The sequence below is a fragment of the Sporosarcina sp. 6E9 genome (assembly GCF_017921835.1).
Taxonomy (GTDB): domain Bacteria; phylum Bacillota; class Bacilli; order Bacillales_A; family Planococcaceae; genus Sporosarcina.
Genome location: NZ_JAGEMN010000002.1, coordinates 1 through 57,671, shown reverse-complemented (window position 1 = coordinate 57,671; position 57,671 = coordinate 1). Strand labels below are relative to the sequence as shown.

The 57,671-nt window shown below is 41.1% G+C and carries 49 protein-coding genes and 1 tRNA gene (1 of these 50 running past the window's edge); 32 read left to right on the top strand and 18 right to left on the bottom strand.

Annotation, left to right across the window (positions count from 1 at the left end; genetic code table 11):
* The 8 genes from J4G36_RS11875 to J4G36_RS11840 all read left to right on the top strand — a co-directional run.
* Positions 1-955, top strand: partial view of a hypothetical protein gene (locus tag J4G36_RS11875; RefSeq protein WP_210470580.1) — the 3' portion only. The gene continues 74 nt to the left of window position 1, outside the view; 955 of the gene's 1,029 nt are visible here — the last part of the coding sequence; the start codon falls outside the window, past its left edge; the stop codon is at positions 953-955.
* A gap of 175 nt (positions 956-1,130) precedes the next feature.
* Positions 1,131-4,451 (top strand): ATP-binding protein, encoded by a 3,321-nt coding sequence (locus J4G36_RS11870; protein ID WP_210470579.1) that lies wholly within the window; start codon positions 1,131-1,133, stop codon positions 4,449-4,451.
* On the top strand, positions 4,430-5,134 hold the full coding sequence (locus J4G36_RS11865; RefSeq protein WP_210470578.1) for a response regulator transcription factor: 705 nt from the start codon (positions 4,430-4,432) through the stop codon (positions 5,132-5,134). Before J4G36_RS11870 ends, J4G36_RS11865 begins: the two co-directional genes overlap by 22 nt.
* An 82-nt stretch (positions 5,135-5,216) precedes the next feature.
* Positions 5,217-5,678, top strand: coding sequence for a DUF4870 domain-containing protein (locus J4G36_RS11860; protein ID WP_210470577.1), 462 nt, complete (start codon positions 5,217-5,219; stop codon positions 5,676-5,678).
* A complete protein-coding gene (locus J4G36_RS11855; protein ID WP_210470576.1) occupies positions 5,647-6,729 on the top strand; it encodes a hypothetical protein in 1,083 nt (360 codons plus the stop codon). Before J4G36_RS11860 ends, J4G36_RS11855 begins: the two co-directional genes overlap by 32 nt.
* A 136-nt stretch (positions 6,730-6,865) precedes the next feature.
* Positions 6,866-8,359, top strand: coding sequence for a glycerol kinase GlpK (gene glpK / locus J4G36_RS11850; RefSeq protein WP_210470575.1), 1,494 nt, complete (start codon positions 6,866-6,868; stop codon positions 8,357-8,359).
* Between the two features lie 21 nt (positions 8,360-8,380).
* Entirely contained in the window at positions 8,381-9,025 is a 645-nt protein-coding gene (locus J4G36_RS11845) for a hypothetical protein (RefSeq protein ID WP_210470574.1), read from the top strand.
* 32 nt (positions 9,026-9,057) lie between these two features.
* Entirely contained in the window at positions 9,058-10,887 is a 1,830-nt protein-coding gene (locus tag J4G36_RS11840; protein WP_210470573.1) for an SEC-C metal-binding domain-containing protein, read from the top strand.
* Positions 10,888-11,100: 213 nt separating this feature from the next.
* On the opposite strand, the gene J4G36_RS11835 is transcribed toward J4G36_RS11840, so the two are convergent.
* Entirely contained in the window at positions 11,101-11,970 is an 870-nt protein-coding gene (locus J4G36_RS11835) for a TetR/AcrR family transcriptional regulator (RefSeq protein WP_210470572.1), read from the bottom strand.
* Between the two features lie 173 nt (positions 11,971-12,143).
* On the opposite strand from J4G36_RS11835, the gene J4G36_RS11830 reads away from it, so the two are divergent.
* From J4G36_RS11830 to J4G36_RS11795, 8 genes are all read left to right on the top strand, one after another.
* The gene (locus tag J4G36_RS11830; protein WP_246880592.1) at positions 12,144-13,616 is read left to right on the top strand and encodes a DHA2 family efflux MFS transporter permease subunit; all 1,473 of its coding nucleotides are present in this window, start codon (positions 12,144-12,146) and stop codon (positions 13,614-13,616) included.
* Positions 13,617-13,716: 100 nt separating this feature from the next.
* Complete coding sequence (locus J4G36_RS11825; protein ID WP_210470570.1) at positions 13,717-14,763, top strand: SEC-C metal-binding domain-containing protein; 1,047 nt, start codon at positions 13,717-13,719, stop codon at positions 14,761-14,763.
* Between the two features lie 356 nt (positions 14,764-15,119).
* Complete coding sequence (locus J4G36_RS11820) at positions 15,120-16,598, top strand: aldehyde dehydrogenase family protein (RefSeq protein ID WP_210470569.1); 1,479 nt, start codon at positions 15,120-15,122, stop codon at positions 16,596-16,598.
* 79 nt (positions 16,599-16,677) lie between these two features.
* Positions 16,678-17,835, top strand: a complete 1,158-nt coding sequence (locus J4G36_RS11815; RefSeq protein WP_210470568.1) for a saccharopine dehydrogenase family protein — start codon at positions 16,678-16,680, stop codon at positions 17,833-17,835.
* Between the two features lie 106 nt (positions 17,836-17,941).
* Entirely contained in the window at positions 17,942-19,189 is a 1,248-nt protein-coding gene (locus J4G36_RS11810) for a serpin family protein (RefSeq protein WP_210470567.1), read from the top strand.
* A 75-nt stretch (positions 19,190-19,264) separates the two neighbouring features.
* On the top strand, positions 19,265-19,963 hold the full coding sequence (locus J4G36_RS11805) for an AIM24 family protein (protein WP_210470566.1): 699 nt from the start codon (positions 19,265-19,267) through the stop codon (positions 19,961-19,963).
* Positions 19,964-20,129: 166 nt separating this feature from the next.
* Complete coding sequence (locus J4G36_RS11800; RefSeq protein WP_210470565.1) at positions 20,130-20,699, top strand: TetR/AcrR family transcriptional regulator; 570 nt, start codon at positions 20,130-20,132, stop codon at positions 20,697-20,699.
* Between the two features lie 71 nt (positions 20,700-20,770).
* Complete coding sequence (locus tag J4G36_RS11795; RefSeq protein WP_210470564.1) at positions 20,771-22,966, top strand: YhgE/Pip domain-containing protein; 2,196 nt, start codon at positions 20,771-20,773, stop codon at positions 22,964-22,966.
* Positions 22,967-23,237: 271 nt separating this feature from the next.
* Here J4G36_RS11795 and J4G36_RS11790 read toward each other — a convergent pair whose 3' ends face one another.
* The 3 genes from J4G36_RS11790 to J4G36_RS11780 form a co-directional block, all read right to left on the bottom strand.
* Positions 23,238-24,119, bottom strand: a complete 882-nt coding sequence (locus J4G36_RS11790) for an SDR family oxidoreductase (protein WP_210470563.1) — start codon at positions 24,117-24,119, stop codon at positions 23,238-23,240.
* A gap of 116 nt (positions 24,120-24,235) precedes the next feature.
* Positions 24,236-25,558 (bottom strand): short-chain fatty acid transporter, encoded by a 1,323-nt coding sequence (locus tag J4G36_RS11785; RefSeq protein WP_210470562.1) that lies wholly within the window; start codon positions 25,556-25,558, stop codon positions 24,236-24,238.
* Between the two features lie 148 nt (positions 25,559-25,706).
* Positions 25,707-27,362: a sensor domain-containing protein gene (locus tag J4G36_RS11780; RefSeq protein ID WP_246880591.1), complete on the bottom strand. Its 1,656-nt coding sequence runs from the start codon at positions 27,360-27,362 to the stop codon at positions 25,707-25,709.
* A 98-nt stretch (positions 27,363-27,460) separates the two neighbouring features.
* On the opposite strand from J4G36_RS11780, the gene J4G36_RS11775 reads away from it, so the two are divergent.
* Positions 27,461-28,384, top strand: a complete 924-nt coding sequence (locus tag J4G36_RS11775) for a DMT family transporter (RefSeq protein ID WP_210470561.1) — start codon at positions 27,461-27,463, stop codon at positions 28,382-28,384.
* 396 nt (positions 28,385-28,780) lie between these two features.
* The gene (locus J4G36_RS11770; RefSeq protein WP_210470560.1) at positions 28,781-29,272 is read left to right on the top strand and encodes a YndM family protein; all 492 of its coding nucleotides are present in this window, start codon (positions 28,781-28,783) and stop codon (positions 29,270-29,272) included.
* A gap of 48 nt (positions 29,273-29,320) precedes the next feature.
* Here J4G36_RS11770 and J4G36_RS11765 read toward each other — a convergent pair whose 3' ends face one another.
* Genes J4G36_RS11765 through J4G36_RS11750 form a run of 4 tightly spaced genes read right to left on the bottom strand, consistent with a single transcriptional unit; the run spans position 29,321 to position 32,049 of the window.
* Entirely contained in the window at positions 29,321-30,037 is a 717-nt protein-coding gene (locus J4G36_RS11765) for a hypothetical protein (RefSeq protein WP_210470559.1), read from the bottom strand.
* Complete coding sequence (locus J4G36_RS11760; RefSeq protein ID WP_210470558.1) at positions 30,034-30,789, bottom strand: hypothetical protein; 756 nt, start codon at positions 30,787-30,789, stop codon at positions 30,034-30,036. The genes J4G36_RS11765 and J4G36_RS11760 overlap by 4 nt, the downstream gene beginning before the upstream one ends.
* Entirely contained in the window at positions 30,776-31,669 is an 894-nt protein-coding gene (locus tag J4G36_RS11755; protein WP_210470557.1) for an ATP-binding cassette domain-containing protein, read from the bottom strand. Before J4G36_RS11755 ends, J4G36_RS11760 begins: the two co-directional genes overlap by 14 nt.
* The gene (locus tag J4G36_RS11750) at positions 31,666-32,049 is read right to left on the bottom strand and encodes a GntR family transcriptional regulator (protein ID WP_210470556.1); all 384 of its coding nucleotides are present in this window, start codon (positions 32,047-32,049) and stop codon (positions 31,666-31,668) included. Before J4G36_RS11750 ends, J4G36_RS11755 begins: the two co-directional genes overlap by 4 nt.
* Before the next feature lie 218 nt (positions 32,050-32,267).
* On the opposite strand from J4G36_RS11750, the gene J4G36_RS11745 reads away from it, so the two are divergent.
* Positions 32,268-34,010 carry an ABC transporter ATP-binding protein gene (locus tag J4G36_RS11745; RefSeq protein WP_210470555.1) on the top strand — a complete coding sequence of 581 codons (1,743 nt, stop codon included), beginning with the start codon at positions 32,268-32,270 and terminating at the stop codon, positions 34,008-34,010.
* Positions 33,991-35,820 carry an ABC transporter ATP-binding protein gene (locus tag J4G36_RS11740; RefSeq protein ID WP_210470554.1) on the top strand — a complete coding sequence of 610 codons (1,830 nt, stop codon included), beginning with the start codon at positions 33,991-33,993 and terminating at the stop codon, positions 35,818-35,820. The genes J4G36_RS11745 and J4G36_RS11740 overlap by 20 nt, the downstream gene beginning before the upstream one ends.
* Positions 35,821-35,863: 43 nt before the next feature.
* On the opposite strand, the gene J4G36_RS11735 is transcribed toward J4G36_RS11740, so the two are convergent.
* Positions 35,864-36,319, bottom strand: coding sequence for a YusW family protein (locus J4G36_RS11735; protein ID WP_210470553.1), 456 nt, complete (start codon positions 36,317-36,319; stop codon positions 35,864-35,866).
* Between the two features lie 118 nt (positions 36,320-36,437).
* The gene (locus tag J4G36_RS11730; protein WP_210470552.1) at positions 36,438-37,457 is read right to left on the bottom strand and encodes a DUF2804 domain-containing protein; all 1,020 of its coding nucleotides are present in this window, start codon (positions 37,455-37,457) and stop codon (positions 36,438-36,440) included.
* Positions 37,458-37,524: 67 nt separating this feature from the next.
* Between J4G36_RS11730 and J4G36_RS11725 the strand changes: the two genes are divergently transcribed.
* Positions 37,525-37,597 (top strand) — tRNA-Ala (locus tag J4G36_RS11725).
* A 251-nt stretch (positions 37,598-37,848) separates the two neighbouring features.
* Positions 37,849-38,337, top strand: coding sequence for an amidase domain-containing protein (locus J4G36_RS11720; protein WP_210470551.1), 489 nt, complete (start codon positions 37,849-37,851; stop codon positions 38,335-38,337).
* Positions 38,338-38,374: 37 nt separating this feature from the next.
* On the opposite strand, the gene J4G36_RS11715 is transcribed toward J4G36_RS11720, so the two are convergent.
* The gene (locus J4G36_RS11715) at positions 38,375-39,223 is read right to left on the bottom strand and encodes a DegV family protein (RefSeq protein ID WP_210470550.1); all 849 of its coding nucleotides are present in this window, start codon (positions 39,221-39,223) and stop codon (positions 38,375-38,377) included.
* 170 nt (positions 39,224-39,393) lie between these two features.
* Positions 39,394-40,791 carry a dipeptidase gene (locus J4G36_RS11710; protein WP_210470549.1) on the bottom strand — a complete coding sequence of 466 codons (1,398 nt, stop codon included), beginning with the start codon at positions 40,789-40,791 and terminating at the stop codon, positions 39,394-39,396.
* 165 nt (positions 40,792-40,956) lie between these two features.
* On the opposite strand from J4G36_RS11710, the gene J4G36_RS11705 reads away from it, so the two are divergent.
* From J4G36_RS11705 to J4G36_RS11695, 3 genes are all read left to right on the top strand, one after another.
* On the top strand, positions 40,957-42,189 hold the full coding sequence (locus tag J4G36_RS11705) for a hemolysin family protein (protein WP_210470548.1): 1,233 nt from the start codon (positions 40,957-40,959) through the stop codon (positions 42,187-42,189).
* 109 nt (positions 42,190-42,298) lie between these two features.
* Entirely contained in the window at positions 42,299-42,844 is a 546-nt protein-coding gene (locus tag J4G36_RS11700) for an RNA polymerase sigma factor (RefSeq protein ID WP_210470814.1), read from the top strand.
* A 107-nt stretch (positions 42,845-42,951) separates the two neighbouring features.
* Positions 42,952-44,388 (top strand): phospholipase D family protein, encoded by a 1,437-nt coding sequence (locus tag J4G36_RS11695; protein ID WP_210470547.1) that lies wholly within the window; start codon positions 42,952-42,954, stop codon positions 44,386-44,388.
* Between the two features lie 166 nt (positions 44,389-44,554).
* Here J4G36_RS11695 and J4G36_RS11690 read toward each other — a convergent pair whose 3' ends face one another.
* The gene (locus J4G36_RS11690) at positions 44,555-44,743 is read right to left on the bottom strand and encodes an SE1832 family protein (RefSeq protein WP_210470546.1); all 189 of its coding nucleotides are present in this window, start codon (positions 44,741-44,743) and stop codon (positions 44,555-44,557) included.
* A 26-nt stretch (positions 44,744-44,769) separates the two neighbouring features.
* Positions 44,770-45,801, bottom strand: a complete 1,032-nt coding sequence (locus tag J4G36_RS11685) for a PseG/SpsG family protein (protein ID WP_210470545.1) — start codon at positions 45,799-45,801, stop codon at positions 44,770-44,772.
* A gap of 164 nt (positions 45,802-45,965) precedes the next feature.
* Between J4G36_RS11685 and J4G36_RS11680 the strand changes: the two genes are divergently transcribed.
* Positions 45,966-47,837, top strand: coding sequence for a cation:proton antiporter (locus J4G36_RS11680; RefSeq protein ID WP_246880590.1), 1,872 nt, complete (start codon positions 45,966-45,968; stop codon positions 47,835-47,837).
* Between the two features lie 52 nt (positions 47,838-47,889).
* Here the strand turns inward: J4G36_RS11680 and J4G36_RS11675 are convergent, their stop codons facing one another.
* Both J4G36_RS11675 and J4G36_RS11670 read right to left on the bottom strand, forming a co-directional pair.
* Positions 47,890-48,513: a hypothetical protein gene (locus J4G36_RS11675; protein ID WP_210470544.1), complete on the bottom strand. Its 624-nt coding sequence runs from the start codon at positions 48,511-48,513 to the stop codon at positions 47,890-47,892.
* A complete protein-coding gene (locus J4G36_RS11670) occupies positions 48,497-49,000 on the bottom strand; it encodes an RNA polymerase sigma factor (RefSeq protein ID WP_210470543.1) in 504 nt (167 codons plus the stop codon). Before J4G36_RS11670 ends, J4G36_RS11675 begins: the two co-directional genes overlap by 17 nt.
* A gap of 323 nt (positions 49,001-49,323) precedes the next feature.
* On the opposite strand from J4G36_RS11670, the gene J4G36_RS11665 reads away from it, so the two are divergent.
* From J4G36_RS11665 to J4G36_RS11645, 5 genes are all read left to right on the top strand, one after another.
* Positions 49,324-51,480: a DNA topoisomerase III gene (locus J4G36_RS11665; protein ID WP_210470542.1), complete on the top strand. Its 2,157-nt coding sequence runs from the start codon at positions 49,324-49,326 to the stop codon at positions 51,478-51,480.
* 49 nt (positions 51,481-51,529) lie between these two features.
* Entirely contained in the window at positions 51,530-52,024 is a 495-nt protein-coding gene (gene ybaK, locus J4G36_RS11660; protein WP_210470541.1) for a Cys-tRNA(Pro) deacylase, read from the top strand.
* A 28-nt stretch (positions 52,025-52,052) separates the two neighbouring features.
* Entirely contained in the window at positions 52,053-52,685 is a 633-nt protein-coding gene (locus J4G36_RS11655; RefSeq protein WP_210470540.1) for a YczE/YyaS/YitT family protein, read from the top strand.
* 250 nt (positions 52,686-52,935) lie between these two features.
* Positions 52,936-54,003 carry a hypothetical protein gene (locus J4G36_RS11650; RefSeq protein WP_210470539.1) on the top strand — a complete coding sequence of 356 codons (1,068 nt, stop codon included), beginning with the start codon at positions 52,936-52,938 and terminating at the stop codon, positions 54,001-54,003.
* A gap of 58 nt (positions 54,004-54,061) precedes the next feature.
* Positions 54,062-55,249 (top strand): glycine C-acetyltransferase, encoded by a 1,188-nt coding sequence (locus tag J4G36_RS11645; RefSeq protein WP_210470538.1) that lies wholly within the window; start codon positions 54,062-54,064, stop codon positions 55,247-55,249.
* An 83-nt stretch (positions 55,250-55,332) separates the two neighbouring features.
* Here J4G36_RS11645 and J4G36_RS11640 read toward each other — a convergent pair whose 3' ends face one another.
* Positions 55,333-55,584, bottom strand: a complete 252-nt coding sequence (locus J4G36_RS11640; RefSeq protein WP_210470537.1) for a hypothetical protein — start codon at positions 55,582-55,584, stop codon at positions 55,333-55,335.
* A 147-nt stretch (positions 55,585-55,731) separates the two neighbouring features.
* Positions 55,732-56,394 (bottom strand): hypothetical protein, encoded by a 663-nt coding sequence (locus tag J4G36_RS11635; protein WP_210470536.1) that lies wholly within the window; start codon positions 56,392-56,394, stop codon positions 55,732-55,734.
* Between the two features lie 177 nt (positions 56,395-56,571).
* On the opposite strand from J4G36_RS11635, the gene J4G36_RS11630 reads away from it, so the two are divergent.
* Entirely contained in the window at positions 56,572-57,522 is a 951-nt protein-coding gene (locus J4G36_RS11630) for an L-threonine 3-dehydrogenase (RefSeq protein ID WP_210470535.1), read from the top strand.
* Positions 57,523-57,671 lie beyond the last annotated feature (149 nt).

The following is a 57,671-nucleotide window of genomic DNA, read 5'->3' as shown; positions in this document are numbered from 1 at the left end:
GACGGATGGGGGGAGCATCGAAATCTCGGCTGATGGGCTCACGATTATTCCGGCTGAAGATGACGGGGTTGTTGACGATATTGAAATAGGGAAAGAAAGTGTTGGAAAGGGAAAGGTGAAAGGAAAAACGACTAATGAAGAAGGAGCTACGGATGAAGACGCGGAAAGTGAAGATCCCGTAACTAATAACGATAATGAAGAGGATGAAGATGCAGGCTTTGCTGGTATGGAAGGTTTGGGTGGTTGTGCGCATGAATTCTATCTACTAAAAAACCGGCTTCCAACCGGATTTCCAATTCCGGAATGTGCTTATATTACAGTTTTTGAAATTGTCGAAGATCACGAGGCTAACTCACGAATGATTACCGCGCAATATCAGAATTTCGGCTCGCTTCAAGAAGAACACGAGCATGCTAAGTCTTTCTTTTCAAATTTAGGCTATACAATTACAAAAGATGAAGTGGGCGTCCTCACAGCTAAGAAAAAGGGTATACAAATTACCGTGACCAATGAAGATGCAGATTCTGATTCGCTGTTGACGAGTATACAATATCGTGAAACACCTATTATTCAGTACAAGGTGACTGATTCCTTTCTTAATTTGACTGAAAAAGGTCATGGTAAATGTTCGGATGAATATTACACGTCCTTAAGTCTGTTGCCGGAAGACTTTCCGTTAGCGGAATGTGCTAAAACACTATTTGTGGTGATGGAAAATTTTGATGCTGCCAGTAATAGCGCAGCAGCTTATGAAGTCGCTGGCATGTGGGCGGATCATTACAATGCATTTGTAGCGTATGCAGAAGCAAATAATTTTACAATTACTCAAAATGAAGGCGTTGCAACTCAAGGCTACTTAAGTTATACAGACGAAGATACAATCGTAAGCATTGGCGTGGAGAAAATTGATAACACGAAAACGGATATTCAGATAAACGTATCCAGAAAATTTTAAGTTAAAGAGAATAATAACCCTTTCTGATTCTAGAAAGGGTTTTGAGTATGTGTAAATAGTGATAGTAGATCATGTTTGGGTATATGTTCAGTGACACCTTTCATAATAGTATATATGATGTATAATTAATATAACTTTCTGAATACTCTAATCCACATATGCGAGGGATGACTAAATGATAATAAAAGGAATCAAAAGCGGGATAATCCTCTTTCTAATACTCGTATTCTTTACATTTAGCCACCACACGCATTCATATAGCGAAGATGGCGACTTAATTACAATTACTTCTACAAGTAAAGAAATAAAAGTTTACGAGAAAATGATGATTCTACAAGATAAAGAAAAAGCATTAACAATTGATGATATGGCTATGGTAGAAAACTTAGGTCGATTCACGCAAACTAAAAAGGGAATTCCTAATTTCGGATATATCGATTCTGTCTATTGGGCAGTTTTTCAACTAGAAAATACATCCGATATGGAGGATTGGTATCTGGAAATCAGTTACCCGCCACTTGAAAGGGTTACGAGCTATAGCGAGATGATTACGGGTGACTATGAAGAAATAAAACTTGGCCAAACTTACCCATTTCATCACCGAAAAGTTTCCCATCGAAATCATGTATTCGATTTGAAAATCCAACCAGGCGAATCAAAACGATTTTTTCTTCGTGTTGAAACGGGAGGGTCTATGCAACTCCCAATAATATTATGGGAAAAAGAAGCATTCATTAAGAAGACTCAAATGGAGTTTATTTATTTAGGGATTTTTTACGGTGCGCTTATCGCGATGATGCTGTATAACCTGTTTCTTTACTTCAGTTTGCATCATCGAAGTTATTTATATTATGTGCTGGTTATCTCAGGTTCTATTTTTTCAAATGCGGCAATGAATGGCATTGGTTTCCAATACGTTTGGCCGGATCTTCCCTGGTTCAATCATCGTTCGGCGATTGTATTTATTCATTTCGGTATCATTGCCTGTATTTTGTTCACTGAAAGCTTTCTTGATACAAATCGCTATTATCCTCGTTTTAAAATAATCGGTCAACTCATCATGGCATTAAATGCATTGAACCTTTTCATCGTTTTTTTCATATCTTATAAGATTGCGTTAAATATTATCATTCCTCTCATGCTTATATCCATTTTCACGATTATCGTGGTGGGATTCATTTGTTTGCAAAAAGGCGCTCGGCAGGCACGTTTCTTTCTAATCGCATGGATTATTTTCATTTTAGGGATTGCGATTTCGGCATTAGCAGATGGCGCTTATATTCCCCTTAATTTCTGGTCGAAGTACGCTGTTCAAATATCGGCAATACTTGAAGTCATTCTTTTATCGCTTGGTCTGGCTGACCGTATCAATATATTGCGACTTGAAAAGGAGTCCGCTGAACTACAGGCAAGAAGGAGTCAAGCTGAAGCGGTAGAGAGTCTTAAGCGTGCCGATGCAATAAAAGATGAGTTTCTTGCCATCACTTCGCATGAATTACGAACACCGCTTTATGGCATTATTGGTATTGCTGAATCTCTTCGAGACGGAGTCGAAGGGGAGATTACAAATTCGATGGATCGACAACTTTCAATGATTAGTAGCAGTGGTAAGCGTTTGACCAATCTAGTTAATGATATTCTTGACTTCTCGAAATTGAAACATAACTCTATCGAAGTGAAGGTGCAGCAAGTTAAGTTATACGAAATAATTAATATCGTACTTGCCATTTGCAACCCACTCGTAACGGGAAAACCTATTAACATTACAAATAAAATTCAAAAATCAATACCAAATGTGCGCGCAGATCAAGATCGGCTGATTCAGATTTTGTACAACTTAATCGGGAATGCGATTAAATATACGGACCACGGGGATATCTCAGTTTCTGCCGAACGGTTTGATAACCAATTAAAAATCTCAATTGCAGATACCGGAAAAGGCATTCCCGAAAGTGATTTGGAGTCAATCTTTAATTCCTTTCACCAAGTTGATGACACGGACATGAGGGAAGTTGGAGGAACCGGGATTGGACTGAGCATTACAAAAAAACTTGTTGAACTATTAGCGGGCGAAATTGAAGTGATTTCAACGCTCGGTATTGGCTCGACATTCAGTTTCACGCTACCGATACATGAAGAAAGCGTTGTGGAAGATGAAGTCGCAAGTAGTGTGGCAACGGATGGATTTATCGACACATTTGTACCCAGCGCACCTATAGAAAAGTTGCCATCCCATTCAAGTAGGGAAACAACAGCGAAAATTCTCATTGCGGACGATGAACCGGTAAATTTACAAGTTCTTATTAATAATCTCTCATTAGAAGGCTATCAAGTTGTCGCTGCATTGAACGGTGAAGAAGTGCTCGCTATTGTTGAAAAGGAAGATTTTGATCTCCTGATTTTAGACGTCATGATGCCTAAGCTTTCCGGCTTTGAAGTGACAAAAGAGTTAAGAATGCGCCACAGTTTAACCGAACTGCCCATTTTAATGTTAACGGCAAAAACTCAACTATACGATAAAGTGACGGCATTTGAAATGGGGGCAAATGATTATTTAGCAAAACCATGTGACAAGGAAGAGTTAATTGCGCGCGTTGAAACGCTTATTAACTTAAGTAAATTAAACAAAGAACTCACCGCGATAAATCGTTCACTCGGAGAAATCGTAAAAGAGCGAACTTCTGCGCTTGAAGAGACGAACGCAGATCTTCTGAGTGTGAATGAAGAATTGAAGAATATGGAAGAGTCTAGAACATTATTATTATCGAGTATTTCGCACGAACTTGCGACACCCATCACTTTAATTCAAAACTATATTCAAGCTGTGCAAGAGGGATTAATACAAGAAAATAATCCGCGATATTTAGAAATGGTTCAACAGAAATTAAATATGCTAAATCGATTAACGAAAGACTTATTTGAGCTTTCAAAATTAAAATCGGCGCATATAAGCATTAATTTCAAAGAAATTGCATTTAATAAATGGTTTGAACAGCTTACGGATGGTTTGTCATTTGACTTGCAACGAAGTGGCAGAAAGTTCGTGTCGACAAACCTTTCGGATCACAGAGCGGTAATAACTGGCGATGTCGAGCGATTGAGTCAAGCATTTTCGAATGTCATTTGGAATGCCGTGAAACACACCTTGCCAAGTACAGGAGAAATTAAATTATCCGCGGAAATCATCCAGGATATGAAGACCGAATGGGATTGGAAAGTACGTATCCATATTTCAGATAATGGTTGTGGAATTCCGAAAGAGAGTTTGCCATTCATTTTCGAGCGCTTTTATCAAGGCGCAAATCATTCAACAAATAGTGAGTCGAATGGCACGGGGTTAGGTCTTGCAATTACGAAGGAGATTATTGTCCTTCATAACGGAACAATTGAAGTCGTAAGTGAAATGGGAGAGGGGACGGTATTTACAATTGAATTACCTTTACGAACAAGTAATGGCGGAGTGGAGGGCTCGATATGGCGGGGGAACGAATTTTAGTTGTCGATGATGAAGCTGGAATACGTGAACTTATTCAACTCTATTTGATAAAAAAAGCATATAGCGTACAAAATGCGGGGAGTGGGTTGGAAGCAATCAAGGCTGCTCGAAAAGGCGATATCGATTTAATATTACTGGATATTGAAATGCCTGGAATGGATGGTTTTGAAGCCTGCAAAGAAATTCGGTTATTTTCTAATGTTCCGATTTTATTTGTGAGCTGTAAAAAAGAATTATCGGACCGCATCGAAGGGATTGAAATCGGCGCGGATGACTTTATCACAAAACCCTTTGACTTTCACGAGTTGGAAGCTCGGATTGAAGCTGTTTTCAGACGGAAAAAGTGGGTGAAAATGGACGCGGAAAGCGTGGCGGGATCGATTATTCAATTCGATGATATTGTAATTGATTTGCTGAAATGCGAGCTTACTGTACGCGGTAAGAAAGTGCGTCTTTCCAGTAAAGAATTTCAATTGCTTTCATTAATGGCAAAAGAACCTAATCGGATTTGGCCGGCTGAACAATTGTATGACCATATTTGGGGGTATTATTCTGAGGGCAGCCCGCAAACGGTTAAGGTGCATATTAGCAATTTGCGGAGAAAGTTGGAGGTCGATCCAACGACTCCGAAATACATTCAAACGGCTAGGGGTTTCGGATACAAATTCGCCTCATCGAATTAACTAGAAATTAGTTTTAACCTTTACCTTAACTTAACCTTCAACTTATATAATTTAAATTAATTGAATGGAAGGAGGAACGTAAATGACAAATAACGAGCATGTTGGTTCGGAAAATCAGACGCCAGTTTTCAAAGAAGAATCAGTCGAGACGGCTGCAACCGTGGAAACAGTCGAAAAGAAGTCGACATCTGTTGGGCTTGAGGAGAATATTGCAGCCGCGCTCTGCCATCTTCCGATCATTGGACTAATATTTTTCTTTATTGAAAAAGAAAATAAGGTCGTTCGTTTTCATGCTTTGCAAGTGATTATGTTATCCATTGTTGTCATTGTTGCTAGTATAGCAGTCGGAATTTTGACGGGGCTGTTATCGTTCATGAAACTAGGAATGTTAGGCTTGTTAATTAGTGGACCGTTTTACTTTTTGATCATGCCGGCATCAACCGTTTTATTAATTTTTATGGCGGTTTGGGCTTACAAGGGAAAAGTTATCAATCTCCCGGTCATTGGCAAGTTTGCAGAAGAACATTCAACTCCGAAACAATGAAGAATATAGGATTATCGTGGAATTGAAATCGAATGAAGGAGGATTTGGGTTGTCTGTCATGAAGTTAGTGAATCGGACATTGCCGTTTTTATTTGCCCGGGTCGCAATTTATGGACTATTTGTCATTGCAGCATTGATTTTTTTAGCCATCATGATTGGAATTGGGTTTTTGCTTTTGAAAATTTTTGGTGAAAGTTCCGCCGCGTTCCTCATCGTGATGTTATTGGCATTCAGTGTCATCTACGGTGGACTCAGATTTTTGGAGCGATACGTGTTGTATATGGTTAAAGTTGCCCATATATCAGTCGTTGTCGAGTTATTGAAAACGGGCACAATCCCAGAAGGCAAAGGACAAATCGCGTACGGAAAAGAGCAAGTAAAGCAAAACTTCGGATCAGCGAACGTAGCTTTTGTCGTCGATAAAGCGATTCACGGGGCTGTAAAACAAATTCAACGATGGACGTTGTGCGTTGGAGAGGCTTTTAGTTTCGTTCCTGGGGCAAAAAACATTATCGGCATACTCAACGCGATTATGTCAGTAAGCTTGAATTATATCGATGAAGCTGTTGTCAGTTATATCATTTTGCGGAAAAATGAAAAACGGGAAGAAACAGTTTGGAAGTCTGCATCAGATGGTGTTGTTCTATATGCACAGAGTTGGAAAGGCATACTTAAAACAGCAACAGGTGCTGTCGCTGGTATTTACGCTTTCAGCATTATCACATTTCTCGTTTTCGCGCTTCCGTTTATGGGAATCTCCAAACTAATATCAGCCAATACCCCCGGCTTGGGAACATTCTTGGGCTTTATTGCACTTGTAGGGGCCTATGTGTTTACGGTAGCGATAAAAAGAGCGCTCGTCGATCCGATTGTGACGATTGCGATGGTACGTTCCTATCAAATGAGCATCACTGGATTGGAACCCGCAATGGATTTACAACAAAAACTATTGGGCGTTTCCTCTCGATTTAGGAAACTATTTGAAAAAGGAAAAGAAGCCGAGGCTGGAGCGGCTCTAGTGGAAACAAAACCAGTGGAAGTCCCGACATAATGTCCCCCCAATTACTTCACATATAGGTAGCGACTTGGAATCTAGTCACCAAGTTGCTACTATTTTTTTGTATTGTAAGATGAATTAGAAGATAATGATAGTAACGCATTTATTCGAATGAAATGAGGGAGAAAGTATGAAAGAAAAGTACATTCTAGCACTCGATCAAGGTACGACAAGCTCGCGGGCAATTTTGTTCAATAAAAAAGGAGAAAATGTCCATACCTCTCAAAAAGAATTTAAACAATATTTTCCGAAATCTGGATGGGTCGAACATAACGCAAACGAAATCTGGAGTTCAATTTTAGCAGTGATTGCAAGTGTGTTATCGGAAAACAATATTGTTGCAGAGCAAATAGAAGGAATCGGGATTACAAATCAACGAGAAACAACCGTCGTCTGGGATAAAAATACAGGCATCCCCGTCTACAATGCAATCGTTTGGCAATCAAGACAGACAGCAGAAATCTGTGATCAATTGATAGCGGCCGGACATAATGATACAGTTCGCGACAAAACAGGTCTACTCATCGACGCTTATTTCTCCGGGACCAAAGTGAAGTGGATTTTAGATAATGTGGAAGGTGCAAGAGAAAAAGCAGTCCGAGGCGACTTGCTCTTTGGAACTATAGACACATGGCTTGTTTGGAAACTATCCGGTGGGAAAGAGCATGTCACCGATTATACGAATGCTTCTAGGACCTTAATGTATAATATTTATGAGTTAAAATGGGATGAAGAGCTATTAAAGTTGTTAGACGTACCTGCGTCAATGCTGCCGGAAGTTAAATCATCTTCTGAAATCTACGGTTATACAGACAATATTCACTTCTTCGGCCATAATGCGCCTATAGCGGGAATTGCAGGAGATCAGCATGCGTCTTTGTTTGGTCAAAATTGCTTTGAAAGCGGCATGGTGAAAAATACTTATGGGACTGGCTGTTTCATGTTGATGAATACGGGAGAAGATGCAGTTAAGTCGGCGCATGGTTTACTGACGACGATTGCGTGGGGCATTGATGGGAAAGTTGAATACGCGCTTGAAGGAAGTATTTTCGTGGCGGGTTCTGCGATTCAATGGTTGCGCGATGGACTCCGGATGTTCAGAGATTCAGCGGATACTGAGCAATACGCTACTCGCGTGGAATCGACGGAAGGTGTGTATGTTGTGCCTGCATTTGTAGGTCTAGGTGCACCGTATTGGGATAGCGATGTTCGTGGTGCAGTATTTGGACTGACACGGGGGACATCCAAAGAGCATTTCATACGCGCGACATTGGAATCGCTCGCTTATCAAACAAAAGATGTATTAGACGCGATGGAAGCTGATTCCGGTATTACGTTAAAAACATTGCGGGTCGACGGCGGCGCGGTGAGAAATGACCTTCTTATGCAATTCCAGAGTGATTTGCTGAATGTTCCGGTTGAACGACCAGTGATTGATGAAACAACAGCGCTCGGGGCGGCATATTTAGCGGGATTAGCTGTAGGATTCTGGCAAGACCGTGCAGAAATAAAGAAACATTGGCAATTGGATCAGTCGTTTGAACCGGAAATGGAACAGAGTCGACGTGATGAGTTATATACAGGATGGCAAAAGGCAGTTAAAGCAGCGATGATTTTCAAATAAATTACTTGAAGGAGGGGGCGTATGATTTACTTTTTCGGCATTCGAAACTACATCATTAGGATGAAGAAGCAAGCAGCGCAGCTGGAACGTTATTATCCAAAAAATACATACGACCGACTTGCAAGGCGTGAGATAAAACCGATTCTGACGAACTTCAATACTCTATTTTACGAAGCTTATCCAGAAGCTTTAACAGATGAAGCAGAGTTGGTTCTTGATTACCATCCTACAAGGCATTCAAGAAGATACGATGTTCAACGCGCGATTAAACTTTGCAAATCACAAAAAGTGCGAAGAAAAGATATCGTGCAAATCGAAGAATATTTGAACTTGCAATATATCATCGAAGAACAAATGACCTATTATTACCAAGCGATTAAAAAGGCGGAAAACACCGAACGGTTGCTGGCAAACGAGACGTTTTCCGAATTCTTTCCGGAATTGTATGGAGAGAGAATGAAAATGCTTGATGAAATAAAAGACTACAGCTTAACAACGATAGATAAATTGCATCATGACAAGCAACTATGCGAAAGAGCTATTAACGACTTGATCCGTCGGGGTCATGGATTCTGGGGCGAAGCAAGTCGGCTTATTGGAAGTCTAGTCGCCGAATCCGTTAAGCAAGTTGTAGACGTCGCTGGTCAAACGATTAGACGGAAATAGGTACGGCTTTGCAATGAAGGGGGAAGTTTTTAATGATTGGACGTAATGATCCATGCCGTTGCGGTAGTGGCAAAAAGTATAAAAAATGTTGCGGATCAACAAAAACAGATTTGATAGGCATGATTGTCAATGAAGAATTAGATCACGTATTGACAGGTTTTTTCGATAACTACCCAACCGAATTCGAACAGGAAGAAATGAACATACTCATGAGGGAATGGTCAAACCGCTTGACGGATAGTTGGGAGAAAGAGCATGTTGAAGAAGCTTCGAGTGAATTTTATTTATTCATCAAAAACAACAAAGGTTGGCATTCCTATATTGCTCAGCAACTCGCCCGAACAAAGAGAGAAGTTGTTAGGAATGTGTTGATAGAGTGGGACGAGCCTTTAATGCTGTTGGCAGAAATTACAGAAGCGGATACGGACTTTATTCATGTGAAAACATTATTCGATGACTCAACCTTTAAAATGACTCGCAACGAAGGGATGCCTGCTGATATAGGCACATTGCTATTTGGTGTTGTCCTTCGGGATTCGAGAAAAGGCAAAAATGCAATCGCTCCAGTTTCTTCCATGTTATTTTTAGCAAAGTGGAGCAAGCAGACTAAGAAATCATTGGTCGAATTAAGAGAATCAGTATCTAAGAAGACGATGGATCAATTTATTATCGATCACGCGCTTGATATTTACGAACTTTTCATTAAAAGAAGTATGGCATCTATGAACGAACTTGTCGAAGAGGTCCTTGCCCAGGAGCAATTAAGCGCATTAACGATGTTAGATACCGCGTTGCGTAACTTAGAACAAACTGCAGACGCAAGAGAGATCATGCACAAACTGGGCGTTGCCTATTTCTTGAATGAAAACCCAGGCGTCACGGTCGAAGAAGACTTTGTCGCGGCAGCTGTTAAAACGGGTGTTGATATTGGGGTCGTACGGGGGACAGGTATGGATCAAGCGTCAATCGTAGAAAAGTTCGCGGCATCTGAAACAAGCGTCGCCGTTTATGCAGACGAGTTAGCGTCGCTCTACGCGAATATGATGGATAGTGTCGATGAACCAGTCGCAGCGCGCATTTACGATATCGGAACGGATCCGCGACCGACTGAAAAGGCGCTTTGGGAAACATCGATGACAACGGGCGGCGTGGTTCAACCCGAACGGAAACCGACAGTAGCTGGGGGGCGTGCTCAACTTTTGGCGTATGAGGCATATCAAGCGGAAACTGAGGAAGAGCGCCGAAAGCTTGCGCAAAACGCTATTGAGTTGGACAACAATAATGCGGATGCGCTTTTATTGCAGGCGGAAATCGAACCAAATCATGAACGTGCAATTGAATTATATGAAAGGGCAATCAAGAATGCGAGTCGCACTTTCGAGCCTGGCGAAAATCCGTGGCAAAATATACCGAACCGTCCGTTTATGCGGGCTGCTTTTTGTTATGGTGTCTACTTGTTTACATACGGAGATTACGATGGGGCATCGTCGTTGTTCTTGGATTTATTGAAGATGAACAAAGTCGATAACCAAGGGGCGCGTTATGAGGCGGTTGCGTCTTTAATTCATGCGAAACGATTTGAAGAAGCTGCCGAAATACTGATTCGTTATGAAAAAGGTTCTGGACATGACGCGACGTATTTATATTTGGATTGGAAGCTTGAACATGACGGGTCAGAAGGCGCTTCGGAAAATGCGGAGGAAATGCTACAAAACGCAATGAAGGCGAATAGTCATGTGATGCATTTGCAGACATTTAAAACAAAGCCTATTCCATATCCGAGACTTCAAGAGATTGTGCCTGGGAGCGAAGAAGAGGCGCGTTATATTTGGTTGTTGTTAAGTGGTGGGAGACGTGAATAACTGATTTTATATTGCGAGTACTTGACGATTCTATTGGTCAAGTACTCGCTTTTGGCTTAGACCATCGATTTCCGTTCCGGACGATTGGTTTTGCATGGTTGAAAGGTCCCGACTTGCAAGCAAAATCATTTGTGTGCAAGCAAATGTCGTATATGTGCAAGCAAACTACTAATAAAGAAGAAAACACCTATACTTTTCGAATTCCTAAAAAACTCACTTCAGTGTTTCCAAATACCCCCAAATACTAGCTACGAGTTCTCTCGTTTCAAGTTCATATGGTGTCTTAATGAAAGCTTGTCGAAAAGAGCGTGTGATTGTCTCTAACAGGGAAATACGCGGTTGTTCGCTTGCGATTTCATCGATAATAAATTCAATATACTGTTTTGCATCTTGATCAACAGGAATTTTCTTCTCGAACTTCTTCAAATTACGAATCAGCAGATCGCTGTCAATCAAACTTAATTCATTCGCATTTGTGAATTTACTTCCGAAAAGGAGGCTGTCATTGTTTTCAATCATATGGGGAATCATCGAGTCAATCCGTCTTATTGTAAATAAAGTTAGTGCATTAGGATCGAAATCTTTTTTCAAATTAGCAGCAAGTACGTGAGTCATATGTTGCATAATGCCGAGCATGATAACAGCGCAATCTGCAGCGAATGGAACAGCGGACTGTCCATATATATCTACTAATCGTTTTGAGAGCCAAGATAACTCGGCTAGATGCTGTTTTTTTGCGAAGGCGCGTAGCTCAGCATCCGCTGAATAAAATATCGCCTCTAAAATAGGCAGGAGGTTGAAATCTAGATTGACTTGTTGCCGAACAGAAATTTGTTCGGCAAGGATTGTCTTATCAGCTAGGTCTTTTCCGACTAGTAATTCACGACGGCGCATATTCGTTTCTTCTCTTCCGTTTTCTAAAATGGCAATTAGACACTCATTTTTTGAAGAAAAGTAATTATAAAATGTTCCTTTTGAAATCTTTGCAACGTCTAAAATGTCTTGCACAGATGTAGCTGAAAATCCTTTTTCTATAAATAATTGTTTTGCAACTTCAATTACCTTGCGTTTTCGTTCAATCATTTTTATCACCTTTGGACTCGTAGTCTAGTTCTGTTTATATCGGAAAACCCACTTGCAACAACAACCAATAAAACTTGGAATATAATAGTTGATTTTATTATACAGTGAGTATAACATAGGAGAAGTGATTATAAAAGAAGTGGGGGAAATAGATGGATTTGGATATTAAAAAAATGCATGAGAAACCTCCATACGGTATGCTGGCTATACTTTTCGTAGGCGCGTTCATAGCATTCCTAAATAATACGTTATTGAACATTGCACTACCTACGATTATGGATGAGTTTGAGGTGAAGCCATCTGCAGTGCAGTGGTTGACGACAGGTTATATGTTAGTAAATGGTATCTTGATTCCAGCGAGTGCCTTTTTCATACAGAAGTTTACAAATAGAAGATTATTCATCACAGCGATGTCCCTATTTTCATTAGGTACGTTAGTAGCTGTTATTGCACCAACTTTTGGTTTATTGGTAGTCGCTAGAATGATTCAAGCATCCGGTTCGGCAATGATGATGCCGTTACTGATGAATATTATGCTTGTTGCTTTCCCGGTTGAAAAAAGAGGATCCGCGATGGGGCTTTTCGGTCTCGTCATGTTTACAGCACCAGCTATCGGGCCGACACTTTCAGGTTATATTATTGAACATTATTCATGGAGAACCTTATTCGGGATCGTTCTCCCATTTGCGGTGTTTACGCTGATTTATGCAATCTTTAAATTACGCAATATCACGCCAAACCGCGACGTAAAAATCGACTTATTCTCACTCGTTTTATCAAGTATAGGGTTTGGAGGATTGTTGTACGGATTTAGTTCCGCCGGTGACAAAGGTTGGTCAGCACCAATCGTATATGGAACAATTATTATTGGCGCGCTAGCTCTTACTGCATTCATCGTTCGTCAAATTCGGATGGATGAACCGATGCTTGACTTTAAAATCTATAAGCATCCGATGTTTGCATTATCTTCAGCGATTTCAGTTGTTCTTTCAATCGCGATGTTTTCAGCAATGATTCTAACACCTTTATATGTTCAAAGTGTTCGAGGCATTTCACCCTTTGATGCTGGAATACTGATGCTGCCTGGTGCAGTATTAATGGGCATCATGTCACCAATAACAGGTCGATTGTTTGATAAATACGGTGCACGTGCGATGGCGATAATTGGTCTAACCATCACGATTGTCACAACCTATTACTTAAGTAAACTTGGAATGGATTCGGGTTATTACTATATCATGATGCTTTACACAGTCCGCATGCTCGGAATTTCAATGGTCATGATGCCGGTCATGACAAATGGATTGAATCAGTTGCCGATGGTTTCCAACCCACATGGAACAGCAATGAATAGTACCTTGCAACAAGTTTCGGGTGCGATTGGTTCTGCGGTCCTGTTAACAATTATGACAAAACGGATGGAATCAGCAGGCGCAAAACTCTTTACAGAGGCAAAAGCGTCCGGCAATGTACCATCCACAGTAGAAGGTCTTAAAGCTTTAAAAGACCAACTTGAAACACAAGCAATGCTCGATGGGATAAATTACGCGTTTTTCATTTCAACTATCGTTGCGGTAGGGGCTTTAGTATTAACGTTTTTCATTAAACGTGTCGCCCCGCCTAAAAATGAAGTGCAAACTAAATAATTTTTTTGGACTAAAAGCTCTGTAAAGGTTAGTAAACCAATGCGGAGCTTTTTGTTTTCTGGTATAGTAGGAAAGCACAAGAGTTAAAGGAGCGGTAGGTATGATACAAAGAAATGATCCATGTCCTTGTGGAAGTGGAAGAAAATATAAAAGATGTTGCATAGCTAAAAACGAAGTATCGATTGATACACTCGTTGAGGAAGAATTGCAACGCATTCTCGCTGGAATGTATGAACAACCAATTACACCTGCAGTCCATGCGGAATATGAAATTTTTCATAGAGAGTGGACGACTAAACTAAACGGTTTTTGGGACGCAAAAGAAATTGAGTATGCAGTGAGCGAGTATTTCTTTTACGTTGCCCGTCAAGACTTATGGAAACGTTATTTAATAAAAGTATTAAATGATCCAATTCGAAGCGCAGTTCGTTCGGTTGTAAAGACCTGGCAAGAACCAATCATTCTACTGGGGAATATAACTGGAGAAGAAAATGGATTAGTAGCTATTGAAGAAGTGTTGGGGGACGAGACGTATTATCTCGAAAAACAACCAGATATGCCTGTTGAAAAGGACAGTGTCGTGTTTGGGGTTGCCTTGCGTGATGAACGTAATCAGAAAAACGGGATTTTCATCATAAACTCGCTTCTGTTCGTTAAAGACGGGAATCATAGTCTGGCCAATGAAATTTCAACACTTGCAGAGTCAAGCGGATTTGGTAATCGTATTGACTTTTATAAAGCGCATATGATTGATATCTATCACAATATACTTTCCAAATCAGAGGGTTCTGTCGTGGATTTATTGAAAGGCGAACTGACAGATATCCAACAAGAAGCGGTGGATATATTCTATGAAAGACTCGAGTTTTTGAAAATCGAAGCAGACCATCCGGAGTTAATGGGAAATATTATCGTGACGTATTTATACGAAAAACAACCTAACTTTAAAAAACCTGAAGTAATAGCAGCAGCGTTTTTACACGCGCTTCTTGAATTCAATATGTTTGGCGACTACTCGATGACCCAAAGTGAATTGTCCAAACTATTTGATGTCTCCGTTAGTTCGGTGACAAATCAATCGGGCAAAATTCAAGAGTTTATCGTGGAAATGGGTAAAAACATCGGACGCATTGCACAGGATGCTTAAATGCACCTAGGTTTCCAGAGCGCCTTTCATATTTGAAGTTTGTTGTGAATAGGGTAGACCTTCTAGTAGTTGTATGACTGCTAGAAGGTTTTTTCTTTATTGGTTCGTTGTGGTGTTTGGTCGTTTGTTTGTGTGCTTTAGTCGTTTCGAATCCGTTATTGGGCGTTTGGAGTATGTGTATAGGCGTTTGTGCGTGCGCTTTAATCGCTTTGACGGCCACATTGGTCGTTTGGGCTGATTTCCGCTAAATTATTTCCATATTTTAAAAGGATTTCTTGGAAAGTTGTCGAAATAGTAAAGTTGTAAGCGTTTTCATGCAGTTTTTGTAATACAGAAAAGAAAGGGGAATGTTTATCATGCAATTGAATAACTATATCGGGGGAGCTTGGCAGGAATCTGGGGATGCAAGATATACTGCCGTGAAAAACCCAGCGAATGGGGAAGAAGTAGCCCAAGTTAGGTTGTCGACAAAAGAAGATGTGAATCAAGCAGTTGCGGCGGCGAAGAAAGCGCAAAAGAAGTGGGCGCTTGTACCGGCACCAAAACGTGCTGATTTCCTATATGAAATTGGACGCATTATGATCGAGAAAAAAGAACATTTAGCGCAGGTGCTCACAACTGAGATGGGGAAAGTGATTGAAGAAGCTCGTGGCGAAGTGCAAGAAGGTATAGACATGGCGTTTTATATGGCAGGCGAAGGCAGACGGCTTTTCGGGGAAACGGTTCCGTCTGAACTGCAAGATAAATTTGCAATGAGCGTCCGTGCGCCGATTGGTGTCGTTGGACTTATTACGCCGTGGAATTTTCCGGTCGCAATTGCAACGTGGAAATCCTTCCCGGCAATCGTTGCGGGCAACACATTCATCTGGAAACCAGCAACGGAAACACCGATGATGGCTTACGAAATGGGGCTAATCTTTGATGAAGTCGGTCTTCCCGAAGGTGTCGCCAATATTGTTTTTGGTTCGGGATCAGATGTGGGGACTGCGATGATTGAGCATCCGGATGTTCGGGTTATTTCATTCACAGGATCGACGGAAACAGGACGCCATGTAGCTGAAACGGGCGGTCGTCATTTAAAGAAAGTGTCCCTTGAAATGGGTGGGAAAAATGCGGTTATCGTCATGGACGATGCGGATGTCGATCTCGCGGTTGAAGGGATTCTGTGGAGCGCATTCGGTACGGCGGGTCAACGATGCACGGCATGTAGCCGAGTCATCGTCCATAAAGACGTCAAAGAAGAACTTGAACAAAAGCTATTAGAACAAATGAAACACCTGACAATCGGAAACGGGTTAGATGAATCCGTAAAAATTGGTCCTGTCATTAACGAAAAAGCGCTTGATAAAATTTCAAGCTATGTAGAAATTGGAAAAGATGAAGGCGCTAAACTTTTAGTTGGTGGAAACGTATTAACAGACGGCGACCTAGCGAATGGCCATTATTTTGAACCGACTTTATTCACAGACGTGAAATGGGATAGCCGTATTGCCCAAGAAGAAATATTTGGCCCAGTCGTGTCGCTCATTGAAGTTGAAAGTTTAGAAGAAGCGATTGAGGTAAATAATAGTGTCGTTTATGGCCTTTCAAGTTCTATTTTCTCGCGCGATGTCAATAAGATATTCAGAGCACAACGGGATTTAGACACGGGCATCGTATATGTCAACGCAGGAACAACAGGCGCGGAAATTCATCTGCCATTCGGCGGGACGAAAGGGACTGGAAATGGTCACCGCGATTCAGGCGTTGCTGCACTCGACGTCTTTACAGAATGGAAAAGTATTTACGTAGACTTTAGCGGTAAGTTGCAACGCGCGCAAATTGATAATTCATAAGCGGTTGGAATAATCCGTTTTGGTTCGTTTTTCATAGCATAGGAATAGGGATATTAAACAGACGTAAGGGGATGGGAGAATGAAAGTAGTCGTTCTAGGTGCAGGTTTAATGGGGAAAGAAACAGCACGCGACTTGGTGAAAAGCGAAGACGTCTCGAAAGTGTACTTAGCAGATTTGAATGTCCGTCAGGCTGAGGACTTTGCGGAAGAACTCATGTCTGAAAAACTAGATATATTGCTACTGGACGCAACAAACGATGAGCAATTAGGTGATGTTATTGCACTTGGGGATGTTGTCGTAAACGCGCTTTTCTATACGTTTAATGAAAAAGTTGCAAGGATAGCCATTGAAAGAGGGGTTCATTCGATTGACCTGGGGGGCCATATCGGTGGGGCGACTGAAGCTGTACTTGCGTTAAAAGAAAAAGCAATAGAAAAAGGGGTAACGATTATCCCGGATTTGGGCGTTGCGCCGGGTATGATTAACATACTTACGGGTTACGGTGCCGAAAAACTTGATCAAGTCAAACTGATTAAATTATATGTCGGTGGGATACCAGTCAATCCAGAACCGCCATTAAATTATAATGTCGTCTTTTCGCTGGAAGGTGTTTTTGATCATTATACGGATTCTTCACATGTAATTCGCGACGGTAAACTGAAAGAAATTGCATCACTATCTGAAATTGAAATGATTGAATTTGATAAATACGGCGAACTCGAAGCCTTCCATACATCCGGCGGTACATCGACGTTAACTGAATCATTTTCTCACGTAGAAACATTAGAATATAAAACGATTCGTTATAAAGGTCACGCTGAAAAATTTCAGTTACTTGTCGATTTAGGGTTGCTCAGTCGGGATAATAAGGTGACTGTTGACGGTAAGCAGGTCAAAGTGAGAGATGTTATGAGAGAACAATTAGCACCGCAACTTCGACTCGGGGATAAGTCGGATGCGGTACTTCTACGCGTATTGGTGAGCGGGGAAAAAGATGGTTTGCCGGTGACTTATGAATATGATTTAGTTACAGAGAAAGATACAACACAAAATGTAACAGCGATGGCAAGAGCGACAGCGAATACGATGTCGATTGTCGCGCAAATGATTGGTACGGGTAAAATTTCAAAAAGAGGTGTTTATCCGCCTGAAAAAATTGTCCCAGGAGCACCTTATATAGAGGAATTGAAAAAGCGCGGCGTAGTCATTGAAGAGTTTGTGAAGGAATACGCTTAAGCATAAATGAGTAGCTGATCCAAAAGAACTTTGGGTCAGCTTTTCAAATTGTGTAACTTTTCCTAACCAATTGCAGTCTAATCGGAATATAAGGAAGGTGAACACGTTGAAAAAAATACGTATGATTATCCTCGCAAGTCTACTTGTTGTCATAACGGGTTGTGGAACAGAAAATAAATCAGGAGGGATTGAAATTTCAAATGACGTAGCGTTTGGTGAAAAAGACTATGAAAAAATTGTGTCGCCTGCAAATGAATTAGGATTCAAGCTTATAAATGAAGTAGAAGCAGATGAAAATAATAATGTTTTCATCTCGCCAACAAGCTTATATATGGCACTGTCCATGATATATAACGGCGCGGACGGTGTAACGAAAGAAGAAATTGCCCAGGTTCTTCATTCAGAAGGAATAGACATAGAAGAATTGAACAAAGCCAATGCATCCATGACGTCTGTTCTGAATAAAGAAGTAGAAAATATTCAATTAAGTATCGCGAACTCCATCTGGTTAAATGACAAATTTACATTCCAAAAGGATTTCGCAAACAGCAACAAGAATTATTTCAATGCAGAAATCGCTGAAATAGACATCGCAGACAGTAAATCTCCCGAACAGATTAATAAGTGGGTAAAAGAAGCGACAAATGATAAGATCGAAAAAATTGTCGATTCTCCACTTGATGCCGATTTGGTGGCAGTTCTTATTAACGCAATTTATTTTAAAGGGAGTTGGACGCATGAATTCGATAAGAACGAAACTAAATCCCGACCATTCCACATTCGAGATGGTTCTGTTAAAATAATCCCGCTAATGACTATGACAGAGGAGTTTTCTTACTTGGAAAATGAGGATTTTCAAGCAATCAGCCTGCCATACGGTGAGGGAGAAATGAGTATGAAAGTGTTTCTTCCAAAAGAACACTCGAATCTGGATGAATTCAAAACGATGCTAACGAAAGAAAATTGGGTAGCTTGGCAAAAAGAGTTTGAAGTAGAAAAAGGTACAATTCTCCTTCCGAAATTTCAATTGGAATTTGAAGCTTCTCTGAACGAAGCGCTCAAAAGCTTAGGCATGACCTCTGCATTTGGTGGGAACGCAAACTTTACGAATATGATTAACGAAGACGAACCAGTATCGATTACAAATATAAAACAAAAAACATTCATCGATGTGAATGAAGAAGGAACCGAAGCAGCGGCTGTAACGGGCATTGAAATGGGGATAACTTCCATGCCAATCAATCAGCCGTTCCATATGGAAGTGAATCGTCCATTTTTCATTACGATTACAGATGACGAAACGAATACGATTCTTTTCATGGGATCGATTTCCAATCCAGTGCAAGCAAAGTAAATATACGCATTTAGCATGAAACTTACCTGTAGATAATACGTATGTAAAGGTAGCATGTGAAAGGGGATTGGGTCGATGAGCAAATATAGCATTGATGAATTTATTCGCCAGACGAAGCAAGACGAACGAGGAAATGAATTTTTCGAGCTAGAGACACCGAGAATATTAGAGGTGAACTTGAAAGACCTTGTATGGGCGAAAACGGGATCGATGATTTCGTACGCCGGACAGATCAAGTTTGAACGCGAAAGAATGTTAGAGCATGGTCTCGGGAAAATGTTCAAAAAGGCATTTTCCGGGGAAGGTACTTCCCTCATGAAAGCGACAGGAAACGGTCGACTCTATTTAGCTGATCAAGGAAAGAAAATTACGATTTTTGATTTGAACAATGAATCCATTACGGTGAATGGGAATGATCTTCTTGCTTTCGAACCAACCATTGAATGGGATATTAATTTAATGCGGAAAATGGCGGGCGTCATGTCCGGTGGCTTATTTAATGTGAACTTAAGAGGCAAAGGAAAAGTGGCCATTACCTCACATTACGAGCCATTAACATTGCTGGTCAAACCGGGCGAACCGGTTATTACAGATCCGAATGCGACGGTCGCATGGTCAGGTAATTTACAACCCGAATTCCGTACCGACATCAGTTTTAGAACATTATTGGGGCGGGGAAGCGGGGAGTCGTTCCAAATGGAGTTTTCCGGAGAAGGATTTGTCATCGTTCAGCCTTTTGAAGAAGGTTTGGCGGCACCACAACCAACTTCTTAAGGTGATTAGGATAGCGAAGAGTGCGCAATCATAACGATTCAGCACTCTTTTTTTAAATTGGAGAAGATACTTGCATTTCGATACATAAGCGAGTAATATAATGACTAGTTGACCGAAACCGTTTTATGGTCAGTTGGTAAAACGCAACCAGAGGTGAGGTGGCAAAGTGGATCGAAGGCAAGAAATATTAAACGCAGCGGAAAAATCATTCTCAATGTTTGGTTACAAAGCGACGACGATGGATCAAGTCGCAAAAATCGCGAATGTAGGTAAAGGAACCATCTATACATTTTTCGCTAACAAGGAAGAATTGTTCAATGCGATTATATTAAAAATGGTTAATGAGATGAGGGTCGAAGCAGATAATGTAGCAGTTGAAGGGGATTCATTTGAAAAAAATGCCCATGCACGTCTGATGCAAATGCTCAAATTTCGGGAAACACATTTATTATACGCCAAATTGATCGATGAAGAAAAGGAAATTCGCACACCTGCTGTAACTGAAGTGCTTGAATTCATAGAAAAAGAAATTGTTTCTTTCATAAAAGAAAAGATTGAAAAGGCAATCGACAAGGGAGAATTGAAACCTTGCGATACCGAACTTATTGCATTCTTATTGTTCAAGTCATATATATCCCTCGTTGTCGATTGGGGAAAAACACATGACCATGAACTTGACGAAGAACGCATTGCAGATTTACTGAGCGGGACCATTTTTAAAAGTCTCTTAGTATGAGACTTTTTTGTTTCAATAAAAATGACCGTTTGAAGATATTAGTCAACCAGTATTAAGGAGATGGAGTAGTTTTGATCAAAGCAGAATGGAAACAACTTTTAAGAACGAAGAAATTAGCGGTGCCGATGATTGCGATTTTATTCATTCCGGTGTTGTATGCGGGAATGTTTTTATGGGCGTTTTGGGATCCGTACGAAAACATGAATGACTTGCCTGTTGCCATTGTAAATTCGGATGTCGGGGCAGAAATGGATGGCGAGCAACTTAAACTTGGTAAGGATTTATCAAAAACGTTAATCGATGACCAAACATTTAAGTTTTCAAATGCAACAAAAGAAGAAGCAGAAAAAGGACTTAAAAATCAAGATTACTATGTCGTCATTGAAATTCCTGAAAACTTTTCAGAACATGCGACTACATTATTAGATGATAATCCTGAAAAACTAACGATTATTTATAAACCAAATGAAGGCTACAATTTCTTGTCTGCGCAAATCGGTGAAACGGCAATGGATCGAATTCGGGCAGAAGTGAATGAAAAAGTGGCATCCACCTATGCTGAAAAATTATTCGATTCAATCGCGGAAATGGGAAGCGGATTTGGCGATGCAGCAGACGGTGCATCTGAATTGCTAGATGGATCGACTAAGCTTGCAAATGGGGCTGGAGAATTAAAAGGGTATCTCGAAACACTTGCGGGAAGTACTGTTACGTTAGCGGATGGAACAGAAAGTCTTGCCCGCGGTGCTGAAAAAGCAGCAACAGGTGCACGTGAATTAGATGCCGGAATGGATTCCCTATCATCGGGGTCTGCGGACCTTCTTGCAGGTGCGAATTCAGCATCCAAAGGTTCAGCAGAATTAAATGAAGGCATTAAAAAATATACGAATGGCGTCAGCCAACTTGCAGCAAGCTATAGCCAAATCGGCGAAAAAGAAAGTGAGTTTACAAACGCTGTAAGTGAATTAAATGGAAAAACGAAAGAGTTGAATGGGGCAACAACCCAATTAGCAGCAGGTGCAGGAAGTTTAAATGAAGGCTTGACAGGCTTGGCCGCTCAACTGGGACCATTATTAGAAGCACTGCCTCCAGAACAACAAGAGGCGCTAGGTGCAGCGCTCAATCAATTGAAAGATGGAAGTGCGAATCTATCCGCTGGACTGCAGGAACTATCTGCGGGAACGGTTGCGTTAACGGAGGGAACCTCCCAATTGAATACAGCATCACAAGGCCTTGAAAGTGCACATAGTCAAGCATTAGCCGGACTACAAGAGTTGAACGGCTCATCGACAACATTACGTGATGGTGCAGCTTCATTGGCGTCAGGTAATGCAGAATTAGCAACTGGACTCGACACATTTTCTAAGGGCATCCAATCCGCGAAAGCGGGATCAGCGGAGCTAGCAACTGGACTCAGTTCATTAACGGAAGGAACCGAATCACTGCGTACGGGATCAAACACGCTTGCTTCCAAATCCAGAGAACTCGCTGATGGCACAAGCACGTTAGTCGATGGAACGGGAGAACTAACTGATGGGATGTCGACGCTTCAAGGGAAGTTGGCAGAGGCCAATGATAAAGCCAATGAAGTGCACCCGACAACAAAAACGTATGAAATGGCAGCATCGCCAGTTGATGTTGAAGCGGCGGGTATTAACCCTGTGCCGAACTATGGAACAGGATTCGCGCCTTATTTCATCTCCCTTGGCTTATTCGTTGGGGCATTACTATTATCAATCGTCTTCCCGTTAGTAGAACCAGCGCTAAAACCAACAGGCGCATTCGCATGGTTTTCAAGTAAAGTATCTGTGCTAGCCATTGTAGGGCTACTTCAGGCTTTAATCGCGGTGGGTATTGTTAAATGGGGACTCGGTATGGAAACATATAGTACGCCATTGTTCATTTTGACGGCGATTATTACTAGCTACACATTTATCGCACTCGTTCAAATGCTTGTGTCAATTATGAGTGATACCGGGCGATTTGTAGCCATTCTCATTTTGATTTTACAATTAACAACAAGTGCTGGAACATTTCCGCTTGAACTCATACCAGCACCGCTACAAATATTTAATGCGTTCTTGCCAATGACCTATTCAGTATCTGCTTTTAAGGCTTCCATTTCGACGGGGGATATGTCATTCCTTTGGGTCAATAACGGAATCTTACTCGGATACACCGCAGTGTTTCTGGCAGTGACGTTTGGATACTTTGCGCTAATATTCAAGAAAAGACATTCAAGAGAAACAGCAGTCGAAGCGAATTAAATGATTTAGTGCTCCAAAGAAAGAGCGAACTTCTCTTTCGCTCTCTGTTCGCTTTCCTGCGGACGAGCGCCGAGCCGCTTCGTCGCTACGCTCCTGCAGGGTCTTGGCTAAGGAAAGAGCGAACTTCTCTTTCGCACTTCGCTGATTCCGCGGGAGTCTCACGACTGCGCACTAAATCAGGGAGTAATGATATAAAATCTACTTTTTCATACTTTTTAAGTGGTCTTATTTCACCGTGTGTACCGGTGTAATAGGGCTTCTTTTTATTTCATTAAGAACCTACATAATCTCCGCCGTCTATATGAATTGTTTGTCCGGTCATATAACTTGAATCATTAGACGCTAAGAATACATAAGCCGGTGCATTTTCCGCAGGTTGTCCGCGGCGTTTCACTGGTGTATCGGATCCGTGTTGTTGAACTTTCTCACCATCAAATGTAGCGGGAATAAGTGGTGTCCAAATCGGTCCGGGTGCGACAGCATTGACGCGTATCCCTTTGTCCGCTAAATTTAACGCGAGCGAGCGGGTGAATGAAGTAATTGCACCTTTTGTAGCCGAATAATCCAATAATCCAGGGGAACCATTATAGGCTGTCACGGAAGAAGTATTGATAATAGCATCGCCGTCTGTCATATGTTTTAAAGCCGCCTTCGTTAAATAAAACAAACCGAAGAAATTCGTTTCAAATGTTTCGCGCAGCTGGTCTTCAGAAATATTGGCGATATCATCCTGTGGAAACTGTTTGCCGGCATTATTGACAAGAATGTTTATACCGCCAAACTCTTTAACAACCTCATCAATAATCCGCTCGCAATTCTCTTCTTCGCTTATATCTAGCCGAATTTTAACTGCTTTAACTCCGAGATCCTCAATCAGTTTAATCGTTTTATCCGCATCGACATCTTCGTTTTCATCCAGATAACCAATGGCGACGTTAGCGCCTTCTTTTGCATAAGCGATGGCAACGGCACGTCCGATTCCGCTATCTCCACCTGTTATTAATGCGTTTTTTCCTTTTAACTTCCCGGAGCCTTTGTAATTCACATCATCATAAATGGGTGCCGGATCCATCTCTGCTTCGATACCCGGCTGTTGGTCTTGTGTTTGTTTCTGAACCTGTTCATCCGCTTTTTCATATTTCTTGTTTGTCATCTCGAAAACCTCCTCTATACAAAAATTATTCCCTGATATGGTCGGCGTAAACAAGTTCTTAGAAACAGAAAAAACGGCCAGGCGTTTTTCACACCCGACCGTTCTAAAGGCATCACTTAAAAGAAAAACAATCCAATACTAATCACGACGCCGCTGAGTAGCAGAACAAATACACAGTACCCCATGATATCTTTCGCGCGAAGTCCAGCGATTGCGAGTGCTGGAAGCGCCCAGAATGGCTGGATCATATTCGTCCACGCATCACCCCACGCAATCGCCATCGCAGTTTTAGAATAGCTAACCCCGAGTGATTGTGCCGCATCAAGCATGATTGGTGCTTGTACTGCCCACTGTCCGCCGCCTGATGGAACGAAAAAGTTTACGAGACCCGCCGAGTAAAAAGCGAACAACGGAAACGTTGCTACAGTTGAAATACTAACAAACCATTCGGACATAACGCCCGCAAGCCCAGATGTAACCATCATGCCCATAATACCTGCATAGAACGGGAACTGAAAAATGATTCCGCCGGCTGTTTTGACCGCAGTCGCAATTGCGGCAAGAAACTGTTTCGGTGTTCCGTGGAAAATAATTCCGAGAATAAAGAAAATCAAGTTAACGATATTTAAGTTCAAATCGAATCCATTAGTTGCGAAATGCTGCACGAGATAAACGAGACCGAGCGCCCCGATTAGCATCGAAAGCAATACGCTGTTTTCAAGTCTATCTGCAGGTGTTATTTTATCTTTGATTTCTTCGACTTCAACTTCAACCTCATCTTCCAACAACTTTGGGTCGATGGAAAACGTATCTGCCGGTTTAGGCATCATCAAACGATTCAAAAGAGGAACGGTAATAATGAGTGCAATAACAATGATAATATTATAAGTCGAAAAAATTGTTTCAGATGTCGGAACGACACCCATAATTCCGGCGAAAGGATGATCCGCAGTTGCGATGGAAAGGGGGATTGACCCAGCTAGTCCACCATGCCAAATAATGAAGCCGGAGTAAGCGCCTGCAATTAACAGGCGGTAATCCACCGTTGTAACTTTTTTAGCGATTTCTTTCGCAAAGAGTGCTCCGATAACAAGCCCGAAACCCCAGTTGATCCAACACGCAAGCAAAGATACGAACGAGACAAGCAGGATTGCGGACCCCGGTGATTTCGCGAGATTCGCTAGCGTGCTTAATAACTTTTTAAATACTGGACTGATTGCTAGAACATATCCTGCAACAAGAACAACGACCATTTGCATTGTAAATGAGAGAAGCCCCCAAAAACCATCTCCCCAATGCACAACCATATCGAGCGGACTGGAATCAGTTAGCCCGACGCCAAGTGCGAATACGAGCAATGTCAGAATCGTGACAAAGACATATGGGTCTGGTAAATACCGCTCCATAATTGTATTCGACCATTTACTTAAAACTTTCATATGGAAAATCCCCCTTTAAATCTATCTAATTTCTTTCAACCATAGTTTACTATAGAAAATAAATTAAAACGACCCTATATTAGTATATTTATAATTATAGGACAATAAAAAACGGGATCTTCCACAAATTATGTGGAAGTGTCCCGTTTTAGTTGCCAGTCTGTAGATTAATATTTTGCACGGATGTCGGAAGTCCTAAATAATAGCCTTGCACAGCATCGACACCAAGTTCTTTCAAAATACTATATTGCATTTTTGTTTCGACACCTTCAGCAATGACGTATAGTCCCATTGATTTACCGAATTGAATCATGCCTTCAACGAGCTTTTTTGTCTGTACGTTGGTCGAAATGGACTGAATGAAAAACTTATCGATTTTAATCTTTGATATCGGCAAGTCCTGCATATAACGAAATGAAGCATAGCCAGTTCCGAAATCATCCAGTGCGAACTCAATGCCTTCGCTTTGCAAATCGTTCATTTGCCGGAAGATGGAGCTTTCTTCTTCCGCCTTAAAAGCAAACTTCTCAGTGATTTCTAGTTGAATTAAAGAAGGTGGGCAGGAAGCTTTCGTTAAGATTTGCATAATTTCTTTTTTGAAGTTTGGATTACTGAATTCGCGAACTGACGAGTTCACTGAAATAATGAGATTATGACCCTCTGCCTGCCATTTTGCAGCAAGCTCGGCCGCTTCTTTTAGAACGAACGCACCAATCTTATGGATGAATCCATTTTCCTCAGCAATGGGAATGAGTTCGTCAGGGGAGACAGTACCAAGTTCGCTATTATTCCAGCGGACTAGCGCCTCATATAAAATCACTTTTCCAGTAGAAACATCTACTTGTGGTTGATAAACCACTTGCAACTCATTCTCAATGATGGCTGTTTGTAGCTTTCGATCAATTAAAGCTTTTCTGTTCAACTTTTTATGGGATGCGGCTGATAGCGTTCTAATTCTTCCGCCGCCCTGGTCAATGGTTTCTCTTGTAGCCGTCATAGCAGTCTTCATCAAATGCGTATATGTAGGTTGGTCTTCTGGATAACGGACGATACCGCCGCTAACAGACAACTCCAATGCCGTATGGTTAATATAAATTGGATGCATTTTAAGAAAGTCTAGGAAACCTTCAACATACCAACTACCAAACTGTGTAAGAATGACAAATTCATTGATACCAATGCGTGCGATTGAATCATCCTTGAAAAAACGCTTCATTCGATTTGTAAAAGTCTTGATAATTTCTTTCGCTTCATCATCAGTGTGAAGGTCTTTCAATGTGTAAAAATGATCAATTGTGATATACACAAAAGTAAAGTGATCTTGTTTCGCGATTAACCGATTTACTGTCGATTCTAAACTATGGCGGCTCATTAATCCCGTTTCATAATCGACGTAAGCGATTTTTTCGAGTCGATCACGGAGTTGAACGTCTTCAGTAATATCCATTTCGAAGAGGACAATCGAGACAAGTCCCACGTCTTGATAATGGATGGGAATCGCAGTCATATTGACGAAGTATTGTTCGCCAAAACGGTTAACTTTTTCAACCGTACCGGACCATGCGTTTTTGGAGGAAAGCTGCTCCCATATTAGGTGGGCTTGGTCTTGTCCTTCTGTAGTTTCAGGGAACATCTGCCAAATTGTCTTCCCTAAAACTCGCTTTGGCGTCCACTTGCTCGTTTCTAAGAATAAATTATTCGTGTACGTAATCGCGCCGCTTGTATCCAAATAGGTCGTCATATAGTATTGTTCTAGACTTTCTAAGATGTTAGGTAAATCTTGTGCGAGTTTTTCGTAGTCCAAAGTATATTTACCCCTTTCCCGACGTTCTATATTACCATTATAGTGAAGATTGACAAAAAATACATGTAATTTTTGAATTGTAAGAGGAGGAATGCAAAATGAACAGATTAAAAGGAATTGTTATGATAATCGTGGGGGCTATGTTGTGGGGAGCATCAGGGCCGATGATTGAGTGGTTATTGGACAATACCGAGATGACCGTTTCGTTTATGCTTGTCATTCGACTCTTTTTTGCGGGTGCTTTATTATTAACGATGTTAAAACTGCAGGGCAAAAAAATTACCTTACCTTGGCGCTCCAAATTTTGGGCGAGTCAATTACTTATATTCGGGATTGTTGGAATGCTAGGTGTTCAATACACATTTGTTGCGACGATTAATGTGAGTAGTGCAGTAATTGCGACGCTATTCCAATTTTTAGCGCCAATTTATATTATTTTATATGTTTCTTGGATGCACCGGAAATTTCCACCGATCGCTCAGGTAGTAGGAATGTTCGTCACGTTAGTCGGCTTGTTTTTCCTGTTAACCAATGGTTCGTTATCTGGGATTACCATCAGTAAAGAAACCGTATTGTGGGGACTTGTACTTGGTTTCACGTTTTCATTTTACACGCTTTATCCTTCGCGGCTTATGCACGAGTGGGGTGTTCTCGTTTCAGTTGGATGGGCAATGCTGATTGGAGGCGTTGTCTTGTTAATCATGAATCCAGTAACTGTTGTTAAGCAAAGCTATTTACTTACAGATTGGAACACGGCGCTCATGTTATTTCTAATCATTATTGTCGGAACAAGCGCATTTATCCTGTTTCTCGCCAGTATGAAATACATATCGGCTATCGAAACAAGTATTTTATCAAGTTTCGAACCGTTGACCGCCATTATTGTTTCTATGTTTTGGTTTGGTCAAGTGCTCGGCGCTTGGCAATTAGTCGGAGCAGTTGTCATGTTAGTTGGCGTCACGCAAATCTCGATTGCAGGTAGTAAAATTAAAAACGAAGCAGACATGCCTCCTAATAAATAGAAAACCGACCGAGACTTTATCCTCGGTCGGCAAGATGATGACTATCCATTCCATGTTATCAAATTAGAAGCGGTTGTCGCGTGGGTCTAAATTATTATTAGTCCTTTGCGTCTTGTTATTCTTGTTCCGATTCTTAATTTGATTCACGTCAATTTCAGTTCCGAATTCAACACGATTTTTGTTCTCGTTTTGATTGTTGTTGCATGGGGTTTGATTTCGGTTTCTGTTGTCGTTGTTTGTCATGGATATCCACCTCCGTATCCCTTACTATGTGCACATTAAGGCTACTTTATCCATGAAGTTAAGGGAAATAATAAATAGAAGTAGTTTTTGAGTATAGATTCCTTCATAAAGAGAATAATATTCACATGTTCTTAAAAGGGAGGAATCGTATCAATGGATTCAATTAGAGCAATAATCATTAAATTCATTATGATTACAGCGGTGATATGGATTGTTTTTGGGTTATACGGATTTTCATTTGGAGATATTATCGTTTCAAGTGTATTATTAACCGGTGTTTCATATATAGTGGGTGACCGAATTATTTTGCCGAGATTTGGAAACGTTGCAGCAACCCTTGCCGATTTTGCGCTGGTGTTTATCATGCTCTGGTTCCTGGGTTCTTATTTATTTGAACCGATAGTCGGCTTGGGAACGGCATCATTTATCGCAGCCCTCATTATTGGTGTAGGCGAGGTTATGTTCCACAGGTATTTGGAAAGGGAAGTACTAGATGAAATTCCTATACCCGAAGACTATGACTTCAGACGTTTGATGCAAACTGAATTCGGTTCCGAAGAAGATTTTATGAGTAATGATAGAGACTTGCTTGACGAAGAGAAAGCTTGGTTGGAAAGAGAAAAAGATGATTACTATAGTGATTGAAGACATAGAAAAACCGGCATCCTACATAAGGTGCCGGTTTTTCGTGCATTAATTGACAAAATAGAGAAGGTCCTCATCGGTATCAATAATTTTTAAATTCGCTGGAATTTTTATGTGAATGATCAGCGACCTGTGTTCCGAGGAAAAGCTATTAGACTGAAACTGCCGATTTTTCATGAGTTGTTGCAATAAAGCAGCGTCATAGAAAGAAGTGGCAATCGTTGTATCGCTCCTTTCGCTCCTAGGTTTTTTCGGGAGTGTCATTGTATTTTTAGTCCAAACTGGTTTTGCGATATCAATATAATTTGAGAAATCATAATCATCTACAATGAGAAGTGGTTTATAAAGAAACTCCTCAATCGTTTGATCTCCGGACCGTTTCCGCTCAATATAAATAACTGGGCTACTTCCTTCATATGGATTATTTTCCCATCGAAATGTTAACGTCTGCCCTGCAGGATGCGTTCTTTTTTCAAGTAGTAAATCAGAATGAATTGCTTTTTGGTTGAAAATATCGTCCTCAATTGAATAGCCTTCATCATACCGTTCGATTTTTTTAGGGTGTGCGGCTGAATTTATTTTCGGATAAAATACTTCGGTAACAACAACAGAAACGAATAGCACTCCGATGAAAATTGCTAACACCTTAAAATGTGTATTTCTTCCGATGATGATGGCGGCCTTACGATTTTTTTGCTTCATCATCCGGTAACCGAGGATTAATATACCAACGATTATAATTATTGGAACTAGCGCTATGTTCATGAATTTCTCACCTCTAATCGGTTGGTAATAAGTGTCGAAAGCGTAAATAACGCAAGAACTGTTCCGCTAATTTTCAAGATAAACAATAGGGCGGAACGTTCATACCCAAAGAATTGAACGATAGCTAAGGCATATTCTGCACCGTTCCAATAGCCATTCATAGAGGTGAAAAGTATCCATAAAACTACGAATAAGACGATGAATAGCTTATTGGCCTGGATAAGTGAACTAATTGAATAACCAATTAGAAAGAGAAGTAGAACATAAGAAATCGCAGTAATTAATTGTAGTAATAAATTACTTGGATTTTCTACGATTGAGGATGCGTAAACGACCATCTCCCCGTGAACTAAAAATCCGAAAAGTTTAATAGCAGAACTGGATAGCACCGCACTAATCCCTGCGACTAATGATGCAAAAAGCATAAATAGAAAGTTAGCGAGATGATTACTAAGTCGAGTTGTAACAAATGAAAAGGATTCGCTCTGTTTAGTTCGGTTCGTTAGCATTATTCCAATAACAAATGCCCAAACCATCGCGATTACAATATTTGTATCATTGGAAAGCGTAATGATTGAAACGTTCGAGTCATCCGAAGAATAGTAAAAACTATGGTCGGTTCCAAGTATCGATAAAAAAATTGCCCCCACTTGCAAAAGGACAAAGGTTGAAAAGAAAGCTGCATTCGCATTCAATTTAAAACGGAATTGCTTTTTCACGATGTCTTCAAGTGTTGGTTCATTCAAATACATCATCAATTCCTCCTTTCGGTTGATCCGTTAATGCGATATAGGCGTCATTTGCGGAAACTGATGCAATGGCTATACCGTCCAACTTCATTTGCTCAAGTTCTGCTTGCGTGCATGTATTTTGAATGATCCATTCCGAATAAGGACCGACGTTGTTCATACCAAACACTGATTTACCTTTTGTATGAAGCGCGAGTTTCTCTTTTTTACCCGTAATTGTTATGAACATTTCCTGTAATTCGGTAATCGAACCATGGAAATGCGCATTGCCTTTATGGACAAGTAAAACATCTTCGAGGATATCTTCAATTTCTTCGATGTGATGACTGGATAACAGAATTGTTCTCGGATGGGCGATGTAATCCTTTAATAAAGCACGGTAGAAATCTTTTCGGACAGATGAATCCATTCCAGTTGTTGGTTCATCGAAAATCGTTAGTGCACAGCGAGCGGATATGCCGATGATCGCATTGAAGGTGCTCTTTTTACCTTTAGATAATTGAGCATGGCGCGCATTTGGATGAAAACCAAAATAACTGATTAGGCGTTCAGCCAATCCGGCATCCCAATTGGCATAAAAGCGTCTGCATTCTTTTAAAATGTCAGTTACTGTCATCGGGTACGGAAAACTCATGCCGTCATCAACTAAAATTGAATTCGCGGATACTTTTAAATTATTGAAGGGCTTTTCTGAAAAAACCTCCACTTTACCCGATGTTTCTTCTATAAATCCGACAATGAGTTTCATAAGTGTCGTTTTCCCTACGCCGTTGCGTCCGATTATGCCAGTCAGCACGCCTTGTTTGATTGTGAAATTCATTTCATTGAGAACGGTGTGTGTTCGATAAACTTTAGTTACATTTGTAAATTCAACAACATTCATTTAGTTCCCTCCTCTTTTCCCACGCGTTCTGCCTCGATCATTGATAGTAAATGGTGATTGCTTACGCCTAGCAGTTCCGCTTCATCCAGCAATTCAAGGATTAGCTTTCTTAATGTTTCACTTTTGCGTTTAATAAGTAACTTTTCTCGACCATCTGGAGATACAAAAGTCCCAAGACCACGTCTTTGGTAAACAATTTCTGCTTCTAGCAACAAAGTCAGCCCCTTCCCGGCAGTCGCTGGATTAATATTGAAAAGCTCTGCAAGTTGATATTGTGAGTATACTTTTTCGTCAGCAACCAAGTTGCCCTCGATTATTTCTGTTTCAATCCAATCGGCAATTTGAATATATATCGGTTTTGTGCCACTTACTTCAAGCAATCGCGTCACCTCCTAGCTCTGAGTCAGTGCATTACTGTTGTAATGTACTATATGCCAATTAAACAGAAATTACAAGTGAAATATAGAAAAAATTATCCCTCAGTTCGGAAAACTTTATTAACTTGGTGTGGTGTTATATACAGAACAGTCAATGTTGTGGCATAATAGGGCTATCAAGTTTAATTCGAGAGACGAAAGAGTTTTGGGGGTTTTGGTAGATGAGGACAGTTTTTTCACGTGCGTTGCCATATAAATGGCCGATTGCTATTGCGTTATGTTTGATGTTAATTGAACTTAGTGTTGAGTTAGTTCAACCGCTGCTCATTGCAAAGATAATTGATGACGGGATCGTTACGGGTGATGTGAACGTCATTTGGACTTTTGGGGGAGTCATGATGCTTCTGGCATTCGTTGCCTTTTCATCAGGTGTCATTAACTCTTATTTCGCGGCACATGCGGCACAAAGTTTTGCCTTCGATTTAAGAAAAGCGCTTTTTCGCCAAGTGCAAACTTTTTCAATGGCCACCTTTCTTCGGTTTCCAACTGCGGGGTTAATCACTAGGTTGACAAGCGATGTGACGATGGTGCAAAACGTCCTATTCATGTCACTCCGCATTATGTTGCGCGCTCCGCTTACGGTCATCGGTAGTTTGGTTATGGCGTTTGTGGTGAGTCCCAGATTAGCGCTCTACTTAGTAATAGGTGCACCGGTTTTGATTGTATTCCTTTATTTTATGGGCCGGACAGGGGTTAAGTATTTTACGCGCATCCAAAAGAGGCTTGACGGTGTAAACCGGGTGATTCAAGAGAATCTGCAAGCTGTAAGACTTGTCAAAGCATATTTGCGCGGATTGTACGAGGCGAGCCGATTTTCAAAAGTTGCGGATATGCTTCGTAATGACACTGTAAAAGCGATGCGCTTGATGGAGTTAATACTACCGATTCTACTACTCATCATGAATGTTAGCTTAATGGCGGTTCTGTGGTTTGGTGCGATTGAAGTTCGTGACGGGGGAGCAAAAGTAGGGGAGCTTGTTGCGGTCGTTAACTATGCGATGCGTTTAACAGGGGCATTCTCGATGTTTGCATTTATCATTGTTGCGTTTTCGCGTGCAAAAGCCTCTTCTGAACGAATGGAAGAAGTGCTCCTTGCCGATGAAGATCTTGAAATACATAATTCAGGGGAATTAAATCCCAAAAGACTCGAGGGAGATTTACGTTTTGAAAATGTATCTTTCAATTATCCAGGCAAGCCTGAACCAATCTTGGATAATGTGTCATTTCATGTATTGCCAGGTGAAAAACTCGCCATCATGGGCGCGACAGGGTCTGGTAAATCGACATTATTGAACTTGATTCCGCGGATATTCGAAGCAACTGAAGGAAATGTTTTTGTTAGCGGTAAAGAGGTCAAAGAGTGGCCACTAAAAGATTTACGAGACACGATTGGACTTGTTCCGCAACAATCGATTCTCTTTACGGGGTCGATATTAGAAAACTTGTCATGGGGCGATACCGAGGCTTATGATGATGAACTGATTGAAGCAGCTAAAAAAGCGCAAATCCATGATTCGATTGATTTGTTTCCTAAAAAGTACGAAACCCGCGTTGGGCAAAAAGGCGTGAATTTGTCGGGTGGGCAAAAGCAACGTTTGTCCATTGCAAGGGCCCTTGTTCGAAAGCCGTCCATTCTAATCCTTGACGATAGCACGAGCGCGTTGGACGTAAAAACCGAAATGGAATTATGGGATGCACTTGAAAAAGAAGATGCGACAATGCTCGTCGTGACACAAAAGATTTCAACGGCAAAAGGTGCTGATAAAATTCTACTACTCGATGAAGGTCGCGTTGTTGGGTACGGCAAGCACGCGGATTTAATGAAACAATCAGCGCTTTATCAGCGAATTGAAAAGTCTCAAACTGAAGGGGAGGTGGAGACTCATGTTACGCGCGATTCGTAAACCTTTTGGTTATGAGCCGATTTTAACGAAAGAAGATATTAAAGGTCCCGGCAGAAAAAAAGGAGAACGAGCGAGTAACTGGAAGTTTGTTCTTCATCAAATCTGGAAACTCGTCGATGAACAACGTGCGCTTTTACTGACTGTTCTAGCGCTAGTTTTCGTCAGCTCGGCTTTAACGCTTTTAGGCCCTTTCATGGTTGGGAAAATCATTGACAGGCATATTGTCACTTCGCAGTTTGATGGGCTCGGCGCGAAAATAGGCATTCTTATCACAGTCTACATCGGTTTATCGGCATCCATGTATTTCCAAAACTATTGGATGGTCGGTATTGCACAACAAACGATTTACCGTCTGCGAACAAATTTATTTTCTCACTTGCAAAAGTTGCCGGTCACATTTTTTGATAAACGACAACACGGCGAGTTAATGAGCCGAATGACAAACGACATAGAAAACGTTAGCCAGACATTGAATACATCTTTCATTCAAGTGTTCTCGAGTATTCTTACATTGACGGGAACGATTGCGTTGATGCTTTACTTAAGTCCGCTGCTTACGTTATTGACGATGATTATCATCCCAATTATGTTTATCGCGCTACGTTGGATTACACGTCGAACAGGTAAGCTTTTTAAAGAACAGCAACAAGCCGTTGGGGCATTAAATGGAATGATAGAAGAAACGATTTCCGGACAACGCATTGTCAAAGCATTTTCACAAGAAGAGCGTGTCATGGAAGAATTTACAGAAAAAAGTGATCGTCTCCGTCGCACGGGATTTTGGGCATTGACCTATTCGGGTTTTATTCCAAAAGTCATGAATATGCTTAACAATGCTAGTTTTGCAGTCGTTGCAGGGGTTGGCGGAATACTAGCATTAAAAGGAGATGGACTCGTTACAATCGGGACGATTGTGATTTTCTCTGAGTTGGCGCGTCAGTTCACGCGGCCATTGAATGATTTGGCCAACCAATTTAATACTGTATTATCAGCGCTTGCTGGAGCAGAACGCGTTTTTAATATTATGAATGAACCCATTGAAGAAGATCATGCGACGGAACATAAAGACACAATTCTAAAAGGCGACGTCGAATTTAGAAATGTATCATTCGGGTATGCAGTTGATACAGACGGCTATACGATTAAGGATGTTTCATTTCATGTGAAAGCCGGAGAAACAGCGGCGATGGTTGGCGCAACCGGGGCAGGGAAGACAACAATTATGCAATTGCTCGCACGGTTTTACGAGGTTAATAAGGGTGAAATTTATATTGATGGCATCCCGATTAGCGAATTACCGAGACAAACGCTTCGTAGTCAAACTGCATTCGTTCTGCAAGATCCATTTTTATTCGAAGCGACTGTTTTTGAAAATATACGTTACGGGAAATTGGATGCCACGGACGAAGAGGTTATTGAAGCGGCGAAAAAAGCGAATGCGCATAGTTTTATTAGTCGTTTGGAAGACGGTTACGATACCGTTCTCACTGCCGACGGAGGAGAGATATCGCAAGGACAGAAACAATTGCTGTCAATCGCGCGCGCACTTGTGGCAGATCCTGCCATCTTGCTACTTGATGAAGCGACAAGTAGTATCGACACAGTGACTGAACTTGAAATCCAAGAAGCGCTTGATCGGTTGATGGAGGGTCGAACAAGCTTCGTCATCGCGCATAGGCTGAATACGGTTCGCAAAGCGGACACGGTATATGTCCTGGAACAAGGCGAACTAATCGAATCAGGCAATCAAACGGAGTTGATTGAGCGCCAAGGTGTTTATTACGACATGTTGTTGGATTCGAAAATCTAATACAAAAAAAGGCTACGGAATCCGTAGCCTTTTTTGTATGAAGCTAATTACTTTCTTGGACAGTAAAAGTGGTATTGTCGTCGAATGTTACTTCAAGGTCAAATTTTGAATAATCCTCTATGTTTAGATATTCAAGCATTTCCCTAATTACTTGTTCCTTGGGTCTATCTTTAGCCAATTTAACATCCATAAAGAACTCATTGATGGCATTCATAGCATCTTCATCTTTTAAATCAAAGTTCTCAATGTTATTCTTGTATTCAGCTTTGAATGTATCGTTCTTTTTATCTACTTTGTACTCAATATCTATGGCGTCTTTTCCATCGATGTCGATCTCAAGATCAAAGTCTAACAAGCCGTAGCCAGCACCATGAAAAAGTGAACCGGCCGGGTCTTCAACCTCAGCGGATATAGTTGGTTCATCTCTGCTTTCAACAGAACTTTTATTGTTATTTCCACAACCAACAATTAGTAAAACACTTGCGAAAATGGTTGTCATAAGGAATTTGGATTTTCTCAATCGTTTCACTCCCTTTCGTAATCATCCCTTTACTAGTATTTTTACCGCTAATTCAGGAAACTAAACAAAAACGAGTTGATTGAGAGGGAGGAACCTTTTACCATTTTGCAATATGATCTTCGGCGCAACCGAGCATTTGACGAATATGTAGAATCGAGTCGTCTTGTAAACGTACGTGACCATTGAAATATCCGATTAGTTGATTCACCTCTGTACGAAATAACTTGGCATCTGTTTTGGAGATTCGTTCGAAAAAAGGTGTAAACGTTAAATTAATATTATCCGTAAATTTTGTTTTGATTTTCCATGGCTTCATATAACGCTGATCATCATAAGTGAAAAGCACATCCTCATGCACTTTTGTCATCTGACCATCAACAAAAATCGCATTTTCGGTCATTCCGGTCCCATCCGTCCATTGGCCACCGAAGTTAAGTCCAATGCGACGCCCCCCTAAACGTTGGGATGCCATTGCCCAATTCCAACTCGCATGGCGCGGCCAAATCCCGCGACCGAAATTAAGCACCGAAAAACTATAGTCGGCGTTAAAGTCATACCGCTGTTCGCCAATCTTAACAAATCCATTCGTCGGTAATATGTGTTGCTTCGCTGTAAATTGATAGATATTACGATTTTTTGGAATGACAACGTTCAGCGTTTCATCTTCTGGTGGATGAAAGATGTGAAGGTCAGCGTGAAGGACGTCATTATCGAAATCTGGTATGGAAACGGAAAGATGGGTTTCATTTTGAAGGTGAATCATTTGAATGGACATCGTATCGTCAACGAATTTGATGCTATCCAGTACATCTTCGAACAGCTTTACTCTTCGACCGCCGGGAATTGTAATTCGTTTTTCGAAAAATCGTGCCGTTTCAAAGTTTAGTACATACACGAAGCAAACCGCCGCGTAATCAAGATGGGTAATGGTGGCGGAAAACAGAATATCTTCTCCGAAAACGCACCAAGAATTCCACTTTTTCTTTCTCATAAAGTTTTTGCTTAAATTACTTGTGATTAACGGACGCCGGGAAAAGCCAATTGCTTCTGGGTTAAGGAGCCCTTTATCATCACAAAGAAGAACAGGTTCAGTAATTTCTCTTTCAAAATGTTGCATCGCCGCATCTCCCTGCCTATTGTCTTCAAACGAAAATTTTGCTATACTATCATTGTACCAAATTTAAGGGGGCTTAGCTCAGCTGGGAGAGCGCTTCGCTGGCAGTGAAGAGGTCGTCGGTTCAATCCCGATAGTCTCCATCAATATAATTGCACCTAAACCTTGTGGATATTGAGGTTTGGGTGTTTTTTTGTTGTTCTAGAGAGATTCATATGTTTTGGTCGTTTGAATCGTTGCTATAGTCGCTTCGGTGTCAGCATTGGTTGTTTGTATAAGCGCGTTAGTCGGTTGCAAGTTTGTATTGGTCGTTTCGAGAAAATACCTTAAATGCTCTGGCTTGATTCATGGGGATGGTTGAAAACTCATAGATTGGAACAGGAGGAGATCAGTGGTGTACGACCGGTTAGCTGCTGTGCGGTATGCGGATAAATGGTGGGATGGCTATAATCCAGCTTATCCGAAGTTCGAAGTTGACGACTGTACAAATTATGTTTCACAATGTCTGCGGGCGGGCGGGGCACCGATGTGGGGCTATCCAAATCGGGAAACGGGATGGTGGATTGGCGGCGGTAAATGGAGTTTGAGTTGGTCGACGCCGCATTCACTTAGATGGTATCTTGCAGGATCCAAACGCGGTATGACAGCAACACAGGTTGGCTCTGCAGAAGAGTTGGATCTCGGCGATGTCATCGTCTATGATTTTCAAAACGACGGTAGATATGACCATTCAACGATTGTGACTGCGAAAAATGGCTTAGAGTCGCTTGTCAATGCGCATACGTATAATGTGAGGCATCGCACTTGGGACTATAAAGACTCGTATGCATACAGGCCGAATGCCAGATATATCTTTTACAAGATCAATGATAACTTCACGTGAAAAAAGCAGCCCGTAAACTAACTACGGGCTGCATTTTTTATTCTTCATACCACAAAACTGCAAGCGTGCCTTCGCCGGCGTGAACGGCAAGCACTGAACTAATATCTCCGATTTCAACTTCCACATTAGGTACCTGTTCTATAATCAGCTTTTTCAAATGCTCGGCTTGCTCTGGAACATTTCCTTGCATCAAGTAGATTTTATTAACACCAGCGCGGTGTCCATCAGCTACTTTGTCGATTAAATATTGCAAGGCTCTTTTTTCGGAACGTACTTTATCGATTGCTGTAAGTTCTCCCTCTGTGGAAATTTGAACAATTGGTTTCACTTTTAACAGACTACCTAAGTAAAACTGAGCAGCACTCATGCGTCCGCCCTTGTATAATTGGTCAAGTTTACCGATGAGAATGAAGTTGGTGCATTTACCAACCATGTTGTCTAACGCTGCTTTAATTTCTAGAACCGTTGAACCATTTTCATGCATTTCCATTCCACGTTGAATTAATCCTGTAAGCCCATAGGAAAGGGAAAGGGAGTCGACAAATGTGATTGGAAAACCAGCAATTTCAGCTCCACCTTGAGAAGATGCCAACGTACCACTCATTTTTGCGGAAACATGGACTGCAATTGCTTCTTCGTAGTTCTCAGCGATTTCTTTATATCGCTCAGAAAATTCGCCTGCGGAAGGTTGTGACGTTTTCGGAAACTCTTCCGCATTCTTAATTTTCCCGTACAATTGCTCTGGCGTTAGATCAACGCCATCAACGTATTGCTTTTCTCCGAAATGTATATTGAGTGGCACCGAAAAGAAATCCGGATGTTGTTGTAGCTCCTCGGAAACATAGGCAGTACTGTCTACAATCCACGCTAATGGTTTTTTTGTCACTAGTAAAATCATCCTCTATAATCGTTTTTTCTACTAATAACATTATACCACGGAAAGCAATATACGTGTATATCAATATTATGCACTATTCTCATAACGTTTCAGGAAAAACAACAAGCGTGATTGGAAACGGGAGTCTGAATAATGCTATATTCAGACTCCCGTAAAATTTATTTCTTTAAATCACTTTTACTAATGTTTTCAATTTCATAGTAATAATCACCTATCACACGAAGACCTTGATCAAAGTTTTCCAAGTGGAAATGCTCGTTTGGCGCATGGAAGTTTTCGGTTGATAAGCCAAAGCCCATAAGAACCACCGGCAACTCCAATATTTCATCGAACGCCGCAACGATTGGAATGGAGCCACCGCCGCGCGTATACGCTGTCGGTACATTGTACACTTTTTCGTACGAACGGCCCGCCGCTTGAATAGCTGGATGGTCGAATGGTGTGATGAAAGGTTTGCCTTTATCGAATTCAGTAACCGTTACGGTAACACCGGTCGGTTTGTTTTTTTCAATATGAGCTTTTAGTTTTTCAACGATTTCATCGGGATCTTGGTCTGGCACAAGCCGACATGTAATCTTTACGCCAGCTTCAGCAGGTAAAACAGTCTTGATGCCTTCACCGGAAAAACCGCCGAAAATACCGTTTAGCTCGAGCGTAGGACGGGCCCATGTGCGTTCAAGGTATGAAAAACCTTTTTCGCCAAATAACCCAGGCACATCAATTTCATCTTTCAAATCTTCCTCGTCAAATCCTAGCGCTTCATAAGCTGCACGCTCCTCGTCGCTCAATGGACGCACATTGTCGTAAAAACCTTCTACTGCAATCGTTCCTTCTTTATCACGGAATGATGCAAGCAACTCGACAATCGCGTGAAGTGGGTTTTGAACCCCTCCGCCATATAACCCAGAATGCAAGTCGCCTTTAGCACCTTTGACATCGACTTGAACACCGCAAAGTCCGCGAAGTCCATAACAAACGGCTGGTTTGCCTGGCCCTTGCATGCCGGTATCAGAAATGACAATGACATCTGCGGCGAGCTTGTCTTTATTATCAACAATATAGCTCTCTAAACTTGGGCTCCCGATTTCTTCTTCGCCTTCTATTAAAAACTTTACGTTCACTGGGAGGCTGCCTGATTCTTTCATTAACGCCTCCACCGCTTTAATATGCATGAATACTTGTCCTTTATCATCACTTGCGCCGCGTGCATACAACTTATTGTCGCGGATTTCAGGTCCAAAAGGAGCGCTATCCCATAATTCAAGGGGATCAACCGGTTGTACGTCATAATGGCCGTAAACGAGAATCGTTGGTTTGCCTTCTGCATGTAACCAGTCAGCGTAAACGACAGGATGGCCATCCGTCTCATCGATAGAAACGTTTTCAAGTCCAGCCTTGGTCAATGAATTCACTAACCACTCTGCAGCTTGTTGCATATCTGGTTTGTGTTCAGATAAAGCGCTAATACTTGGAATACGTAAAAAATCATTTAATTCCTCGAGATGTGTTTCGCGTTGTTCGGTGAAATATTGGTCTAGTTTTTCTAAATGCGTCAATCAAATCCCTCATTTCAATAAGTTTACCTTCTAAAATTATTATAGCAGAATTGTGTGAAATGAAGTTAAATTGTCATGTGTTTGATTGTAATTATGGTATGATATGGGGAAATAAACTAAAATCAAATTTATACATAGAAAAACACCCCTAGGAGGAATATAGTTTTGTTTTTCGCACTCGGATTCTTTTTAATCATGTCGTTCTTTCTTTCGGGAAGCGAAACGGCACTTACCGCAGTAAATAGGATGAAGGTCCAGCTTCGAGCTGATCAGGATGATGAGCGATCAAAAAAATTGCTCAATTTAATTTCGAAGCCGGACCGAATGATAACTGCGATCTTAATCGGTAATAATATTTCCAATATAATGATGCCAACAATCGTAACGATGATTTTTATCGATAAAGGCTGGAAAGTTGGCGTTGGGACTGGTATTTTAACGGCCGTGATTATTGTATTCGGTGAAGTGTTGCCGAAGACGATTGCTGCAACATTTGCAGACCGTGTTGCCTATGTGGTCGCACCGACAGTTTCGCTGCTGGTCAAAATGTTGACACCGCTCACTGCGCTTCTTGCAATGTTTACGAATGTTTTCATCCGCATTATTTCAAAAGGAACAGTTACGGAAGCGACATTGACGAAGGAAGACCTTAGATCAATGGTGGACCTCGCAACAATTGAGGGAACCTTTGAACAAGACGAAACGCTTAGGTTAAAAGGAGTTCTTGACTTTCGAGACAAAGACGTTTGGGACGTCCTTGAAACCCATCGCACGGATGTCGTCGGTTTACCGCTTACGGCCACTTACGAAGAAGTCCGCGATACCATTTTAGAATTTTTTTACACGCGCTACCCGGTATATGAGGAAAGTATGGATTCCATAGTCGGGATGTTTTATTCGAAAATGTTTATCGAATGGTCATTAGAGCCTGAACGAAAGCTTGCAGAATTCATTGACCGCGATATGATATATGTCGTTCAAACAGCTAGTGTAGAAACTGTATTTAAAATGATGCTTTCGCAGAAAAAACATATGGCCGTTGTGCTTGATGAATACGGAGGAACGCTTGGGATTGTCACGCAAGAAGATATTATCGAAGAAATGATTGGACAAGACATTGAAGACGAAACCGATATGGAAGATGAAGTGCTGATATATGAAAAGACAGATGACTCTTTAACATGTCATGGTCGACTAGAAATTGTAGATGCTATGGAACTAATCGGGATTGAATTGCCGACGGATCATGAAACGATAGGTGGATTTGTTCTCCAACAACTTGGACATTTGCCAGAACCTGGCGAACGATTTACATATGAAAATTTGCGGTTTGAAATAGAGGAAATGGATCGAACTAGGATCATTCGCATGACAATTACGGCGGAACGAGAAGAATAATTTCTAACCTTACAAGTTTGTAAGATTGCTGAAAGAGAATACGATGGTTCAATTTGTCTTTATTGCTGATAATAAGGTTAATAGCAAAAAGACAGGGGCGACAGTAGTGATGAAGAATAATCTTGATGACTTGTATGAAGAATACGGTCGGTATATCTATCATCTATGTTTAAAATTAACGCGAAATAAAGAAGAAGCTGAAGACGTCATGCAGGACGTCTGGGTTAAAGTGATTCGTTACAGTGATCGATTGGATACGATTGATCATTTAAAAGGATGGCTTACGACCATCTGTATGAATACGTTCCGTGATCGCTACCGAAAAAATGTAAGGCATAGCGAACATGTGATGAACCAACCACCTACACTTGACGTTCCAATCCTCGATTTGGTTCCAAGTAATACATTAACGCCTGGTGAAATTGTTGAACAAAATGATATCCAGTCAATCGTACGACAGAAAATTGATAAATTAGATGAAATCTATAAAACAACACTCGAATATTTCTACGTCTATCAGTATTCACTCAATGAAATTGCGGAAGAAATGAAAGTTTCCATCGGAACAGTTAAATCTCGACTATTTCGTGCAAGAAAATACTTGAAAGAATTATTGGTAGAAGACAAAGCAGCATACGAATATGTAATAGCCTAACAAACACAGCCCATTCAACGGCTGTGTTTTTTGTTTGCGATTTGTTTATGCACGAACTTCAAGGGGAACATATCCACTAACTATAGTTTTGGAGCGGAGATGTTTAAGTGCAAACGAAGAAAAAGAAAATAATACTTGGAAGTATAGGCGTATTATTTCCCATATACATCGCAACGATATTATGGCATACATATAAGCCTTTACCGCCTGGTCTCATATACGAAGGAAAATTACATTATACAGACGACGTACAGATGATTATAGATTTAACATATGCGCAAAATGAAGATGGAGACGACATGCAACATGAACTACATATCTTCGATGAAGTGAACCAATTAATTGAAGATGCCGAGCAATTCATCGTTCTGGACTTTTTCCTCTTCGATCATTATTCAGACGAAGACATTGAATTTCCGAAAAATGTAGAGACATTGACTGCGAATTTAGTAAAGAAAAAAGAAATGAATCCGAAAATGCCAATCACCTTCATCACAGACCCGGTTAACACAGGATATGGTTCCTATGAAATTAAATGGTTCGATCAAATGGAAGATGCCGGCATAGATGTCGTATACACAGACTTAGATCAGCTTCGTGATTCAACACCCGTATATTCAGGACTTTATCGAACAATTTTCAGATGGATGGACGTGAAAGGGAAAGGGTGGATTCCCAACGCAATGGCAAGCGAAGCCCCGAAAATGACACTTGCATCCTATATGACGTTATTGAATATAAAAGCAAATCATAGAAAAGCTATTGTCACGGATAAAGAGGCCATCGTAACCTCTTCAAATCCCCATAACGCGAGTGGTTTTCACGGAAATGTCGCGATGAAAGTAAAAGGGTCGGTTTTAAACGATATATTAGAAGCTGAAGAGGCAGTGGTGAACTATACGAATGGCGGCACATTGCCGCGAGTAAAAGTCGAAGAAAAAACGGACGGGAAATACCAAGCCCAATATATAACAGAGAAGAAAATACTCGACGCCATGCTAGGCGATATCGCAAGAGCGCAAAAAGGCGATCGAATTTTACTTGGAATGTTTTTCATTGCCGAAGAACAATTGGTAGAAGCACTTGTAAATGCAGCAAATCGTGGGGTAGAGGTGAACATGATATTAGACCCTAACAAAAACTCGTTCGGCAGGGAAAAAACGGGTCTTCCAAATCGGCCCGTTGCACAAAGAATGCGGGAAGACTCGGATGGAAATATTGATATTCGCTGGTACAACACAGTAGTCGGTCAATATCATACAAAGCTCGTCGTCATTCAAACCGCTGATAAAACATACATTTTCAACGGCGCCGCAAATTTAACTGAACGCGCATTAAATAACTATAACTTGGAATCAAACCTTCGCGTCATCGCACCAAATGACAGCGAACTCGTTCAAGACATCGATACTTACTTTGCGAGACTATGGAAAAACGAAGATGCCCTATACACCGTCGACTTCGAAACGTATCAAGACGACTTTACGTTTTTACAACGAAGTATTATTTGGTTGCAGAAACTTTTTAAGTTAACGACATACTAAGAAGGATTAAGTAGTTCTGTTGATTACCCTAAATGATGCAGGTGGAAAGTCCCGACTTGCAAGCAAAATCATATAAGTGCAAGCAAACCGCAATAACTGCAAGCAAAATTAAAACAACAATCGTAATCAAAAAAAGTCGCCTACAGGAGGCGACTTTTACATCATATCATGATTCAAATTCAGCAAGTTTTTTATTCAACATCGCAAGTTTCTCTTCCATTGCGCCCAGGCGGACTTCGGATTTGGCTACGAATCTATTTTGACCGACAGATTCTAGCTTTTCGATGTCACCTTGTAAATTGACATATTCCATTTTCAGCTCTGCGATTTCTCGTTCGATTTGTTTTTTATCCATGGGAAAAACTCCTATCTTTTTCCCAACTATATCATATCGGAGGTACTTTTTCCTGTCTTTTTCAGGGTGCTTCGCTTCGGATATTCGAGAAGGTAAAGAATTGCCTCGCAGACCATTTCTTTACCTTCTCCTAGATTAAGCGCAACTTGACGCTCAATCGCTTTCCGCCTAAGTGGATCGTGAAGTAGCGGCTCCATGATTGCATTTAGTAGACTCGATTGCTTAATTTTTCTTCCCGGTCCAAGATGGACAAAGCCATGTTTTTCCTTTGGGAAATCCAATGCGGTTTCAAAATCATTTTGCGCCAACACAATACATGGAATGCCCATAACTGCGATTTCATATGGCAAATAGCCTGAAGCACAAAGAATTACATCCGCCGTAGATAAAAATTCAGCTAATGAGGCAGGTTGTTCTTTGATGAATGTATTCCGTCTTCCCAACGCCATTATCCGTAGTTCGGTTTTGTCGTGCTTATAGTTTTCACCTAAAAGCACGGTAACCTTAAGTGGAATCTGTAACTGCAACATATGGCGAAGTGCACGGTACGTCAAGTTACCTAAATCTTCATCGCCAAATGTGATGACGAGATGCGGGAGAGGGCGAGTAGGTGATTTCCCCAATCCAATATGTTTAAATGAAGACACTTGTTCATCTGCGATAAAAGTTTCCGGTCCGACAACGTAATGCTCATGCGGTTTATCATTGCTTTCCGTGTAAAGCGTTTGAATAACCATGTCGGCCAACTCACCGCCGCCTCCGAAATCATCAAAATGGATGATTGAAGGAACGATTTTACGAATCTTATCAACTTCTTCTTGTGTTGTGGATCCGCTATCGCGAACGAGCAGATTCGGTCTGGTCTTTTCAAGAATGCTAACTAACTCTGAACTATTTTTAAGTGAGATGGTTTTAAATCCTTCAGGGGCAGGGTGAGATCCTTTTTTAAGAATAAATATAATTTCAATTGTATCGGGTAATGCCTCTGCAAGGACTTTTGCCCGTCGAATAGGGTATGTCCCTTTTCCTTCCGTGTCCTGAATGTAAAAAGCGATCATCAATTGCGGTAGTTTGTCTATTGGAATCATCCTTCCTAATCCAAACGTTTTTATTATCTCTTTATCGTATGGTTAGAAAAAATAATTTATGTATTTTTGGGGTTGTACAGAACTAATATTGTGTTAAACTAGTTATTTCATTCAGGACATGAGGAGGGGACCCGTTGTTTGATTCATTATTGTTTGACTTAATGCTCGTCGTTCTGATCGGCATATTGTCGCAATGGGTAGCGTGGAGATTCCGAATGCCGGCAATTGTTGTCATGTCAGTGGCAGGGCTTCTAGTCGGTCCGATTTTCGGATTAATAAACCCGCAGGAAAGTATGGGAGATTTATTTGGTCCAATCATCACATTTGCGGTAGCGCTCATTTTATTCGAAGGAAGTTTAAACCTCGATTTTAAAGAAATTAGAGGATTCAATAAACCGGTGCTGCGAATCATAACAATCGGTGCATTTATTGCCTGGATTGCTGGTTCACTAGCAGCACATTATGTAGCTGGATTGTCGTTATCCGTTTCATTTATTATCGGGGGCTTATTCATCGTTACTGGCCCGACGGTAATTTTGCCGCTTCTAAGGCAAGCGAAACTGAAACCGCGTCCCGCTGCGATTTTGAAATGGGAAGGGATAGTTGTTGATCCATTCGGTGCACTTCTAGCTGTTTTTGCTTTCGAATTTATTCGATTCGTAGACGGGGAAGTGACCTTTAACTCATTTCTATTATTCTTCGCAGCATCTATTTTTGCGGTTATTTTGGGATGGGGCGTGGCTCAGATTCTTGGGATTGCCTTTGAACATGGAAGAGTTCCGGAATTTTTAAAGTCGCCTGTTTTATTTGCGGTCGTAATTTTCACTTTCGTATTTTCGGATGAAATCATGCCGCAAACCGGACTTCTTGCAGTAACAGCAATGGGGATGACGATGGCGAATATGCATTTAACGTCAATCCGGGAAATCCGTCACTTCAAAGAGAATATTTCAGTGCTCTTGATTTCCGGAATATTTGTCATGTTGACGGCTTCGTTAAATCCAACAGTGCTCATCGAAATTTTTAACTCGAATATCATCCTATATGTTCTTGCGATGTTATTTATCGTTCGTCCATTGTCGATTTGGATATCAACGATTGGCACTGATTTGACGGCGAGAGAAAAATTGCTTGTCGGATGGATTGCACCGCGCGGTATCGTGGCACTAACCGTGTCTGGTTATTTTGCTACTATATTATTAGAACAGGGATATCCTGATGCGGAGCTACTGACTGCGTTAACGTTCGCACTTGTTTTTTCTACAGTTGTACTTCACGGATTTACAATCGGACCACTCGCGAAAAAGTTGAATTTAACAACGACAGAAGAATCAGGAATTCTAATTGTCGGGGGAAGTCGATTTGCAGCTGAATTTGCGAAGTCGGTAATAGAAACAGGCAATGAAGTTATCATTATCGACAGAACATGGGCGGGGTTAACACATGCCCGAAAGTTAGGGTTGAATAGTTTCGTCGGCGATATTCTCTCGAGAAAACTTGATTATGAACTGGATTTGACGCCGTATCGATTTATGTTAGCGATGTCGAAAATTGATACGTACAATGCGCATGTCTGCGAAGACTTCGAACCGGATTTCGGTCGTGACCACTTGTACCAAACGGCATTTCATTTCAATCATGAAAATATGTCATCGACAGTCTCAGGCGGAGCGACGCTCTTTACACCGGCCATCTCTATATACGATCTTGAAGACCGAATCAACACAGGTCATGTCATCCGAAAAACATTAATTACAAAACAATATAGCTATACCCAATATTTACGCGAACGCGATGACAAATCAATCCTGCTTTACATCTTGCGTGCAGACAATTCGATAGAATTCTTCACACCAGACGTTGAATTGTCAGCACAAGCGGGGGATACAATCATGTCATTAACCTCACCTGCTAAAACAATCGAGAAAGTTAAAGAAAGACTCGATGTGGAAAACGGTGAATCGCAAATTCCGATTGAGAAAATTGAAGAATTATTTACGAAATAAAGATGAAGCTGTCACCCTTTGAGGAGGGTTGGCAGCTTTTTTCATAATAAGCTTAATCTACATAAGTTCCAGTCGAATATTCAATACCTTCTTCACCTACATATTTTCTAGGCGCCACTTTTTTCAATGTATAAGTGAATCCCTGCTTGCCAGTTACCTCAATCGTATACATATTATCATTCTTTTTAACACGATAATTGGTAAACTCTCCCGCCTTTAAAGACGATTCATTTATCTTATATTTCGTCAACGCCTCTTCTTCACCTAGGTCTGGGTTGTACTCAAAACCAAAACTTTGGAATCGATCATAAACGATAAGTGAGCCTTTGCTGAATAAAATTTCAAAATTAGTAGGGCTTGTTGTACTCGTTTGTTTTAATAGGGTTTCATCCCAAGAAGCCGTGACATCCGTTATCAGACCTCCGTTTACGGAAGACTCACCTGTACCTATATAACTTTCATTGTTGATTAAAACGAAAACACCAATACCGACTAAGAATAAAACAACAATCGAAACGATCGTTGGAAGCCAGGATTGAATGTTAAATCCTAGTTGGCGCTGGTTCGGTTGGAAAATATGGCGGCGTGAATTTTCTTTCTGTGTAACAGAGGGGTGAAATGATTGACCAAGCGTTTCCAAGCCTTTCGTAATGTCATCATCAGATAAGTGATTCATTTGTAAATCCTCCTTTCTCCAATTCCTTTTTAAATGCGGCGAGTGCCCGTGACAGACTCATTTTTACTTTCCCTTCTGACCAATTCAGAATGGACGACGTTTCTATTGTGGAAAAGCCTTGTATCCTTCGCAATATAATCACTTGCCGGTAGCTAGGCTTTAATACACGAAGTGCCTCATAAAATTGCTTTTGCTGCGAATTAAGAAGCGCAATTTTCTCCGGAGAGGTATCGTCTTTGAGCATATTTAAATCGATAAAATACGTTAAAGGGTTTTTCTTTCTGAAATAACTTATCGTTGTCGTATACGCAATCCGGAAAATCCATGTTTTAACGGATGATTGGCCTTTGAATTGTTGTTCACTCGCAACAACTTTCAAAAATGTCTCTTGTGTTAAATCCTCTGCAGTATGCGGATCTTTGACTAGCAATAAAATATAACTATAAACGGCACCAAAATAGTCATCAAACCATTTTTCACTCGACATCCTTTTCACCTCACTCTACTTACTTAGACGCAATCTATAAAATTCCGTAACGAAATATACTAATATTCAAATCCCATACATCGATTGTATCAGTTAAAAAATCTTTTCCTTATTTGTTGTTAGTTCTAATTTGCTTGCACTTTCACCATGTTTGGTTGCACTCAATCTGCTTTTGCTTGCAGCAACACATCATTTGCTTGCAACTCAGGACCTCTGAACTAGTTACTCTGCGCAATAATTCTTCCAAATCCTGTTCATTCGCCCGACATGCACCAAACGCCAATCTCCTCTATAATAGAACTATGTAGAAAGGGGATTTACCTATGTCTAAATCACTTGTATTAGCTGAAAAGCCCTCTGTCGCGCGTGATATTGCGCGCGTACTTGGCTGTAATAAAAAAGGAAACGGATTTTTAGAAGGAACAAAATATATTGTCACATGGGCGCTTGGCCATTTGGTGACACATGCCGATCCAGAAGGGTATGGCAATGAATTTAAGGAATGGAAACTTGAACATCTTCCGATTATTCCAGACCCTTTCAAACTCGTACCCATTCGTCAAACGACGAGACAATTCAATGCGGTGAAAAGCCAGTTGCGTAGAAATGACGTGTCAGATGTCATTATCGCAACGGATGCGGGGCGTGAAGGAGAACTTGTTGCACGTTGGATTTTAGAACAAACAAAATGTAGAAAGCCTGTCAAGCGTTTATGGATTTCATCCGTGACAGACAAAGCCATTAAGGATGGATTCAATAATTTAAAACCAGGCCGCGCTTATGAAAATCTTTACGAAGCAGCAGTTGCACGTGCGGAAGCAGATTGGGTTGTCGGTATAAATGCGACGCGAGCGCTAACTGTTAAACATAATGCACAACTTTCAACTGGGCGTGTTCAAACGCCAACGCTTGCCATGATTGCAGAACGTGAAAAACAGATTAACGAATTTAAACCAAAAGCTTATTACGGTATGCAGGCAATTACTGAAAAAGCAACATTTACATGGCGCGACAACGCCGGTCAAACGCGCTCATTCGATAAAGATAGCATTGAAAAACGACTCAGAGATCTAGACGGCGTTCATTCCGGGGAAATTAAAGACGTTAAGACGTCACCGAAATCACAGCCGGCACCTCATTTATTTGATTTAACAGAGCTTCAAAAAGAAGCACATAAACGTTGGTCTTGGTCAGCAAAAGAAACGCTTTCGACACTTCAAAATTTATATGAACATCATAAAGCCGTGACGTATCCACGTACGGATTCAAAACATTTAACGTCGGATATGGAAGGCACTTTGAAAGAGCGTATTAAAGCAGTCGATTTTGGTCCATTTCGTAAAACGACGAATGCACTTCTTCGTTCAGGAACGATTAAACCGCAAAAAGGCGTAATCGACGATAAAAGAGTTTCAGATCACCACGCGATTATACCGACAGAGGAAACGCCGATTTATCAAAAGTTATCAGATCGTGAACAACGACTTTACGAATTAATCGTTAATCGTTTCCTAGCAGTCTTCTTTGGCCCATTCCGCTATGACCAAGTAACAGCTGAGCTAGTCGTTGGGAATGAAACATTCAATGCAAGAGGGCGGACGGTTACGGATGAAGGCTGGAAAAAAGTATACGCATCAGCCGATGATGCTGTTGAAACGCTGCCTTCATTCAAAAAAGGCGAAGAAGTAAAAGTTCGAGCGGTGACGATGACAGAAGGAAAAACAACTCCGCCTGCACGCTTCAATGAAGGAACCCTTCTTGCAGCAATGGAAAACCCGACGCAATTCATGCAAGGTGAATCGAAGGATTTAATCAAGACAATTGGTGAATCGGGTGGACTGGGAACAGTTGCGACACGCGCAGATGTGATTGAAAGATTGTTTAAGTCATTCGTCATAGAGAAAAAAGGAAATGATATTTTCACGACGTCAAAAGGACGCCAACTTCTTGAATTAGTACCTGAAGATTTGAAGTCTCCAGCACTCACAGCAGAGTGGGAACAAGGCTTGACGAAAATCGCCAATGGGAAAATGAAAAAAGCGGACTTCATGAAAGACATGATTGCTTTTTCAAAGCAAGCCGTCACGGAAATTAAAACGGACGATAAAAAGTTCAGGCACGATAATGTCACAGGAAGAACATGTCCGGATTGTGGAAAACTTCTTCTCGAAGTGAACGGAAAACGTGGGAAAATGCATGTTTGTCAAGACCGTGAATGTGGTTATCGTCGCAGTATTTCAAGGCAGACAAACGCGAGATGTCCTGTTTGTAAAAAACGATTGGAACTACGAGGAGAAGGCGATGGCCAAATCTTTGTTTGTTCTTGCGGACACCGAGAAAAACTATCTGTATTTGAAAAACGTCGTAAAGAATCGGGCAATCGTGCAAATAAACGAGATGTCCAAAAGTATATGAAGAAGCAAGAAGAACCAGAAAACACCGCAATGGCGGAAGCATTGAAAAAGTTATTCGATAAATGATAATAGGCTGCCGCAAACTGGCGGCCTTTTACATAAGGAGTGTCTACTCTTGGCAAAACCAAATAAAGCTGCAAAAACAAATGCTGTACGAATTCTAGACGGTGAAAATATTCATTACGATTTAATGGAATACGATGTGAGTGATGGTCAAGTGGATGGTGTATCTGTTGCGCAAAAAACGGGGCAAGCAGTTGAAGCCGTGTATAAAACACTTGTGACCAAGGCAAGTCAAAAGGAACTCTTCGTATTTTTATTGCCAGTCGCCCTTGAACTTGATCTGAAAAAAGCGGCAAAAGCGGCGGGTGTAAAAAAACTTGAAATGCTTCCATTAAAAGATTTAACAAAAGAAACCGGATATGTCCGTGGAGGTTGTTCGGCGGTCGGCATGAAAAGGAAATATCCGACTTTTATTGATGCAACTGCGTCGGAATTGGACGAAATCATAGTAAGCGCAGGTCGACCAGGCGTGCAGATGAAACTATCGCCGGAAGATCTACGGGAAGTAACGGAAGCTCTCTATATAGATATTGTGAAAACTCAGTAGCAGTTTGAACAGGGAAAGAAGGACTTGAATGAGAAAGATATTATTTTGGAGATGGGCGTTCTATCTATTTGGTATGTTAGTTATGGCACTTGGCGTCACAATGACGATTAAAGGGTATCGTCTAGGAATCGGGCCATGGGACGTGCTGCATGTCGGTTTGTTTAAAAAGTTTGGACTTACGATTGGTACTTGGAGTATCCTTTTAGGTCTAACAATCGTGACAATAACAGCAATTATCCTCAAAGAGCTACCTAAAATCGGTACATGGCTCAATATGCTCTTAATTGGTTTGTTTATCGATATGTTCAACTGGATGATTCCAGAAATTGAAACACTCACCGCGCAAACAGTGATCTTTCTTCTCGGTGTTGTCGTAATGAGCTACGGTGCAGGCATTTATGTGTCACCCAATATTGGCGCTGGACCGCGTGATAGTTTAATGCTTGTCATCGTTGACAAATTCGGAACAAGTCTTAAAAAAGCGCGCACCATCATCGAAATTCTCGCCGCATTAGCGGGCTGGATACTTGGTGGTCCAGTCGGTATCGGAACAGTGATTGTCGCCATCGTAATCGGTCAAATCGTCCAGTATTCACTACCGCAAAGTCGAGCACTCCTCTTGAAGATTATCGGTGAAACAGACGTAAAGGTTTTGTTATAAAAAATAAAGTACAGGTGGAATTTATTTATAATTCTTCTCCTGTGCTTTTTTCTTAATCCAGTTTTTTTCAATAAGTTTATAAACTTCTCCAGTATATTGAAGTCTGCAGTTGATTGGAGTGGAAAGCGCCCCCCCGCAACGGAAATCAACGGTCTCCCAGGCATTTTTTATTCCGAACAAATCAAGCCGTGCTTTTTTAGGTTGTCCCTGCATAAGCTTACTGTATGAAATCGGAAAGGGAGTGCGCGACATGTATGGTTCAATAACGAAGTACATGGGGACAGCTTATACAGGTCTAGGAATCTCACATAAATACGATGAACTCATCGCATCGGCAGACGAAACGGTGTTTTTAAAATGCCCGCCAACAACTTCTTTATCAACACTCTTACACAACACGGGTATGCACTTTGTAAAACGTGGATTTGATATCGACAAATTTATGAATCCGGCACAACCAGATATTATCGACGCGGTTTTCGTCAAAGAACCCAATCTGCTCTTCATCCAGGCATCGCATCCAGTGGCACTTGAACCTTCAGATATCGGAGGGCGCCATCGAGTCGTTAGCTTTTATGACATGTACGACGAGCAAAAACTGCGCGAACATAATGGATTCATAGCCAAAACCCTGTCGGAAGCCGAAACAGCATTGGAGAAATCATTAGGTGCATTGGCCGAAGCGAAAATAATACATGACGACTGGGAAGCGTTGAATATTAAACGCATGAAATGGCACGAGCATGAAAATCTTATTAAATCATTGAAGGAAGAGTTATTTGGGATGATCCGTTTAAACAAACAATCGACCATTTCACATCGACTCATCGGATCCTTAACCTCCGGCGGCGCTTGCGATTTTATACCTTCAATTACAAGCCAGGTAAAACGTCGAATGCTGATTAAAGGACTCCCTGGAACAGGAAAGTCGACTTTAATGAGAGCGCTCGGAAAAGAGGCTGAATCGAGAGGATTTGACGTCATTTATGGTTGGTGCGGCTTGGATCCTGTTGGCATCGACCTCGTTTTATTTCCGGAGCTATCCATTTGTTTTTTAGATGCGACTCAGCCTCATGAATATGATCCCGAATTAAAAGGCGATGAAGTCGTTGATTTGGTGTCGATGTGTGAAGAAGATGAAGAAATCGAAGAACAAATCATTCCAATCAGCAATGTCTATCGAGAAAAAATCTTAGATGCAGCCGGCTATATGCAAGCCTTCGCGCAAGCAGAAAAAGGCGTCAAAATCGCAATGGATTCTGCGATAAAAGACATCATCTTTCAGGAGAAATCTGAAAAGCTCATAGCGCCGCACTGACAGGTAGCCGGACTGTATGGTACTATGAAGGCATATACAGTCTGAAAGGAAGAGTGCCTTGTCTAAAAAATTAGATGCATTTTTAACAGAAAACTTGGAAGAACTTCGCGAGGCGGGATTATACAATGAAATCGATCCTGTTGAAGGACCAAATGGCGCAACAATCAAAATTGGCGGGAAAGAGTTAATCAACCTTTCTTCAAATAACTATCTTGGGCTTGCAACAGACGAAAATTTGAAAAAGCTTGCGAAAGACGCAGTCGATAAATACGGGGTGGGTGCAGGTGCTGTTCGTACGATTAACGGAACACTTGATATTCACATCGAACTTGAAAAGAAACTAGCTGAATTTAAAGGAACAGAAGCGGCAATTTCTTATCAATCAGGATTCAACTGTAATATGGCAGCCATTTCAGCAGTCATGAACAAAAACGACGCGATTCTTTCTGACGAATTAAACCACGCTTCCATCATTGACGGATGCCGTTTGTCCGGCGCAAAAATTATTCGTGTAAATCACCAAGACATGGACGATCTTCGTGCGAAAGCAAAGGAAGCAACAGAATCTGGTTTATATGAAAAAGTCATGTATATTACGGACGGCGTATTCTCGATGGACGGCAATATCGCGAACCTTCCTGCAATCGTGGAAATTGCGAAAGAATTCGACCTCATCACTTACGTTGACGATGCGCATGGTTCAGGCGTAACTGGCAAAGGAAAAGGAACGGTAAAACATTTCGGTCTTGAAAAAGAAATCGACATGCAAATGGGTACGCTATCAAAGGCGGTAGGTGTTGTCGGCGGTTATGTCGCTGGTAAACAAAACTTAATCGATTGGTTGAAAGTTCGCTCACGCCCATTCCTATTCTCAACAGCCGTCACACCAGCAGATGTTGCAGCGACAATCGGCGCATTGCAAAAAATTATTGATTCGACAGAACTTCACGATAAACTATGGGAAAACGGCGACTATTTAAAAGCGGGTCTTAAAAAGCTTGGCTTTGATATCGGTGCATCCGAAACGCCAATCACGCCATGTATTATTGGAGAAGAAAAACTATCACAAGAATTTTCAAAACGTTTAATGGAAGAAGGCGTTTACGCTAAATCCATTGTCTTCCCAACAGTAGCAAGAGGTAAAGGCCGCGTTCGAAACATGCCAACCGCAGCTCATACGAAAGAAATGCTAGACGAGGCATTGGCTATTTATGAAAAAGTAGGGAAAGAACTAAACATAATTTAATGGAACCAAATAGATAAAATACCAAAAAGAGTCCTAATTTGCATATCAATTAGGACTCTTTGCTTTGCCTATACACCAACTCTTTAGGCATTACCATCCAAGAAGTCTTGTAATTCTTTTTCTGTTTCAGATTTTAGTTCCTTCAGCTTCAATAGTGTGAATTGTTCCTGTTTGGATAGAAAAGAATTAGAGTTGATTTGATTAAATAATTCATCAATATTTTTTGTTAACAAATCCACACAAATAGTAGCAGCCTGATTGTAACCATCCATAAATATCTCATTTTTAACATTGGTTACCGAATCATTGAAGACACTTTTCAAAAACTTCCCCATCACCATTCTCCTTTGCAGTTTGTTAAAAATGAATCTAAATTTATTCTATTGTTATCAGACCGGAATTATCACGAAATCCTTTTTGAAAAAATAACAAAGCACCGCTAAATGCGATGCTCTAATTCGATCGTAACTCGCTTATTCAATTTACGCCGTCGCATCGTTTCCCATGCGTCTCATCGTATGGAACAGGACAAATCGCTGTATCCCCAGCGCGCTCTCAATTGATTTATTCGCTTCAATTTTGAAAGCATTCATATCCCCGCGCTTTTTCGCATCAGCCGCTTTTAGTGAATGAATCATCCACGGCGTCTCAACCTTTTCTGCAAATTCAATAGAATCCATGAATTTCCCTTTTAAAATATAAGCATAAGCTTTGTAATAGTAGCGATGGTCATCGCTTTTGATTGCCTCAGCATGCTGCAATAATGCCTGTGAATCATTCTTTAGAATGGCAAGATTCGCACCGTAAATATCATGCATATCTTCTTCACGATATGTATTCATGATTTTCTTCAACGCAACTTCGACGTCTTGGTCAGTCCCATTCGCCAGTGCATAGGAATAACCGAAAATAGGTCGTTTATGGTTATTGCGTACATAACGGCCAATTGCTTTAATCGATTTGGATTTATAAATCATATGCGCCGGCCAAAACGCAGTAAATATGAGGTAAGAAATAATAATCAACACAAATATAAGCGACTTTGGAACGCCGTAGGAAATTAAGACGAATGAAAGTAGGGCGACTACGGTAAGAATAATAATAAAACGAAAAACTTTAGAAAAAATAGATGGTTTTTTGGACAATTCTCCACACCTCGAGTTTTCTTTTAGTATACCAGAACTAATAGGTAAATAATGTTGTCTTTTCTGCATGAACATTTTATAATGAAGAAAAGTTATCACGCGCATGTTTTACTAAGTAAATATTTACAGTGTCCTTTCCAAAAATACAAATGACCGCGAACGAAAGGGGTAATAAATTTGAAGAAAATAATTGTCACTGGAGCGCTAGGCCAAATAGGTTCCGAGCTAATTACGAAGCTTCGATCTGAATACGGTGTGGATAATGTATTAGCAACAGACATTCGTCATCCAAACTCAGACGCAGCCGTTGAAGGCCCATTTGTAATCCTAGACGTTACTGACGCCAAGAAAATGCACAAACTCGCAAATGATTTCGGAGCTGACACCATGATGCATATGGCCGCTCTTTTATCTGCAAAAGCAGAAGAAAATCCGATGCTCGCATGGAACTTAAATATGGGCGGGCTCATGAATGCGCTCGAAGTCTCCCGTGCATTAAATCTGCAGTTCTTCACACCAAGCTCGATTGGCGCATTCGGTCCGACAACACCGAAAAAAGGTACTCCACAAGAAACCTTGCAACGCCCAACAACAATGTACGGTGTAAACAAAGTAGCGGGGGAGTTGCTCTGTGATTATTATTTCAATAAATACGGACTGGATACCCGAGGCGTCAGATTCCCTGGGTTAATTTCCAACGTTGCCAAACCAGGCGGAGGAACAACCGATTACGCGGTCGATATTTATTATAAAGCACTTGAAGAAGGAAAGTATACATCATACATCGCCGAAGGAACTTATATGGACATGATGTACATGCCCGACGCCCTTCAAGCAATTGTCGATTTACTAGAAGCAGACCCAACGAAACTTGTTCACCGTAACGCATTTAATGTCACAGCGATGAGCTTTGAACCCTCTGAAATCGCAGCATCCATAAAAAAACAACTTCCAGATTTCGAAATCGCGTATGAAGTCGATCCAATCCGCCAAGCAATCGCCGACAGCTGGCCAGACGCCATCGACCCATCAGCCGCAATCAAAGAATGGGGCTTCAAAGCTCAGTATAACCTAGATGAAATGACAATCGACATGCTAGACAAATTAAAATTAAAACTAAACACCTAATACTGAAAAACCGTGAGCAAAGTGAACTGCGCCCTAAATTTCGGACAGTTTAATAAAAGACCGGCTGCTTTTTAGGCAGCTATAAGATGGCTTCGATATTCAATCGGAGTCATCTTTTTTAGATTCCATTGTCTTCTTGATTCGTTGTA

Coding starts and splice junctions, on each gene's coding strand:
- J4G36_RS11785 (WP_210470562.1), bottom strand. CDS start 25,558: ATGAAAGTTTTAAGTAAATGGTCGAATACAATTATGGAGCGGTATTTA.
- J4G36_RS11835 (WP_210470572.1), bottom strand. CDS start 11,970: ATGATTGAACGAAAACGCAAGGTAATTGAAGTTGCAAAACAATTATTT.
- J4G36_RS11700 (WP_210470814.1), top strand. CDS start 42,299: ATGAAGAATAATCTTGATGACTTGTATGAAGAATACGGTCGGTATATC.
- J4G36_RS11860 (WP_210470577.1), top strand. CDS start 5,217: ATGACAAATAACGAGCATGTTGGTTCGGAAAATCAGACGCCAGTTTTC.
- J4G36_RS11730 (WP_210470552.1), bottom strand. CDS start 37,457: ATGCAACATTTTGAAAGAGAAATTACTGAACCTGTTCTTCTTTGTGAT.
- J4G36_RS11820 (WP_210470569.1), top strand. CDS start 15,120: ATGCAATTGAATAACTATATCGGGGGAGCTTGGCAGGAATCTGGGGAT.
- J4G36_RS11685 (WP_210470545.1), bottom strand. CDS start 45,801: ATGATCGCTTTTTACATTCAGGACACGGAAGGAAAAGGGACATACCCT.
- J4G36_RS11735 (WP_210470553.1), bottom strand. CDS start 36,319: ATGACAACCATTTTCGCAAGTGTTTTACTAATTGTTGGTTGTGGAAAT.
- J4G36_RS11655 (WP_210470540.1), top strand. CDS start 52,053: ATGAGAAAGATATTATTTTGGAGATGGGCGTTCTATCTATTTGGTATG.
- J4G36_RS11755 (WP_210470557.1), bottom strand. CDS start 31,669: ATGAATGTTGTTGAATTTACAAATGTAACTAAAGTTTATCGAACACAC.
- glpK (WP_210470575.1), top strand. CDS start 6,866: ATGAAAGAAAAGTACATTCTAGCACTCGATCAAGGTACGACAAGCTCG.
- J4G36_RS11775 (WP_210470561.1), top strand. CDS start 27,461: ATGAACAGATTAAAAGGAATTGTTATGATAATCGTGGGGGCTATGTTG.
- J4G36_RS11840 (WP_210470573.1), top strand. CDS start 9,058: ATGATTGGACGTAATGATCCATGCCGTTGCGGTAGTGGCAAAAAGTAT.
- J4G36_RS11690 (WP_210470546.1), bottom strand. CDS start 44,743: ATGGATAAAAAACAAATCGAACGAGAAATCGCAGAGCTGAAAATGGAA.
- J4G36_RS11765 (WP_210470559.1), bottom strand. CDS start 30,037: ATGAACATAGCGCTAGTTCCAATAATTATAATCGTTGGTATATTAATC.
- J4G36_RS11815 (WP_210470568.1), top strand. CDS start 16,678: ATGAAAGTAGTCGTTCTAGGTGCAGGTTTAATGGGGAAAGAAACAGCA.
- J4G36_RS11650 (WP_210470539.1), top strand. CDS start 52,936: ATGTATGGTTCAATAACGAAGTACATGGGGACAGCTTATACAGGTCTA.
- J4G36_RS11745 (WP_210470555.1), top strand. CDS start 32,268: ATGAGGACAGTTTTTTCACGTGCGTTGCCATATAAATGGCCGATTGCT.
- J4G36_RS11870 (WP_210470579.1), top strand. CDS start 1,131: ATGATAATAAAAGGAATCAAAAGCGGGATAATCCTCTTTCTAATACTC.
- J4G36_RS11805 (WP_210470566.1), top strand. CDS start 19,265: ATGAGCAAATATAGCATTGATGAATTTATTCGCCAGACGAAGCAAGAC.
- J4G36_RS11665 (WP_210470542.1), top strand. CDS start 49,324: ATGTCTAAATCACTTGTATTAGCTGAAAAGCCCTCTGTCGCGCGTGAT.
- J4G36_RS11670 (WP_210470543.1), bottom strand. CDS start 49,000: ATGTCGAGTGAAAAATGGTTTGATGACTATTTTGGTGCCGTTTATAGT.
- J4G36_RS11825 (WP_210470570.1), top strand. CDS start 13,717: ATGATACAAAGAAATGATCCATGTCCTTGTGGAAGTGGAAGAAAATAT.
- J4G36_RS11830 (WP_246880592.1), top strand. CDS start 12,144: ATGCATGAGAAACCTCCATACGGTATGCTGGCTATACTTTTCGTAGGC.
- J4G36_RS11640 (WP_210470537.1), bottom strand. CDS start 55,584: ATGGGGAAGTTTTTGAAAAGTGTCTTCAATGATTCGGTAACCAATGTT.
- J4G36_RS11845 (WP_210470574.1), top strand. CDS start 8,381: ATGATTTACTTTTTCGGCATTCGAAACTACATCATTAGGATGAAGAAG.
- J4G36_RS11740 (WP_210470554.1), top strand. CDS start 33,991: ATGTTACGCGCGATTCGTAAACCTTTTGGTTATGAGCCGATTTTAACG.
- J4G36_RS11760 (WP_210470558.1), bottom strand. CDS start 30,789: ATGTATTTGAATGAACCAACACTTGAAGACATCGTGAAAAAGCAATTC.
- J4G36_RS11770 (WP_210470560.1), top strand. CDS start 28,781: ATGGATTCAATTAGAGCAATAATCATTAAATTCATTATGATTACAGCG.
- J4G36_RS11790 (WP_210470563.1), bottom strand. CDS start 24,119: ATGACAAACAAGAAATATGAAAAAGCGGATGAACAGGTTCAGAAACAA.
- J4G36_RS11675 (WP_210470544.1), bottom strand. CDS start 48,513: ATGAATCACTTATCTGATGATGACATTACGAAAGGCTTGGAAACGCTT.
- J4G36_RS11865 (WP_210470578.1), top strand. CDS start 4,430: ATGGCGGGGGAACGAATTTTAGTTGTCGATGATGAAGCTGGAATACGT.